The organism is Roseateles agri (genome assembly GCF_034043675.1).
Taxonomy (GTDB): domain Bacteria; phylum Pseudomonadota; class Gammaproteobacteria; order Burkholderiales; family Burkholderiaceae_C; genus KK5.
Map to the genome: position 1 here is coordinate 552607 of NZ_JAXCLA010000003.1, position 55064 is coordinate 607670.

Consider the following 55064-nt stretch of genomic DNA (forward strand, 5'->3'; position numbering starts at 1 on the left):
CCGCTTCCGGTGCCGCCTCGGCGCCCGCCGACGCGGCCTCGGCCCCGCCGGCACCGGTGCCCAACAAGGGCGACACGACCTGGATGCTGCTGTCCACCCTGCTCGTCATCATGATGACGGTGCCGGGCCTGGCGCTGTTCTACGGCGGCCTGGTGCGCAGCAAGAACATGCTGTCCGTGCTGATGCAGGTGATGGTCGCCTTCTCGATGATCCTGGTGCTGTGGTGCCTGTACGGCTACAGCCTGGCCTTCACCGAGGGCAACAAGTTCATCGGCGGCACCGACCGGATCCTGATGAAGGGCATCTGGGACAACGTGGCCGGCACCTTCGCGAATGCAGCGACCTTCAGCAAGGGCGTCTACATCCCCGAGATCGTGTTCGCCTGCTTCCAGGCCACCTTCGCCGGCATCACGGCCTGCCTGATCGTCGGCGCCTTCGCCGAGCGCATCAAGTTCTCCGCCTGCCTGCTGTTCCTGGCCATCTGGTTCACGTTCAGCTACCTGCCGATCGCCCACATGGTCTGGTTCTGGGCCGGCCCGGATGCCTACACCTCGGCTGACGTGGTCGACAAGGTCAACAGCACGGCCGGCATGATCTGGCAGTGGGGCGCGCTGGACTTCGCCGGCGGCACGGTGGTGCACATCAATGCTGCTGTTGCTGGCCTGGTGGGCGCCTTCATGATCGGCAAGCGCATCGGCTACGGCAAGGAAGCCTTCACGCCGCACAGCCTGACTCTGACGATGGTCGGTGCGTCGCTGCTGTGGGTGGGCTGGTTCGGCTTCAACGCCGGCTCCGCGCTGGAAGCCAACGGCTTCGCCGCCCTGGCCTTCATCAACACGCTGATGGCCACCGCCGCCGCCGTGCTGGCCTGGTGCATCGGTGAATCGCTGCTGAAGGGCAAGGCCTCGATGCTGGGTGCCGCCTCCGGCGCTGTCGCCGGCCTGGTCGCCATCACCCCCGCTGCCGGCAACGTCGGCATCGGCGGCGGCCTGGTGATCGGCTTCATCGCCGGCTTCGCCTGCCTGTGGGGCGTGACCGGCCTGAAGAAGATCATCGGTGCGGACGACTCGCTGGACGTGTTCGGCGTGCACGGTGTCGGCGGTATCGTCGGCGCGCTGCTGACCGGTATCTTCAACAGCCCCTCGCTGGGCGGCCCGAGCGCCGTCGGCGACTGGGTGACGGCCGCGGCCGTCACGCCGGACGCCTACTCGATCGGCTCGCAGTTCATCATCCAGCTGAAGGCTGTGCTGGTGACGATCGTCTGGTCGGGCGTGGTCTCGGTGATCGCCTACAAGATCGTCGACATGACCCTGGGTCTGCGCGTCAGCGAAGATGCCGAGCGCGAAGGCCTGGACATCACCTCGCATGGCGAGACGGCTTATCACAAGTAACTAACGCTCAGCTTCGGCTGACCACCAAGGGCCGCCCTCCGGGGCGGCCTTTTCCTTTGCCGATCCGCAAATCGCACAAGACGTGCTTGCAATCATCCGGATCAACCCCAGATACGCGAACCTAGAATCGGCATAACCCACTCGCGCAGCGGCCCCCGTCCATGGTTCCTCACCTCATCACCGCACTGACCGGCCCGATCAACGAACTGGAGCAGCGCATCCTCGAATCGATGCCGGCGATCGAACGCTGGTTCCGGCTCGAATGGATGGAGCACACGCCGCCGTTCTACAGCTCGGTGGACCTGCGCAACGCCGGCTTCAAGCTGGCGCCGGTGGACACCAACCTGTTCCCCGGCGGTTTCAACAACCTGACGCCGGCGATGCTGCCGCTGGCCGTGCAGGCGGCGATGGCGGCGATCGAGAAGATCTGCCCCGAGGCCAAGAACCTGCTGCTGGTGCCCGAGAACCGCGCCCGCACCAACAGCTTCTACCTCAGCAATATCGCCACGCTGGTGCGTGTGTTCAGCCAGGCCGGCCTGAACGTGCGCCTGGGCACGCTGGACCAGGCCGTCACCGAGCCGACGCAGCTGGACCTGCCCGACGGCAGCCACCTGACCCTGGAGCCGCTGCTGCGCAACCGCGGCCGCCTGGGCCTGAAGGACTTCGATCCCTGCACGATCCTGGTCAACAACGACCTGTCGGCCGGAATTCCGCGCGTGCTGGAGCACCTGCACGAGCAGTACCTGCTGCCGCCGCTGCACGCCGGCTGGACCTTGCGGCGCAAGCACCAGCACTTCCGCGCCTACGAGGAAGTGGCCAAGAAGTTCTCCAAGCTGATGGGCATGGACCCCTGGCTGATCAACCCCGGCTTCACCCACCTGGACGGGCTCGACCTGGCCGACGGCAGCAGCATGGACGCCCTGCAGACGCAGGCCGACGCGATGCTCACCAAGGTGCGGCGCAAGTACAAGGAATACGGCATCCAGGAGAAGCCCTTCGTCGCCATCAAGCCCGACGCCGGCACCGGCGGCAAGAGCATCGTGATGGTTCGCGACGCCAAGGACCTGCCGGAGAAGATCGCCGCGCTGGGCCCGGACGCGCAAGCGGCGCTGTCGGAAGTGATCGTCCAGGAAGGCGTGCCGACCTACGAGCGCGTGCACGACGCGATGGCCGAGCCGGTCGTCTACATGATGGACCGCTACGTCGTCGGCGGCTTCTACCGCGTCCATGCCGACCGCGGCAGCGACGAGAGCCTGAAGGCCCCCGGCTCCAGCTTCGTGCCGCTGGCCTTCGCGGAATCGTCGCAGCTGCCGCGTTTCGGCGAGAAGCCCGGCGTCAGCGCGCCGAACCGCTTCTACATGTACGGCGTGATCGCGCGGCTGGCGATGCTTGCGGCCAGCTACGAGCTGGAAGCGACCGATCCGGACGCCGAGGTGTACGAGTAAGCGGCAGCTGTCATCCCCGGGGCCGCGGGGACGTGCTCTTGACGCAGTGCAGCATGCCAAGAGCACAATAGCGGGGTTTTGGCTTCAGCGGCCCCCATCCGGCCGCGCTGCTCACGTGAGTTCAACAAAAATGGCCCGCAGCCCTTCGGCGCTCGCGGGCTTGACCCTCGGTGCCCTGGGCGTCGTCTATGGCGACATCGGCACCAGCCCGCTGTACGCGCTGAAGGAAGTCTTCCACGGCGGCCACATCGAGACCTCGCAGGACAACATCCTGGGCGTGCTCTCGCTGATCTTCTGGACGATGACGATCATCGTCTCGCTGAAGTACGTGCTGCTGATCCTGCGCGCCGACAACAACGGCGAGGGCGGCCTGATCGCGATGCTGGCGCTGGCCACCAATGCGGTCAACGACAAGCCCCGGCTGCGCCGCGTGCTGATGGGCGTGGGCCTGTTTGGCACCTCCATCTTCTTCGGCGACGCGGTGATCACGCCGGCGATGACGGTGCTCGGCGCCGTCGAAGGCATCGACGTCTACGCGCCTCAGTACGACCAGATGATCATGCCGCTGACGCTGCTCGTGCTGTTCGGCCTGTTCTTCGTCCAGCGCCTGGGCACGGGCGGCATCGGCAAGGCCTTCGGGCCGGTGATGCTGGTCTGGTTCGTCGCGCTGGCGGTGCTGGGCGTGCCGCACATCGCCGAGAACCCGCACGTGTTGATTGCCGTCAACCCGATCCACGCGCTGTACTTCGTGATGGCGCACAAGATGGCTGCCTTTGTCGCGCTGGGCGCGGTGGTGCTGGTGGTGACCGGCGGCGAGGCGCTCTACGCGGACCTCGGCCACTTCGGCAAGCAGCCGATCCGCATCGCCTGGTACCTCGTCGTGATGCCGGCGCTGGTACTGAACTATTTCGGCCAGGGCGCGATGCTGCTGGACAACCCCGCGGGCGTGAAGAACCCCTTCTTCCTGCTGGCGCCCAAGTGGGCCGAGGTCCCGCTGTTCCTGCTCGCCACCTGCGCCGCCATCGTCGCCTCGCAGGCGCTGATCACCGCGGCCTTCTCGGTCACCAAGCAGGCGGTGCAACTGGGCATCCTGCCGCGCATGCGCATCCTGCACACCAGCGTGCGCGACATCGGCCAGATCTACGTGCCCTTCATCAACTGGGGCCTGTTCGCCTTCATCGTGCTGGCGGTCGCCTTCTTCGGCTCCAGCAGCCGGCTGGCCGGCGCCTACGGCATCGCGGTGACGATCGACATGACGATCACCACGGTGATGACCTTCTTCGTGATCCGCTTCGGCTGGAAGTACCCGCTGGTGCCCTGCATCCTGATCACCGGCTTCTTCTTCCTGATCGACTTCACCTTCCTCGCGTCCAACCTGCTGAAGCTGATCGCCGGCGGCTGGTTCCCGCTGCTGATCGGCATCGGCATGTTCACGATCATGCTGACCTGGAAACAGGGCCGCAAACAGCTGCACGACAAGCTGCGCGAGGACTCGATCGAGCTGCGCGACTTCCTCTCCGCCGTGTTCGTCAACCCGCCGCTGCGCGTGCCCGGCACGGCCGTTTTCCTGACGGCGGATGCCGGCGTCACGCCCAACGCGCTGCTGCACAACCTCAAGCACAACAAGGTGCTGCACGAGCAGAACCTGTTCGTCACCGTCAAGCACCACGAGGTGCCCTGGGTCGGCTTCGAGCGCCGCGTGTCCGTCGAGGCGCTGGGCAACGACTGCTGGGCCGTGGCCCTGCACTTCGGCTTCAAGAACGAGCCCGACGTGCCCGAGGCGCTACGCCTGCTGGAAGCGCGCGGCGTCCAGCTGGACGACATGGAGACCAGCTATTTCCTGTCGCGCGACATCGTGATCCCGACGGTCGGCACCGGCATGGCCCTGTGGCGCGAAAAGCTCTTCGCCAGCATGCACCGCAACGCCGCCGCCGCGGCGGACTTCCTGCACCTGCCGACCAACCGGATCGTGGAGCTGGGGTCGAAGGTCGAGATCTGAAGCGGGACGCCGGCGCTCAGTTCAGCCGATAGCTCCGATGCCCCTGCGCATCGACCCGCACTACCGTCCCCGGCTCGATCGCTTCCCAGCCTTCCTGCTCGTCCCCGAGCGGCTCCGAGGCCACGACCTGGCCGCCTGATTCCGGCCGCGGATGCAGGTACAGCGTGGGCGCCAGCTTGTCACTGGAGAAGCGGAAGGCGTGCAGTTGCTGGCCGTCGGCCAGCGCGGCGGCGAAGCGCAGCGGCTCGTGGACGTGCAGCACCTGCATCATCGCCAGCGTCTCGTTGAGCACCTGGCCGACCGCGTCGGGCACCGTCTCGCCGCGCTCGATGCGGTCGATGATCATCAGGAACAGCAGTTCCGAATCGGTGGCGCCGCGGCGCACCGCGTACAGGTGGTCGGGCAGGCGCTGCTCCATCGTGCGGCGCAGCTGGTTGTAGCCACCGATCTGGCCGTTGTGCATGAAGAGATACGGGCCGTAGTGGAACGGGTGGCAGTTCTGCCGCGCGATGCCGGTGCCGGTGGCGGCGCGTACATGGGCGAAGAACAGTGGCGAGCGGACGCTGGCGCAGATGCCCAGCAGGTTCTCGTCGGACCAGGCCGGCATCACCTCGCGATAGACGCCCGGCAGCGGGCGCTCGCCGTACCAGCCGATGCCGAAGCCGTCGCCGTTGGTGACGACCTTGGCTTCCTCGGCGCGCAGCGATTGCCGCACCAGCGAATGGCGCGGCTTGCAGATCAGTTCATCCAGGAAGATCGGTTCGCCCATGTAGGCGAGCAGGCGGCACATGCGGCGATTCTGCGCTGCGCCGTGTGCACCGGCAATCAGCCCTTGTCCTGGAGCACGGCGACAGCCTCGGCGCCCAGCAGCGGCCCTTCGACGCTCACGACCGGCGCGGCCCTCGCCAGCACGTCCGCGCAGCGCGCACCCAGCGAGGCGCCGCCCAGCGCCGCATCGATCTCCGGCGTCGACGCAGCGTAGACGACACGGGTGATGCCGGCCCAGAACATCGCACCCGAGCACATCGCGCAGGGCTCGCCGCTGGCGTAGACGGTGGCGCCGGCCAGCGCGGCGTCTCCCAGCGTTCGTTGCGCCTCGCGCACCAGCACCAGCTCCGCATGGCCGGTGCAGTCCCGGGTCGTGACCTGGTTGTTCATGGCGGTCATCAGGGCGCGGCCGTCGGGTGCGGCCAGCACCGCGCCGAAGGGCATGTCGCCGCGCTCGCGCGCCTGGCGGGAGGCGGCGATGGCCGTGCGCATGTGCAACTGATCCTGTTCGTTCATGGTCGGGTTTCCTTCAGATCTCGTCGATGGCCGTGTGGCCGGCGGCGCCGTTCTCCATCGAGAAGCGATCGCGCGAGCGAATGTAGAAGCTCGCGCCGAAGCGTGCCACCGGGAAGTAGTCCTGCAGCCGCACGCGCCAGCGTTCGGTGTCGATCAGGCCCTCGCGCGCATGCAGGCCGACGACGCGGCCGAAGAACACGTAGCGGCTCTCGTTCGTCAGCGTCTCGTGCAGCAGGCATTCGAAGGCGACCGGCGCCTCGGCGATCGACGGCACGGCGATGTGGCGCGAGGCTCGCAACGAGAGCCCGGTGTGCGTCACCTCGCTCTCATGCGGCTCCAGCGATTCGCCGCAGGCATGCATCTGCGCGGCGATCGCCTCGTCTGCCAGGTGCACGACGAACTCGCCGCTGCGCAGGATGTTGGCCGCCGTGTCCTTCAGCCGGCCCTGCGCGTTGGCGCGGTTGATGCTGATCATCACCAGCGGCGGGTCTTCGCCGACCATGTTGAACATCGAGAACGGCGCGGCATTGACGACGCCGGTCTCGCCCAGCGTCGTCACCAGCGCGATGGGCCGCGGCACGATCAGGCTGGCCATCAGCTTGTAGCGCTGGTAGGCGCTCAGTTCTCCGAAATCGATGTCCATCGGCTCTCCTCGTTGGCCCAGGTCAGGGCTGTTTGCCGACGATGCCGTCGACGTACCACTTCATCTGCCACAGATCGGCCTCGGGCAGCACCTGGCCCGAGGCGATGCGCGGCTTGCCGCCTTGCTCGGCGATCGGGCCGGCGAAGGGGTGGAACTTGCCTGCCACGATGGCACCGCGCCGGTCCTCGAACTGCGGCAGCACCTCCTTCGGCACCGAGGGCCCCAGCGCGGCGAGCTTGACGATGCCTTCCTTCATGCCCCACTTGGTGTCCTCGGGCTTCCACTGGCCGGCCAGTCGCTGGCGCACCTTGTGCACGTAGTAGACGCCCCAGTTCAGCGTGTTGGCCGAAAGCTGCGCGTTCGGGCCGAAGCGGGCCATGTCCGAATCCTGGCCGATCGCCCACAGGCCCTTGCTCTGGGCGAGCTGCACGATGGCCGGCGAGTCGGTGTTCTGGTACATCACGTCGGCGCCCTGGTTCATCAGGGCCAGCGCGGCGTCGCGCTCCTTCGGCGGGTCGTACCAGGAGTTGATCCAGACGACGCGGGCGCTCGCCTTCGGGTTCACGGCGCGCGCGCCGAGCACGAAGGCGTTCAGGTTGCGGATCACCTCGGGGATAGGGAAGGGCGCCACATAGCCCAGGGTGTTGGACTTCGTGCGCTTGCCCGCCAGCATGCCGACGAGATAGGCGCCCTCGTAGAAGCGGGTCTGGTAGATGCCGACGTTCGCCGCGGTCTTGTAGCCGGAGCAGTGCTCGAAGGCCACGTCAGGATAGTCCGCCGCGACGCGGATCGTCGGGTCCATGAAGCCGAACGAGGTCGTGAAGATCATCGTGCAGCCGTCGTCCGCCAACTGGCGGATCACGCGCTCGGCGTCCGGCCCCTCGGGCACGTTCTCCACGAACACGGTCTTCACCTTCGGACCGAACTCGGCCTCGACCATCTTGCGGCCGAGGTCGTGCTGGTAGGTCCAGCCGACGTCGGCGACCGGGCCGGAGTAGATGAAGCCGATCTTCAGCGGCGCCTGGGCGGCACGAACGAGCGAACCCGTGCCCAGGGCGGCGGCGCCCAGGCCGAGACCGGCGGCGTGATGGATGAACTGACGGCGTTGCATGGTGGCGATGCTCCAGAGGTGTGTGACCGGACGAATCGATCAAGTACGCACGATCTGGAAAATCTTGTATACGTGATCTTATCAATCTTGGATGCAAAACGCATGCCTGCGGTTTGAGCAGAAAAGTCCCGCCTGGCGTTCACCGATGGCGCATCGACGCACCGCCGCCGTGCGCGCTGTGCCCCACAAGCGATCTGGTATACCTGCGCAATGAGTCTTTCCAAGAAAGCCGATGGCGCCTACCTCGGCCTGCGCCGTGCGATCGTCGAGCACGCACTGCAGCCCGGCACCCGCCTGCCCGAAGACAAGCTGGCCGAGCAGTTCGGCGTCAGCCGCACGCTGGTGCGCGCGGCGCTGGCGCGGCTGGCCGCGGACGGCCTGGTCGAGATCGGCAACAAGCGCACGGCCACCGTCGCCCGCCCCAGCCTGGAGGAGGCCCGCGCCGTGTTCGAGATGCGCCGCTGCCTGGAGGCGGAGGCCGTGCGGCTGGTGATCGCCAAGTGGAAGCCGGCGTTCGCCTCGGTGCTGGAGGCGCACGTCAAGGAGGAGCGCGCCGCCGCGGCCGCGAACCGGCCCACCGCCTCGATCCGGCTCGCCGGGGAGTTCCACGTCAAGCTGGCCGAAATGGCCGGCAACCCGCTGCTGCGCCGCTACCTGGACGAGGTGGCGACGCGCTGCTCGCTGATCCTCGCCGTGCACGGCCGGCCGCATTCGTCGGAGTGCGCGGTCAACGAGCATCGCGACCTGATCGCCGCGCTGCGCCGGGGCGATGCGGAAAAGGCCGTGGCGCTGATGGACGCGCACCTCGCCGGCATCGAGGAGCGGGCGCTGCTACCGGCGGAGGAGGCCGCCGACGAAGACCCGCTGGCGCGCATCCTCGCGCCCTACGCCCAGCAGGCCTCGGGGGACGTCTGATGGGAGGCTGAGCCGGCGGCTGCCGATATGCTGGCGGCATGACCACCGCTGCCAAGCCTTCGCCCCTCCAGGCCCTGTCCCTGTCCACCGTCGTCGCCGGCTTTGTCGCCGTGCTGGTCGGCTTCACCAGCTCCGTCGCCATCGTCTTCCAGGCCGCCCAGGCGCTGGGCGCCACGCCGGCGCAGACCAGCTCCTGGCTGTGGGCGCTGGGTATCGGCATGGGCCTGACGAGCCTGGGCCTGTCGCTGTGGACGCGCCAGCCGGTGCTGACGGCATGGTCCACGCCCGGCGCGGCGCTGCTGGCCGGCAGCCATGGCGTGACGATGCCGCTGGCCGTCGGCGCCTTCATCGCCTGCGGCGCGCTGATCGTGCTGTTCGGGGCGACGCGCTGGTTCGAGAAGGTGATGGACAAGATCCCGATGGCTGTGGCCTCGGCGCTGCTGGCCGGCGTGCTGACCCGCTTCGGGCTCGATGCCGTGCTGCAGGTGAAGACCGCGCCCGAGCTGGTGCTGGCGATGGCGCTGGCCTACCTGCTGGGCAAGCGGCTATGGCCGCGCTATGCGGTGCCGGGCGTGCTGGTGGCCGGCATCGCGGTGGCGGCGCTGCAGGGCCGGCTGCAGATGGGCGCGGTGGACTGGTCCTGGGCGCGGCCGGTGTGGACGACGCCCGAGTTCAGCGTCGGCACCTTGATCGGCGTCGCGCTGCCGCTGTTCCTCGTCACGATGGCTTCGCAGAACCTGCCGGGCGTGGCCGCACAGCGCGCCTCGGGCTACCAGACGCCGGTGTCCGCATCGCTGACGGTGACGGGTCTTGCCTCGGTGCTGCTGGCGCCCTTCGGCGGCTATGCGTTCAACCTGGCGGCGATCACCGCGGCGATCTGCATGGGCCGCGAGGCGCATGAGGATCCGGCCCGGCGCTACATGGCCTCGGTGATGGCCGGGGTCTTCTACATCGCGATCGGCCTGGCCGGCGGCGCCGTGGTCGGTCTGCTGAATGCCTTCCCGCACGAGCTGGTCGCCGCCATCGCCGGCCTGGCGCTGATGGGCACGATCGCCGGCGGGCTCTCCGCCGCGCTGAAGGAGGAGCAGCACCGCGACGCGGCGATTCTGACCTTCCTCGTCACCCTGTCCGGCGTGTCGATGCTGGGTATCGGCTCCGCCTTCTGGGGCGTCGTCGCGGGCAGCGTGGCGCTGCTGGTTCAGCGCCTGGGCCGGCGCTGAAATTCGGCCAGTTGGCGGTACTGTTCGCCGAGCTGGCGCGGCAGCGCGTCGAAGATCGGGATCAGCTGGCGGTAGACCTCGGCATCCGCCGCCACCGGCTCGTGCCGATGCGTGGCGCCGACCATCGCGTTCACCGCGTCCAGCGACTCGATGCGGCCCAGCGCGTACAGCCCCAGCACCGCGGCACCGAGGCAGGAGCTTTCGAAGCTCTCGGGCACGACCACTTCGCGGTCGAACACATCGGCCATCATCTGCCGCCACAGACCCGAGCGGGCGAAGCCGCCGGTCGCCTTGATCTGCCGCGCCGGGCCGACCAGCGATTCCACCGCCGGCAGCAGCCCGCGCAGGTTCAGCATCACGCCCTCCAGCGCGGAGCGGACCATGTGCGCCCGGCCGTGCTGCAGCCCGAGGCCGAACCAGGAGCCGCGCAGGTCTGCATTCCACAGCGGCGCGCGCTCGCCGGCCAGGAAGGGGTGGAACAGCAGGCCCTCGCTGCCGGCCGGCACGCGCTCGGCGATGCGGGTCAGCTCGTCGTACGAGACCTCGCCGCTGCCCAGCAGCTCGTCGCGGATCCAGCGCAGCACGATGCCGCCGTTGTTGACCGGCCCGCCGACGACCCACAGCCGCTCGGTCAGCGCGTAGCAGAAGGTGCGGGCGGACGGGTCGGTCACCGGCCGGTCGACCACCGCGCGCATCGCGCCGCTGGTGCCGATCGTCACCGCCACCTCGCCCGGCGCGATCGCGCCGACGCCGAGGTTGGACAGCACGCCGTCGTTGGCGCCGATGACGACCGGCGTGCCGGTGGGCAGGAAGCCGAGGTCCGGCAAGGGCAGCCGGTGCGCCGTCGGCACCAGCCGGGACAGTTGTTCGCGGCGGATGCCGGCCACGGCCAGCGCCTCCTCGTCCCAGTCCCGCTTTTCCAGATTGAAGAGGCCGGTGGCCGAAGCGATCGAGTGGTCGACGAGCCATTCGCCGAACAGCCGGTGGAACACGAACTCCTTGATCCCGACGAAGCGCGCCGCCTGAGCGAACACCGCCGGCCGTTCCTCGCGCAGCCAGCACAGCTTGGCCAGCGGCGACATCGGGTGGATCGGTGTACCGGTGCGGCGGTACAGGCCCGCGCCAGCGGTGCTCGCCTTGAGGCGCGCGGCCTGCGCGGCGGCGCGGTTGTCGGCCCAGGTGATGCTGGCCGTCAGCGGGCGGCCCTGCGCATCGACGGCGATCAGGCTGTGCATCGCCGCGCTGAAGCTCAGGCAGACGAACTCCGGCGATGTCACCGGGCATTGAGTAACGCTGACTTTCAGCGCGTCCAGCACGGCGGCGAAGATCAGCTCCGGATCCTGCTCCGCCGCATCCGGCTCCGGGCGCAGCAGCGGGTATTCGACCGTGTGGTGGGAGACCGGCTTGCCGTCCAGCGTGAAGACGACCGCCTTGGTGCTGGTGGTGCCGATGTCGACACCGATCATCATCAATGCAGGCATGGCGCCATTAGACCCTGGCCGTCGCCCGCGGCCGCAATTGATGCAACACTTGCGGCCAAACCCGAGGATGCCTCCGATGACCATGAAACTGCTGTTCGTTGCCGACCCGCTCGAGTCCTTCAAGACCTACAAGGACACCACCTTCTCGATGATGCGGGAGGCCGCCCGCCGGGGCCACGTGCTGTGGGCCTGCCATCCGGCCGATCTGGTCTGGCAGACCGGCGGCAAGGTCACGGCCCGGGGCGCGCGCCGGGTCTCGCTGACCGGCCGCGAAGGTGACGGCCACGGCGGCGACTGGTTCACGGTGGAGGAAAGCGCCGACCTGGTGCTGGCCACAGTGGATGCGGTGCTGATGCGCAAGGATCCGCCCTTCGACAGCGAGTTCTTCTACGCCACCCACCTGCTGGGCCAGGCCGAGCGCGAGGGCGCCAAGGTGTTCAACAAGCCGGCGGCGCTGCGCGACCACCCGGAAAAGCTCGCCATCATGGAGTTCCCGCAGTTCACCTCGCCGACGCTGGTGACCCGCAGCGACGCCGCGATCCGCGCCTTCCACGCCGAGCACCGCGACATCATCCTCAAGCCGCTGGACGGCATGGGCGGCATGGGCATCTTCCGCGTTGGGCCGGACGGCCTGAACCTGGGCTCCATCATCGAGACGCTCAACAAGGGCGGCGCCGAGACCGTCATGGTCCAGCGCTACGTGCCCGAGATCAAGGACGGCGACAAGCGCGTGCTGGTGATCGGCGGCAAGCCTGTGCCCTTCTGCCTGGCGCGCATCCCGCAGGGCAGCGAGATCCGCGGCAACCTCGCTGCCGGCGGCAAGGGCGTGGCCCGGCCGCTCACCGAGCGCGACCTGGAGATCGCCGAAACGCTGGGCCCGATCCTCGCCGCGCGCGGCCTGCTGCTGGTGGGCCTGGACGTGATCGGCGACGTGCTGACCGAGGTCAACGTGACCAGCCCGACCTGCTTCCAGGAGATCACCGACCAGACCGGCTTCGACGTCCCGAAGATGTTCATCGACGCATTGGAAGAGGCGCTGCGCTGAACGTGATGCGGCCGTCGCGCTTCGTCCTCGGCCTCTCGGCCACCCAGATCAACGGCCTCAGCGTCGCGCTGGGCGTGCTGCTGATCCAGACCGGCTTCAGCGCGCTGGCCGGCCCGCTGACGGCCGCTGCGGCGATCAGCGGTGCCGTCTGCACCAGCCTGCCGGATCTGCCCAACCCGCCCAGCCGCTGCTGGCCGCGGCTGGTGCCCGCGATGGTCGCCACGGCGCTGGTGACCTTGCTGGTGGGGCTGTGCCGGGCCTCGCCGGCGGCGATGACGGTGCTGATCGCCGCTGTCGCCTTCTTGAGCCTGATGGCGATGGCCTGGGGCCTGCGCGCCGGGCCGCTGTCCTTCTCGCCGGTGCTGGCGCTGATCTTCGCGATGGCCTGGGGCGTGCCCGATTCGAAGCTCGATGCCTTCGAGCATGCCGGCTGGGTGCTGGGCGGGGCGCTGACCTACGCGCTCTGGGCCCGCCTCACCGCCCAGGTGCTGCGGCGCCGCTACCGCGAGCTGGCGCTGGCCACCGCGATGCGGGCTTGCGCCCAGCGCCTGCGCTCGCGCGCCGCGCGCATCGCCGGCGAGGTGCCGGTCGAGGAGCAGACGACGCGCTCCTCGATCGCCGACGACGTGCTGTTCGCCGACGCGCTGCAGGCCGCCCGCGACCACATCTTCGCCGCGCGCCCGTCCCCTCATGCGCGCCGCCAGGTCGATCTGCTGCTGGGCCTGATCGAGCTGCGCGACCTGCTGCTGGCCAGCCGGCTCGACACCGAGCACCTCGGCGACGACGTGGCGGGCCTGGGCTGGCGCGGCACGCTGGCCACGACGCAGCGCCGCCTCGCCTATGCGCTCGACGGCCTTGCCGACGCCACCGACCGCGGCGCGGAGCCGCCGCAGCTCTCGGCCGCGCTGTGGCGCCGCGAGCTGGCGCAACGGCTGGCGGCCGTGGACGCGAACGTCGACGACGAGGACCCGCGCCGCCACCTGATCCAGGCGCTGCAGGGCCGGCTCGGCTACATGCTGGACGACGTCGCCGCGATGACCGCGCGCCTGTCGGCGCCTGACCGCAGCGACGACGCCGGCGTCTTCTCGCCCGAACAGCTGCGCCAGTTCGTCTCGCCCGAGGGCTGGCCACTGGCTGCGCTGAAGGCTCACCTGACCCTGGACTCCAGCGTGCTGCGCCACGCGATCCGCTTCACGCTGGCGCTGTCGGTGGCTTACGTGATCGGCCACTGGATGCCCTGGCACGCGCACCCGCACTGGCTGGTGCTGAGCGTGGCCGTGGTCCTGCGCGGCAACCTGGAGCAGACGCTGTCGCGCCGCAACCAGCGGATCATCGGTACGGTGATCGGCTGCTTCGTCGTGATGGCGCTGGCGCAGCTCCATGACGACCCCAAGCTGCTGGGCCTGATCTTCGTAGGCGCCGTCGGCACTGCCCACGCCTACGTGAACCAGCGCTACGTGGTCGCGGCCACCGGGGCCACGCTGATGGCGCTGCTGCAGCCGCTGCTGCTGGAGCCCGGCAGCCACCCGGCGGTGATGGAGCGGCTGGCCGACACCTTCGTCGGCGCGATGCTGGCCTGGGCCTTCTGCTTCGTGCTGCCCTGGTGGGAGCGGCGCTCGCTGGAACTGCTGACGCACCAGCTGCGCCGCATGCTGGTCCAGCATGCGCAGAACGTGCTGCGCTGGCAGTCCACCCGCGAGCAGGAGGTCGGCGCCCGCCTGTCGCGCCAGCAGGCCTACGCGGCGCTGGCGGCGGTGGCGAATGCCGCGCAGCGCACGCGCGTCGAGCCCTCGCACGTGCGCCTACCGGAGGCCGAGATCGAGGCGCTGCTGACTCACGGCTACCGGCTGATGGCCCTGCTGGGCATGGTGCAGCAGATGATCAACCGCCGCGTCGCCCGGCTGGACCCGGCGGTGAGCGCCGCGGCGCTGGAGGCGGCGGTGCCCGTCGTCGTCGAAGCGCTGCAGCCCGGCGAGGCCGTGCCCGCGCTGCGCACGCCCGGCTCCGCCCTGTCGTCCGACTGGCCGGAGCATGGCCAGCAAGATCTGACCCCCTGGCTGCAGCGCCGCTTGCAGCTGTGCGGCCGCGAGGCGGCGATGCTCGCCAATGCGGTCAACCGCCTGCTGGCCAGCGACGCGCCGGGCAAGGCTTATGCTGCGCAGCTCTGACAGCTGCGAGGAGTTGAAGACCATGGAACTACTGAGCCAACACGGCGCCTTCGGCGGCTGGCAGCGCTTCTACCGGCACGAGTCGACCGAGATCGGCCTGCCGATGAAATTCGCGCTGTTCCTGCCGCCCGAGCCCAAGGCGCTGCTGGTCTATCTGGCCGGCCTGACTTGCACCGAGGAGACCTTCACGATGAAGGCCGGCGCGCAGCAGATGGCGGCCGAGCTGGGACTGGCCCTGCTGATGCCCGACACCAGCCCGCGCGGCGCCAATGCGCCGGGCGAGGCGGACGCCTGGGACTTCGGCGTCGGTGCCGGCTTCTACCTGGATGCCACGCAAGAACCCTGGGCCAAGCACTGGCGCATGGAGAGCTACCTGATGTACGAGCTGCTGCCGCTGGTGCAGCGCGAGTTCTCGCTGCCGGCGGAGCGCACCGGCATCTTTGGCCACTCGATGGGCGGCCATGGTGCGCTGACCCTGGCGCTGCGGCATCCGGGCGTGTTCCGCTCGCTGTCCGCCTTCGCGCCGATCTGCGCGCCGATGCAGTGCCCCTGGGGCGTCAAGGCCTTCACCGGCTACCTGGGCGAGGACCGCGATGCCTGGCCCGCCCACGACGCCAGCGCGCTGATGCAGGCGCAGGCCAGCGTGCCCTATCCGGGCGGCATCCTGGTCGACCAGGGCCTGGCTGACAAGTTTCTGGTCGAGCAGCTGCACCCGGCCGCCTTCGAGGAAGCCTGCTCGCTCGTCGGCCAGCCGCTGACCCTGCGCCGCCACGAGGGCTACGACCACGGCTACTACTTCATCGCCAGCTTCGTCGACGAACACCTGAAGCACCACGCGGCGCAGCTGATCGGCTGACAGCGGGATCGGGCCAGGCGCCGTCGCTTCATCGATTTTGTCTAAGTGAGCCGGGCAGGCGATGCCTGCAGCGGCGAGGGCCGGGCGATCATTTCGCCACCATGAAGCTGCCCCTCCTCGCTCCCTCCTTGCAAGCACTCGCAGCGGCGCTTGCCATCGCCGCCGCGCCGGCGCAGGCCCAGATCAACCTGGGCAATATGCTGCGCAACGCGCTCAACCCCGCCAACGCTCAGTGCCGCAGCCTGCTCGAATGGGTGCGTACCCCGCAGCCGCCGGGCACGGCGGACGCCGCGGCTGCACCTGCGCCCGGGCGTCGCATGCCGGCGGCGCCGATCGGCGGTGCAGGGCTGGACGCGCGCACCAGCTTCCTGCTGTCGGACGAGGTATTCGCCAAGCGCTTCGGCAAGACCTACGAGCAGCTGACCCTCCAGGATTTCCGCACCTTCCAGCAGCAGACGGCGCGCTTCTGCATGCAGAACGGCGAGTTCACGCCGGCCGAGTGGCAGACCGTGCAATCGCTGTGGAACGAGCAACAGCAGGCCCGCATCGTCCAGGCGCTGCAGGCGCGCCGCCAGCAGCAGGAGGCCGCCCAACGGGAGGCCGCCAGCGCCCGCGCCGAGCTGGATCAGCTGGCGGCGGAACTGGGCCAGGGCACGGCGCAGACCTTGACCCTGGCCCGACTGCAAGCCATCCGCGAGCGCAGCCGTGCGCTCTTGCCGCGCGCCGGTGCCGACGCCCAGCAGGCCTTCGAGGCCGCCTGGCAGCGCAGCACGCCGGCCCTGGTGCCGGAGCTGTTGCGCCAGCGTGCCCAGGAGGCCGTGGCCCAGGCACATGGCCCCGAACAGCTGCCCCAGCTGCTGCGGCTGCGCGAGAGCCTGGCGCAGCAGGGCGCCGGCCTCGGCGTGTCCCTGCCGGCGGACGACCCGGCCCTGCAGGCGCTGGAGCGCCGTGAGCGGGAGCTGGCCGTGGCGGCCGCTGCCGCCGAGCGCCGTCAGATCGACGGACTCCCGGACGGCCTGCCGGGCCTCGAGGCCGGTGTTCAATGGCAGCAGCGCTTCCAGTCCACCTGGAGCGGCGGCCGGCTCGCGCCGGAGCTTGCGGCGGTGCAGGAGGACTTCCGCAAGCGCCGCGAGGGCGTGCTGCAGCGCTCGGGCGCGATCCTGGTGCGCGCGGTGCAGCAGGCGACGACGATCTCGGAGGCGCAGGGCAGCGTGGGCCGCTACACGCTGCCGTCCGAGGCCAGCCTGGCCAGCGTCCAGGGCATGCGCAACGCGGTGGACGAGCGCATCCGCCTGATCGAGCGCAACGACGCGCTGGGCCGCCCCACCGCCGCCGGCGCCGCGCAGTCGGTGGCCGCCGCGCCCGCAGCACCGGCCGCAGGCGGCAACCCGGTGCGCCCCACCGCGGCAGCGGCGCCTGTCGCCGCCAGCACCGGCCCCGGCGAGCCCAGCGAGGAGGCGATGTACGACCTCGTGCGGCAGAAGTTCGAGAACGCAGCCGCGCGGGTCAAGGGCCTTTACGACCAGTGCCAGGGTGGCGGCAGCGGCGGCAATGCGATCAACGCGATGATGTGTCTGGGCATCAATCTGCAGAACGGTGTGACCGGTGGTGCGGCGGCGCAGCCGACGCGCATCGTCAAGTTCGCCAAGATCGGCTGCGAGAAGTCGCCGGCCCATCCGGGCTACAACTGCGAATACGAGATCCAGACCGACAACCCGATGAACAACCAGTTCGCCAAGATGACCGGCTTCCAGGTCGACCAGGCCGGCTTCGGCCAGGGGCGCTTCGTGCGCAACCGCGAAGGGCGCTGGCTGATGATCACCGGCGAGTAAACGCTGCCCCGGGCGGCCGGGCCTGGAAGAATGCGGGGCATGAGCACCGATTCCTTCCCCACCCTTCCGCCGGCCGCCCGTGTCGGCGACCCGCTCGAACGCATCGACACGCCGGCCCTGGTCCTCGACCTCGACGCCTTCGAGCGCAACCTCGACCTGATGCAGGCCAAGGCCCGCGCCGCCGGCGTCGCGCTGCGCCCGCATGCGAAGGCGCACAAGACGCCACAGGTCGCGCTGGCGCAGATCGCGCGCGGCGCGGTGGGCATCTGCTGCCAGAAGGTCAGCGAGGCGCTGCCCTTCCTCGAAGCCGGCGTGACGGACATCCACATCAGCAACGAGGTCGTCGGCGCGGCCAAGCTGGCGCTGCTCGCGCAGGCGGCGCGGGTGGGGCGCTTCAGCGTCTGCGTGGACGATGCCGGCCAGGTGGCCGAGCTGGCGGCGGCCTGCGCGGCGCAGGGCAGCCGGGTGGACGTGTTCGTGGAGATCAACGTTGGGCAGGACCGGTGCGGTGTTGCCGGCGCGCCCGAGGTGCTGTCGATCTTGCAAGTTATTTCAGCGCATCCGCAGCAGCTGGCCTTCAAGGGCTTGCAGGCCTATCAGGGCCGGGTCCAGCACATCCGCTCGCGCGAGGAACGCCGCGCCGCCGCGCTGGCTGCTTCGGCCCGCACCGCGGCCGTGGTCGCGGCGCTGCAGGCGGCCGGCATCGCCTGCCCGGTCGTCACCGGCGGCGGCAGCGGCAGCGTGGAGTTCGAACTGGCCGGCGGCATCTACAACGAGGTCCAGCCGGGGTCCTCTGCCTTCATGGACGCGGACTACGGCGCCAACGAGTACGGCGATGCGCTGCGCTTCGAGCACAGCCTGTTCGTGCTGGCCTCGGTGATGAGCCGCGTGGACGAGCGACAGGCGATCGTCGATGCGGGGCTGAAGTCCATGTCCGCGGAATCGGGCCTGCCGCGGGTGTGGGGCCGCCAGGGCGTCGAGTACGCGGTGATCAGCGACGAGCACGGCAACCTGCGCGGCGGCGCGCCGCTGCCGCAGCTGGGTGAGCGCGTGCTGCTGGTGCCGGGCCACTGCGACCCGACCTTCAATCTGCACGACGAACTGGTGTGCCTGCGCGGCGGCGTCGTCGAGGCGATCTGGCCGGTGGCGGCGCGCGGCCTCAGCCGTTGATCAGCATCAGCGCTCCAAGGGCCAGGAACACCGCGTAGAGGACGCGCTGAAAGGTGGCTGCGCCGAGGCGCCCGACCAGCCGGTTGCCCAGCGCGAGACCCGCGAAGGCGGCCACCACGGCCACCAGCACCTCGATGCCCGACACATCGGGCAGCCCGCTGCCCAGCCGCACTGCCAGCGCCAGCATCCCCAGCGTGAAGCTGATGCCCATCGCCTGCATCATGGCGGCCTTGTCCAGCCGCAACGCCTGCAGGTAGGGCACCATCGGCATCACGAACACGCCGGTGCCGGCGGCCAGCAGGCCCGACAGCAGGCCGGCCGCCGCGCCGATCAGCCGCGGCCCGCGCCGCATCTCCGGCAGCCGCGGCTTCGCCAATCCCCAGATGCCGTAGACCACGAGCACCCCGCCCAGCAGCTCGTGCGCGGCGGCGCCGCTGGCGCCTGAACCCAGTGCCGGCAGCGGGCTCCACAGCGTGGCGGCGACCATGCCGCACCACATCGGCCAGAGCTGCCGCAACAGCGCACGCCAGTTGCTGCCCAGGCACTGGGCGATGTTCGTCAGCAGCGAGGGCAACACCATCAGCGCCGCAGCCTTGGCCGGCGACAGCGCCGTCAGGCCCAGCAGTGCCATCGACAGGGTCGGCAGCCCCATGCCCGAGAGGCCCTTGACCAGGCCGGCGGCCAGGAAGATGGCGGCGCAGAGCAGCAGCAGCGAGTGATCCATGGCGGCATGGTCCTTGGCGGCGTCAGGGCTGTCCATCGGCGAAGGCCGTTGCTATCCTCCGCCGAAACCGAAGGATCTCCACTCGTGGCGCTGCACCGCATCGACCCCTACGACCTGCGCCTGTTCGCCGCCGTTGCCGAGGCTGGCTCGATCACTGCTGGCGCGCGGGCGATGCATCTGTCGCTGGCCGCCGCCAGCGCACGGCTGCAGAAGCTGGAGCAGGCCAGCGGTTCGCAACTGCTGAGCCGCTCCAAGCGCGGTGCCGCGCTGACCGACGCCGGCCGCACCTTGCTGCGCCACGCCGGCCTGATGCAGCGGCAGCTCGCCGCGCTGCATGCCGACATGGCCGCCCATGCGCGCGGCCTCAGCGCCACCGTGCGCCTGCTGGCGAACACCGCGGCCATCAGCGAGCACCTGCCGCCGCTGCTGGGACCCTTCCTGGCCGCGCATCCGGACATCGACATCGAGCTGAAGGACGGTGCCAGCGTCGAGCTGCTGCAGGCGCTGCGCCAGGGGCAGGCGGATCTGGCCGTCGTGTCCGACCACGTGGACCTGGTTGGCCTGCAAGCCAGCCCCTGGCGGGCGGACCGGCTGGTGGCGTTGCTGTCCGGCCGCGGCCGGCGCGCAGTGTCCTTCGCGGAATTGCTCGACCGCCCCTTCGTCGGCCTACCGCCGGACAGCGGCCTGACGCGCTTCCTGCAACGCCGCGCGCTGGACCAGGGCCGGCCGCTGCATCAGCGGATCGGCGTACGCAGCTTCGACGCGGTGGCGCGCCTGGTGGAGGAGGGCGTCGGCGTGGCGGTGATGCCGGAGGCGGCCGCACTCCGCTGGCTGCCCGCGAGGATGCACCCGCTGTCGGACGCCTGGGCCTCGCGCCGCCTGATGCTGTGCTGGGCCGATGCGCCCGGCACTGCCGTGGCGCTGCTGCGGGATGCGCTGCTTACTGCACCCGCTTGACCTTGACCTGGAAGCTGATGCCCTCGACCTTCATGAAGTAGCTGCCCAGGATGCCCGGCGTGATCGTCACGGCCGGGTCCTGCAGCGGCTTGAAGTTCGCCGGCTCGTCGTTGATCACCCAGACCTGGCCGTTGGCCAGGGTCAGCGACTGGCCGCGCCGCCACTCGGCAAGCGTGCCGACGATGCGGCTCTGCATTGCGCTGGGCTTGTTGTCCTCGGCCTTGGGCTTGGGCATCGAGACGCGGCCGAAGTCGGCGTCGGCCGCTGCTGGAGCCGGGGCTGGCGTGGCCGCCGGCGCCGCCGAGGTGTTGCGCAGCGAAGTGGCCAGCGTGTCGTAGCAGGCCAGGCGCGCGGTGGTATCCGCCAGCGTCAGGCAGCGCAGCAGCTCGGCATCGGTGCCCGCGGCTTGCGCGGCGACGGCGGCGAAACTGAGCAGGAGTGTGGGCAGCGTTTTCTTCATGGCCGGATGGTAACGAGGCTTCGGGGACAATCGGGGCATGGCTGTCCTCTCCCTCACCAATGCCCATCTCGCTTACGGTCACGTCGCGCTGCTCGACGCTGCCAATTTCGCGCTCGAAACGGGCGAACGCGTCGGCCTGATCGGCCGCAACGGCACCGGCAAGTCCTCGCTGCTGAAGATCCTCGCCGGCATGGAGAAGCTCGACGACGGGCTGCTGCAGGTCCAGCAGGGCCTGACCAGCGTCTACGTGCCGCAGGAACCCGAGCTGCGGCCCGAGGCGACGATCTTCGACGTCGTCAGCGAGGGTGTGGCCGAGGCCAAGGCGCTGCGCGAGCGCTACGAGCTGCATGACGAGAACGACGATCTGGACTGGGTGCTGGAGCGCATCGAGCACATCTCGGGCTGGAACTGGGAGCAGCGCGTCGACGAGACCCTGCACCGGCTGGACCTGGACGGCAGCCGCGTGATCGGCTCGCTGTCCGGCGGGCTGAAGAAGCGCGTGGCGCTGGCCCGCGCGCTGGTCGCGCAGCCGGACGTGCTGCTGCTGGACGAGCCGACCAACCACCTGGACCTGGACGCGATCACCTGGCTCGAAGGCCTGCTGAACGATTTCAAGGGCTCGCTGCTGCTGATCACCCACGATCGCTCCTTCCTCGACAACGTGGCCAACCGCATCGTCGAGCTGGACCGCGGCCAGCTGCGCGGCTATCCCGGCAATTTCGCCGCCTTCCAGGCTGCCAAGCAGTACGAGCTGGAGAACGAAGCGCTGGCCAATGCCCGCTTCGACAAGCTGCTGGCGCAGGAAGAGGTGTGGATCCGCAAGGGCGTGGAAGCCCGGCGCACGCGCAGCGTGGCGCGCATCCAGCGTCTGGAGGCGATGCGCCAGGCCCATGCGGCGCGGCGCGACGTGCAGGGCAAGGTGCGGCTGGACATCGACACCGGCGGTTCCAGCGGCAAGATCGTCGCCGAGCTGGAGAAGGTGTCGAAGGTCTACGGCGAGCGCACCATCGTGCGCGAGTTCACCGGCACCATCCTGCGCGGCGACAAGGTCGGCCTGGTCGGCCCCAATGGCGCGGGCAAGACGACCTTGCTGAAGATGATCCTCGGCGAACTGGCGCCCGACAGCGGCACGGTGCGCCTGGGCACGAAGATGACGGTGGCCTACTTCGACCAGATGCGCGATGCGCTGGACCTCGACGCCACCTTGGCCGACACGATCAGCCCGGGCAGCGAGTGGATCGAGATCGGCTCGCAGCGCAAGCACGTCAAGAGCTACCTCGGCGACTTCCTGTTCTCGCCCGCGCGCGCCGATTCACCGGTGCGCACGCTCTCGGGCGGCGAGCGCAACCGCCTGCTGCTGGCGCGCCTCTTCGCACGCCCGGCCAACGTGCTGGTGCTGGACGAGCCGACCAACGACCTCGACATCGAGACCCTGGAGCTGCTGGAGGAACTGCTGGACGAGTACGACGGCACCGTCTTCCTCGTCAGCCACGACCGCCGCTTCCTCGACAACGTCGTCACCAGCACGATCGTCAGCGAAGGTGATGGCCGCTGGCGCGAGTACGAGGGCGGCGTCGAGGACTGGCTGACGCAATCGCGCCGCGCGGCGGCGCTGGCGGCGAAGGCAGGCTCGGCACCCGCCGCGGCCAAGACGGCAACCGCGCCGGCTCCGGCGCCAGCGCCGGTGGTCGCCGCCAAGAAGAAGCTCAGCTACAAGGAACAGCGCGAGCTGGATGAGCTCCCGCAGAAGATCGCCGCGCTGGAGACCGAGCAGAAGCACCTGAACGCCTTGCTCGAAGGCACCGAGCTCTACGGCCAGGGCGCCGCCCGCATCGCCGAAGTGACCGAGCGTGCCGGTGCGATCGACGAGGAGCTGCTGGGGCTGATGGAGCGCTGGGAGGCGCTGGACGCCCGCTGAGCCGGGGTCAGAGCTGGGTGGTGACCGCGCCGATGTCGTCGAAGCCGACGGTGATGCGGTCGCCCGCCTTCAGGTCCTTGCGAACGATCCAGGCGCCGGTCGTCACCACACTGCCGGCGGGCACCGTTTCGCCGCGTCGCGTGACGTGCTTGAGCCACGCTGCCAGCCCCCAGGCGGGGTCGCCGAGCGGATGTGTGCCGGTGGCGTGCTGCGGCGCTTCGTCGTTGACCCGCAGCGAGCAGGCCTGGGTGGACCAGTCGCGGCCGGGCTGCCAGGGCAGCCATTCGCCCAGAGCCAGCGCGCCGTTCGACTGCAGGTCTGCCAGGCGCAGCAGGGCCGGCGCGTCGGAGCCTTCTTCCCAGCGCGAGCTGACGATTTCGATCGACACGGTGAAGGAATGGATCAGCGCGGCGGCGGCGGCCGGCGTGATCGTGTCGGCCTCCCAGCGGGCCACCGGGCGGCCGATGCGCAGCGCGATCTCGGCCTCAGCCACTGGTGCAGTCAGCCCGAGTTCCGAGAAGTCGATGACACCGTCCGGCGCATGGGCTAGTTGCCGCACCAGCTCGGGCGGCAGCGGCGCGTGGGTCAGGCGCGCCTCGCGGGAAGGGCCGCCAGACTTCCAGTACTGCGGTGTGTACTCGTCCTCGTACCAACCGAACATGTCGACCAGGCCGTCCTGCACGGCATAGGCCACCGCCTCGTCGTCGAGTGCCCATTCCTGCGCCTTCAAGTGCCGGCGATTGCTCATCGCGTGCGCCAGGTTGATGGCCAGCAGGCGGGAGTTGCCGGGCAGGGGGCGGGGGTTCTTCTTGCTCATGTCTGAATCCTACTTCGCGTCGCTGCTTGCCAGCAGCGCCCAGAATTTCGGATCCTGCGCCGTCGCGAAGTTGATCCGCATCAGCGTGCCGGCCTGCCGCGTGGCGCTGAAGAGCCGCCCCGGCGCGGTGAGCCAGCCGGCGTCGAGCAGGCGCTGCGCCAGGCGCTCGGTGTCGGCGCCGACATCCAGCCAGCCGAACAGGCCCTGCGGCGGCGTGACGAAGTGGCAGCCCGCGCCCTGCGCCAGCTTGACGGCGCGCAGCCGTGCCGCATCGAGCCGCGTGGCGACGCGCTCGGCGTGGCGGCGCAGCTGGCCCTGTTCCAGGCACAGCGCGACGGCGCGTTCCAGCAGCGGGCTGGTGGTGAGCGTGGACAGCAGCTTCAGGTCGGTCAGCTTCTTGATGCGCTCGGCGCTGGCGGCCAGATAGCCGACGCGCCACGCCGGTGTCAGGATCTTCGAGAAGCCGGAGACGTAGATCGTGCGGCGCAACCCGTCCAGCGCGGAGAGCCGCGGCGCGTGGTTCGGCGCGAGGAAGGCGTAGGTGTCGTCCTCGACGATCATGAAATCACCCGTTTCGGCGAGCTTCAGGATCTGGTGCGCCTGCGCGAGGTTCAGCGTGTGGCCGGTCGGGTTGTGCAGCACCGAGACGGTGACGTACATGCGCGGCCGGTGCTGCTCGACCAGGCGCTGCATCACGGCCAGGTCCGGCCCGTCCGCGCCGCGCGGCACCGGCAGCAGCCGCATGCCGGCCTGCGTCAGCCGCGCGTACTCGATGGCCCAGCCGGGATCGTCCACCAGCACCGCGTCGCCCGGCTGCAGCAGGCCGCGCGTCACCAGGTCCAGCGCGTGGGTGGCGCCGACGGTGGTGAGCAACTGCTCCGGCGCAACCGCGATGCCGACGTCCGCCAAGCGCCGCGCCAGCGCCATGCGCAGCCGCGCGTCGCCGCCGGGCTCGCCGTACTGCAGGGCCAACTGGTCGGGGCCTTCGCTCTGCGCGACGACCTTGCGCAGCGCGCCCTGGATCATCGGCAGGTCCAGCCATTCGGCCGGCAGCGTGCCCAGGCCCGGCGCCGTGCGGGCTTCGGCCTGGAACATGCCGCGGATCAGCGTCGTTGCGTCGAACGGCCGACCCGCGGCGCGGGTGGGCAGCGAGTGCGTCGGCGCCGATCGGCTCTGCGCAAGGGCAGGTTCGCGAACGAAGAAGCCGCGCTGCTTGCGCGCCTCCAGCAGGCCCTGGGCGAGCAACTGGTCGTAGGCCGCCACGACGGTGTACGGGCTCACGCCATGGTGCTTGGCGCACTCGCGCACCGAGGGCAGCCGGGTGCCCGGCAGCAGCAGGCGCTGGCCGATGCGCTCGGCAAAGCGCTGTGCCAGCTGCTGGGCCAGCGGCGTCGATGAAGCGCGGGACAGCGGGCTCGATGTGCTGGTATTCATGCCAATACAGATCGCTTGCTTGTATGGGAAAGTGTACTGGCTCTGTACTGGGCTTGGGCCGCATACTGGGGCCATGAGCTTCCACGTCCTGCTGGTGTTTGCCGGTGCTGCGCTCTTGATGGCGCTGACGCCGGGCCCGAACATGATCTACCTGCTGTCGCGCTCGCTGTGCCAGGGTCGGCGCGCGGCGGTGACCTCGTGGCTGGGCGTGGTGTTGGGCTTCAGCGTCCACATGCTGTCCGCGGCGCTGGGCCTGACGGCGCTGTTCATGGCGGTGCCGCTGGCCTATGAGGTGCTGAAGTTCGGCGGCGCGCTGTACCTGCTGTGGCTGGCCTGGCAGTCGCTGCGGCCCGGCGCGCGCTCGCCCTTCGAGGCGCGCGAGCTGCCGCAGGAATCGCCGCGCAAGCTGTTCGTGATGGGCCTGCTGACCAGCGTGCTGAATCCCAAGGTGGCGATCTTCTATCTCTCCGTGCTGCCGCAGTTCATCGTGCCCGAGCAGGGTTCGGTGCTGATGCAGAGCGTGCTGCTCGGCACCACACAGATCGCGATTGGCGCCGGCGTGAACCTGCTGGTCTGCCTGTTCGCCTCGCAGATGTCTCAGTGGCTGCTGCGCCACCGGGCCTGGCTGGCGGCGCAGCGTTACCTGATGGGCTCGGTGCTCGGCGGCCTCGCCTTGCGGCTCTTGATGGAGCAACGCCGTGGCTGAGATGGTGCTCGCCGAGCAACCCGGCCGCGGCATGCTGCTGGGCGCGATCGGCGTGTTCATCTTCGCGGTGACGATTCCGATGACGCGGCTCGCGATCGGGCATGGCGACTCGCCGCAGCTCGATCCCTTGTTCATCACCACCGGCCGCGCCGCGGTGGCGGGCCTCCTGTCCGCGCTGTACCTGCGCTTTACCGGCGCACCCTGGCCCACGCGCAAGCAGGCCCAGGGACTGTTCCTCACCGGCCTGGGCGTCGTGTTCGGCTTCCCGCTGTTCCTGGCGCTGGCGGTGCGTGAGGTCGATGCGGTCCATGCTTCGGTGATCTCCGGCGTGCTGCCGCTGGCCACGGCCGCAGTGGCGGCGCTTGTGCTGCGCCAGCGGCCGTCGATCGGCTTCTGGGCCTGTGCGCTGCTGGGCCTGGCCTTGGTGCTGGCCTTCGCGTGGTGGCGCGGCGCGGCGGGCTTCCAGGCGGCGGATGGGCTGTTGATGCTGGCCGTGTTCAGCGCGGCCGGCGGCTACGTCAGCGGCGCGGGCCTGTCACGGCAGATGAGCGCGGAGCAGGTGATCTGCTGGGTGCTGGTGATGTACCTGCCGCTGACGGCACCGCTGGCGCTGCTGAACCGGCCGCAGCATGAGGTCAGCCTCGCGGCCTGGAGCGCCTTTGCCTACGTCTCGCTGTTCTCGATGTGGATCGGCTTCTTTGCCTGGTACCGCGGACTGGCGATCGGCGGGATGGTGCGGGTGAGCCAGGTGCAGGTGATCCAGCCCTTCCTGTCGATGCTGCTGGCCGTGCCGCTGCTGGGTGAGGAACTCGACGCGATGACGCTGGTCTTTGCGCTGGCCGTGATCGCGGTGGTGTGGATCGGCAAGCGCATGCCGGTGGAGCAATTGCGATGAAGCGTCTCGGCGTCCTCGGCGGCATGAGCTGGGAATCGACATCCCATGTGTACCAGTTGCTGAACCGCGACGTGGCCGCCCGGCTCGGCGGCCTGCACAGCGCCGACCTGCTGCTGCGCAGCGTGGATTTCGCCGACATCGAGGCCCTGCAGCGCTCGGGCGACTGGGACCGCGCCGCGCAGCTGCTGGGCGAGGCCGGCGCCGGCCTGAAACGCGCCGGCGCGCAGGGCCTGCTGCTGGCGACGAACACGATGCACAAGATCGCCGACGAGATCGAGCGTGTCGCCGGCCTGCCGCTGATCCACATCGTCGACGCCACCGCCGCCGCGCTGAAGGCCGCCGGCGTGACGCGCGCCGGGTTGCTGGCCACCCGCTACACGATGGAGCAGGATTTCTACCGCGGCCGCATGCGCGAGCGCCACGGCATCGAGGTGGTCGTGCCGGAGGTCGAAGCGGCTCGCGCCGAGGTGCACCGCGTGATCTATGAAGAACTGTGCCGCGGGCGCATCGTGGATGCCTCGCGCGAATTTTTCCGCGGCGCGGTGCGAGACTTGGGCGCGGCGCAAGGCGCGCAGGCGGTGATTCTCGGCTGCACCGAGATCTGCCTGCTGCTGGACCCGTCGCGGCCCGCGGATGCCCCGCTGCCGCTGTTCGACGGCACCGCGCTGCATGCACGCGCCGCCGTCGACTGGATGCTGGATCTGTAGTTGTTGTTACTGCTGTTGTTGTTCCCCGAACCGAGAAGAAAGCCATCGCCATGACTTCCCCCTGGACCCAGGCGCGCCGTGCCGCGCGTATGAACCCTTCGATCATCCGCGAGATCCTCAAGGTCACCGAGAAGCCGGGCGTGCTCTCCATGGCCGGCGGCCTGCCCTCGGCCGACACCTTCCCGGTCGAGGCGCTGAAAGCAGCCTGCGACAAGGTGCTCAGCGAAAACGCCAAGGAAGCGCTGCAGTACGCGGCCAGCGAGGGCTTCGCGCCGCTGCGCGAATGGGTGGCCGAGCGGGTCAAGTCGCTGGGCATGAAGGTCAGCGCCGACCAGGTACTGATCACGACCGGCTCGCAGCAGGGGCTGGACCTGGTCGGCAAGATCCTGTGCGACCAGGGCGCGCCGGTGGCCGTGGAGACGCCGACCTACCTCGGCGCGCTGCAGGCCTTCACGCCCTATGAGCCGCTGTTCGCGAGCCTGGCCACCGACGAAGAGGGCGTGCTGCCCGAGGCGATCAAGAAGCTGCCGCAGGTCTCGCCCGGCACGCGCTTCGCGTACCTGCTGCCCAACTACCAGAACCCGACCGGCCGCGTGATGGGCGCCGAGCGCCGCGCCGCCGTGATGGCCGCCGCCCGCGAGGCCGGCCTGCCGGTGGTCGAAGACAACCCCTACGGCGACCTGTGGTTCGACGAGGCGCCGCCGGCCGCGCTGTCGTCCTACTGGCCCGAAGGCTCGATCTACCTCGGCTCCTTCTCCAAGGTGCTGACGCCGGGTTTCCGCCTCGGCTTCATCATCGCGCCCAAGGAGCTGTACCCGAAGCTGCTGCAAGCCAAGCAGGCGGCAGACCTGCACACGCCGGGCTTCAATCAGCGCGTCGTCTACGAGGTGATCCGCAACGGCTTCCTCGAGCAGCACGTGCCCAAGATCCGCGCGAAGTACAAGGCCAACCGCGACGCGATGGCCACGGCGCTGGAGCAGCACCTGCCGCCCGGCTGCGTGTGGCAGAAGCCCAAGGGCGGCATGTTCTTCTGGATCCGTCTGCCTGAGGGCTTCGACGCGATGGCGATGCTGGAGACAGCAGTGGAGGCCGGCATCGCCTACGTGCCCGGCGCGGCCTTCTACGCGCATGCGCCGGATCTGCGCACCCTGCGGCTCTCGTTCGTCACGCTGACGCCGGAACTGATCGCCGATGGCGTGGCCATTCTCGGCAAGGTGCTGAAGCAGGCGCTGGAAATGGCACCGGAGCATGCGCCGTGAGTGAGCTGCGTCGTTTCGTCCAGGTCGACGTGTTCGGCGGAGAGCCGCTGATGGGCAACCCGCTCGCGGTCGTCATCGACGGTGCGGGCTTGAGCGACGAGCAGATGGCCGCGTTCGCGTGCTGGACCAACCTGTCCGAGACCAGCTTCCTGCTGCCGCCGACCGACCCTGGCGCGGACTACCGCGTCCGCATCTTCACGCCCGAGCGCGAGCTGCCGTTCGCCGGCCACCCGACCTTGGGCTCTGCCCATGCGTTCCTGGCGAGCGGCGGCGACGCGAAGAAGCCGGGGCAGGTCGTCCAGCAGTGCGCCGTCGGGCTCGTGCGACTCCGTCGCGACGGTTCGCGTCTTGCCTTCGCGGCGCCACCGCTGAAGCGGACCGGTCCGCTCGACGCGGCGCTGCTGGCGCGGATCGCCGCGATCCTGCGGGTGCGCGAGGACGAGATCGTTGCGCATCAGTGGGCGGACAACGGCCCCGGCTGGTGCGCGGTGATGCTGGCCTCCGGCGCGGCGGTTCGTGCGATCGATCCGGATTGGTCGAAGCTCGAGGAACTGCAGCTCGGCGTCGTCGGTCCGCAGCGTGACGGCGAGGACACCGACTTCGAGATCCGCGCCCTCATCGGCACCGCCGGCAGCACGAGCCAGCCCTACGAAGACCCGGTTACCGGCAGCCTCAACGCGAGCGTCGCCCAGTGGCTGCAATCGACCGGCCTTGCTGGCGCGCGCTACACGGCGGCCCAGGGTGCGGCGCTGAATCGCGCGGGGCGCATCCACGTGCTGCGTGATGGCGACGACACCTGGATCGGCGGCGACGTCCATCCGCTGGTCCACGGCCAGGTGCGGCTGTGAGCGCACTCCGCTTCGCAGAGGACTGGAACGAGGCGGATCTTTCGGCCGTGCATGCGGTGCTCGTGCGCAGCTATTGGTGCGAAGGCATTCCGCGCGAGACCCTGGCCCGGGCGATGCGCGGCTCGCTGAATTTCCTGCTGCACGATGCTGAGTCCGGCGAACTGGCGGCCTATGCGCGCGTCGTCAGCGATCGCGCGACCTTTGCCTACCTCTGCGATGTCTTCGTGATCGAGTCGCGGCGTGGCGAAGGCCTCGGCCGCCGGCTGATGGAGCGTGTCGTGGCCCATCCCGATCTGCAGGGCCTGCGCCGCTTCTCGCTGGTCACGCGGGATGCGCACGGGCTCTATGCGAAGTTCGGTTTCACGCCGCTGGCGGCGCCGGATCGCGGCATGGAGATCGTCCGCCCGGGCCTGTATCTGCAGTCCACATCCGAGCGAGCTGGCACATGACGACCCAGGCCACCGAAGACCTGTTCCGCGAAGACGCGACGCTGCGCGAGTGCACGGCGACGCTGCTGCGCGCCGACGAACGCGGCCTGCTGCTGGATCGCACGGTGTTCTACCCGCAGGGTGGCGGCCAGGCCGGCGATGCGGGCGAGCTGGTTTTCGCCGACGGGCGCGTGATCGCGATCGCGGACACGAAGAAGGGCGAGGGCGGCGAGATCCTGCACATCCCTGCGCCGGACCAATCGCTCGACGGCCTGGTGCCAGGCCTTGCGCTGAGGGCGCGGATCGATTGGCAGCGCCGCTTCGCCCACATGCGTTTCCACACCGCCACGCATCTGCTCTGCGCGCTGGTGCCGCATCCGGTGGACGGCTGCTCGATCACCGCCGGCTACGCGCGGCTGGATTTCCACATGAACGAGCCGCTGGACAAGGAAGCGTTGACGGCTGGCATTGCGCGGCTGGTGGCCGAGGCTCATCCGGTCGGCCACGACTGGATCAGCGATGCGGATCTCGACGCGAATCCGGGCCTGGTGCGCAGCATGAGCGTGCAGCCGCCGCGCGGCACGGGCCGAGTGCGCCTGCTGAAGATCGAGGGTGTCGATTTACAGCCCTGCGGCGGCACGCATGTGTCCAACACGAGCGAGATCGGTCAGGTGGTCGTGACCAAGATCGAGAAGAAAAGCGCCATGACCCGGCGCGTTGTCCTGGGGTTCGCAACATGAAGATCAAGCTCATCGGCAAGTCGCCGTCGATCAATGTCCGCAAGGTGCTGTGGACCGCCGTGGAACTGGGCCTGGACCTCGAACGCGAGGAGCAACCCGACCTGGCCTCGCCGGCGTTCCGCGCGATCAATCCGAACGCGCTGGTGCCGGTGCTGATCGACGGCGAGTTCGCGCTGTGGGAATCGAACACGATCTGCCGCTACCTGGTGAATCGCGAGCAGCGCTGGGATCTGCTGCCGGCCGAGCCGCAGCAGCGCGCCCGCGTCGAGCAGTGGATGGACTGGCAGGCCGGCGAGCTGAACAACTCGTGGCGCTATGCATTCCTGAGCCTGGTGCGGCAAAGCCCCGCGCATCAGGATCCGACGTTGCTGGCCACGGGCATCGCCGGCTGGCACAAGCACATCGGCATCCTGGCGCAGCGGCTGGAGGCCACCGGCGCCTACGTCGCGGGCGAGCAGTTCACCCTGGCCGACGTGCTGCTGGGCCTGTCGGCGCACCGCTGGCGCGCCGCGCCCTTGCCCGACCGGCCGGACCTGCCGGCGATCGACCGCTACGTCGAGCGCCTGAGCGAGCGGCCCGGCTTCGTGCGCTTCGGCCTCAACGGCGGAGCTTGACGCATTCGGGCCGAGCGCCGGGCCGCCCCAAGCCGGCCCACATGACGATGTTTGCGGCTCGACGCCGCAAGCATCGTCGTCCCCTCGGGGGACCGATCAGACTTGCCCGCGTTCAGCGCGGCAAGACTGATCGAGGGGCTCACTTCTCTCGATAGTTGTCGTGGCAGGCCTTGCAGCTCTTGCCCACGTCACCGACGGCGATCTTGATTTGATCGAGGTTGCCGGTCTTCGTCGCCGCTTGAAGCTTGCCGACTTCCGTCTGCATCTTCTCGGCCAGTTCCTTGAACTTCGGCATCTCCTTCCAGATCGCCGGCTTGGCCTTGGTGTCGCCCAGATCGGTGCCTTCGCCGAAGGCCGTGTAGGGCAGGTTGACGACCGTGGCCAGCACATCGGCATTGGCCTGCGCGATCTTGGCGTCGAACGGGATCTTGCCCTGGGCCATGCCGGCGATGCGGCCGAAGTGCGTGCCCATCAGCGTGAAGGCCGCCTGGCGGTACTTGATCGCGTCCTCGGGCTTCTGGAACTGCGCGTGGGCGAAGAAGGGGGCGCTGAGACCGAGCGTCAGGGCCAGGGCGAACACGGGAAGCTTCATGCTGGTTTTCCTTTGCTGAGGATGACTGGCGCGACGAGTGTAGTGCTGCGTTATCGTCACAGGACAGGAGGAGGTGCGCGATGAAGAGCGTGCGGATCTGGGACCTGCCGACGCGGCTGTTTCACTGGGCCTTGGTGCTCTGCGTGTGCATTTCGGTGGTTAGCGCGAAGCTCGGCGGCAATGCGATGGAATGGCACATGCGTTGCGGCTACACGGTGCTGGCGCTGCTGGCTTTCCGCATCCTGTGGGGCCTCGTCGGCGGGCGCTGGTCGCGCTTCTCCAGCTTCGTGCGCGGGCCCGTCACGCTGAAGCGCTACCTGCGCGGCGAGCTGCAGGCCGGCGAGCATGCGGGCCACAACCCGCTGGGGGCCTTGTCGGTGCTGCTGATGCTGCTGTGGCTGCTGGTGCAGGTGGCCACGGGCCTGGTGGCGGATGACGAGATCGCGACGACCGGCCCGCTGGTGCGCTTCGTCTCGGGCAAGCTTAGCTCGCTGGCGACCGGCTGGCATGCCGGCGCCGGCCAATGGGGCCTCTACGCACTGATCGCGCTGCACATCGGCGCGATCGTCTTCTACGCGGTGCGCAAGGGTGACAAGCTCGTGACGGCCATGTTCAGCGGTGACAAGCGCTTCGCGGGCGAGGTGGTGGCCACTCGCGACTCTTGGGCCACCCGCGTGTTCGCGCTCGCCCTGCTGGCGGCGTGCGCGGTGGCGGTCTATCTATTGGTGAGCCTGGGCAATGGCTGAACAGATCTCGATCCTCATTCCTAGTACCGCGTCCGAACTGGACGAGGCCCGCGCGATCATTCGCGAGTATGTGCTGAGCCTCGGCGTGGACTTGAGCTTCCAGGGCTTTGACGAGGAGATGTTGGCGCTGCCGGGCGAATATGTGGCGCCCCGCGGCGTCTTGCTATTGGCCCTCGTCGACGGTGTGGTGGCTGCCTGCGGTGCCTTCCGGCCCTGCGAACTGCCGGAGTACCCGGGCGCTTGCGAGATGAAGCGCGTCTATGTACGCCCGGCCTTCCGCCATTTCGGGCTGGGCCGGCGCATCGTGACCGAATTGATCGAGCGAGCGCAAAGGGCTGGCTACGCCTCGATGCTGCTCGACTCGCTGAGCCACCTGACGGCCGCGCGCAAGCTCTACGCGAGCCTGGGCTTCACCGAGATCCCGCGCTACAACGACAACTTCCTGCCCGGCGTGCGGTTCATGAAGGCCGCGTTGCTAGCATCCGCGCCCATGTATTCGATCGAACTTGCCGGCCCCGAGCCGGCCACCCTGGGCGAGTCGCCGCTGTGGAGCGCCGACGAGCAGTGCCTGTACTACGTGGACATCGCCGAGAAGCAGGTGCTGCGTCTTGATCCGGCCAGTGGTGCTTTGAAGCGCTGGCAACTGGACAGCGAACCGAGCTCGATCGCGCTGGTCGGTGACGGCGTGCTGGCCGTCGCGCAGCGCAACGGTCTGTGGCGGCTGGACACCGCGAGCGGTGCGCACACGCAGGTCGCCTCGGCACCGTTCGACAGCACGAAGCAGCGCTTCAACGACGGCAAGCCCGATGCGCAGGGCCGCTACTGGATCGGCACGATCGACGATGCCCGCGCCCCTGAGGCCAGGTTATACCGGTATGCCAACGGCGGTTTCGACGCGATGGCCGCTGGCATCACCAACTCCAACGGTCTCGCCTGGAGCCCGGACCAGCGCACGATGTACTGGGCCGACACCAAGGCGCACGAGATCTACCGTCTGCCCTTCGATGGGGCGAGCGGCACCATCGGGGAGCGTGAGCTGTTCGCGTCCTTCCCGCAGCGTGCTGCCGGCCAGTCACTCGATGACTACGGCGGCCGGCCCGATGGCGCGGCCATCGACGCGGAAGGCTTCTATTGGATTGCGATGTTCGAGGGCCAGCGCCTGCTGCGTTTAGCGCCGGATGGCCGCATCGATCGCGAACTGAGGCTGCCCGTGCGTTGCCCGACGATGCCCACCTTTGGCGGCGCGGACCTGAAGACGCTGTTCATCACGACCACGCGCGAGAAGCGCCCGGCCGAAGAATTGGCCGCGCAGCCCTGGGCCGGATGCGTGCTGAAAGTCAAGGTCGAAACGCCCGGAATGCGGGCGCACGTTGCGCGCCTGTAAACGTCGAGGCCGGAAACATCGGGTTTCCACATATAATCGTTGGGTTTTGCCGATTCCCTTTGACCCGACATGACCCATCCTGCCGCGAACGGGCAAGCACCTGCCCCGTCGGCGGGCGAGCTTGACAAAAACGAGCGCTGGGCCTGCTGGGAAGATGAGGATGAGGCCGAACCCCAGGCTTTCAAGCCCCTGACGCCCGATGAGGCTCAGGCCTTGCGGGCCAGGCACCCCACGGTATCGCCCGGACGGGTGGTCGCCGCGCAAGCGGTGATGGGTGTGGCGATTGCCTTGCTCTGGTGGTGTTTCGCCGGGGCGGGCAGCAAAGCATGGCTGTCGGCACTCAGTGGCGCGGCCGTGGTGGTGATTCCGAATGCCTTGATGGCGTGGGGAGTCGCCCGGCTCTTCAGAGGAGTGGCCAGTGCCGCGGCGCTGGGTTTCATGATCTGGGAGCTGATCAAGATCATGCTGGCCGTCGCCCTGCTGGGCGCGGTCGTGAAATGGATGCCTGAGCTGAGTTGGCCAGCCCTGCTGGTGACGCTGATCGGGTGTTTGAAGGTCAATTGGTTGGCCCTGCTCTGGCGGGGTCGCTTGAAGAAACGAGAAGACGGACACTGACGATGGCTGCCGAGGAACACGCGCCCAGCGCGGGTGAGTACATCACCCACCACCTGCAACACTTCCAGAAGAACTTCTCGTTCGAGAACGTCAAGCAGTCGACGATCGTCGACTTCAGCCTGTTCAACTTCGACTCGGTGATCTATTCGGTCATCCTGGGCGTCGTCGGCTGCTTCCTGCTGTGGCGCGCTGCGCGCAAGGCCACGCCGGGCGTGCCGGGCCGCTTCCAGGCCGCCGTCGAGATCCTGTCCGAAATGGTCGAGAACCAGGCCAAGGGCGTGATCCACAACGTCGGCAGCCGCAAGCTGGTGTCGCCGCTGGCCCTGACCGTGTTCGTCTGGATCTTCCTGATGAATGCGATGGACATGTTGCCGGTCGACCTGTTGCCCGCAGCCTGGGGTCAGGTCTATCCGTCCTTCGGCGGCGAGGCCCATCACGCCTACATGCGCGTCGTGCCGACGGCCGACCTGTCCACGACGCTGGGCCTGTCCGTCAGCGTCCTGCTGATGTGCTTCTTCTACAACATCAAGATCAAGGGTCTCGGTGGCTGGGGCCACGAACTGATCTCGGCGCCCTTCGGCGCGCACCCGGCGCTGTGGCCGTTCAACTTCCTGATGCAGATGATCGAGTTCGTCGCCAAGACGGTCTCTCACGGCATGCGGTTGTTCGGCAATATGTTCGCCGGTGAACTGGTCTTCATGCTGATCGCGCTGATGGGTGGTGCGGTCTCGTTCTCTGCTGCAGGCATTGGCCTGGCCGCCGGCCACGTCATCGCCGGCACGGTGTGGACCCTGTTCCACATTCTCGTGATCACGCTGCAAGCCTTCATCTTCATGATGCTGACGCTGATCTACATCGGCCAGGCGCACGACGCGCACTGATCGCTGGTTTTTCTCTCCCTTCGTTTTTCCCTTTTTCTTTTCATTACTACTCTTAGGAAACAATCATGGAACACATCCTCGGTCTCGTTGCTCTGGCTTGCGGCATCATCGTTGGTCTGGGCGCCATCGGCGCATCCATCGGTATCGCACTGATGGGCGGCAAGTTCCTGGAGTCTTCCGCTCGCCAGCCCGAGCTGATGAACGAACTGCAGACCAAGATGTTCATTCTGGCCGGTCTGATCGACGCGGCCTTCCTGATCGGCGTCGCTATCGCCCTGCTGTTCGCTTTCGCCAACCCGTTCGCCGCCACGCTGGCCGCTGCTGTTCACTAATCCCCCCCGAACCTTTCACGACTTGAAAGGGCTCGTGCCGTGAATATCAACGCAACACTAATCCTCCAGGCGATCGTCTTCCTGATCCTGGTGTGGTTCACCATGCGTTTCGTCTGGCCTCCGATCACGAAGGCGCTGGACGAGCGCGCGCAGAAGATCGCTGACGGCCTGGCCGCTGCCGACAAGGCGAAGGCCGAGCTGGCCAACGCCAACAAGGCCGTGGGCGAGCAACTCGCGCAAGCTGCCGGCGAAACCACCAAGCTGCTGGGCGACGCTGAAAAGCGTGCCGCGCAGATCGTGGAAGAAGCGAAGAAGCGTGCCGAAGAAGAAGGCGCCAAGATCGTGGCCGCTGCGAAGGCCGAAGCCGACCAGCAGGTCACCCGTGCCCGCGAAGTCCTGCGCGAGCAGGTCGCCGCGCTGGCCGTCAAGGGTGCCGAGCAGATCCTGCACAAGGAGGTCAACGCCTCCGTGCACGCAGATCTGCTGGCCCGCCTGAAGACGGAGCTGTAAGCATGGCTGAGCTCGCAACCATTGCCCGTCCCTACGCCGAAGCGCTCTACGAAGTGGCGAAGACGCAGGACGTCAAGGCCTGGGCTCAGCAACTCGACGTGCTGGCCCTGGTGGCCGGCGACGCCGAGTTGCGCCAGTTCGCCGACAACCCCAAGGTGTCGGCCGAGCAGGTCTTCGAGGTCATCGCTGCCGCTGCCAAGCTGCCTCTCGCCGCTGGCGTGCAGAACTTCGTTCGCGAAGTGGTCGCCAACGGCAAGCTCGCGGCGCTGCCGGCAATGGTCGGGCAATTCCATGCTCTGGCCAACGCGGCAGACGGCGTGGCCGATGCACAGATCTTCAGCGCCTTCCCGATCGACGACGCCCAGCTGGCCGACGTGCTCGGTTCGCTGGAGAAGCGCTTCGGTCGCAAGCTCGAAGCCCATGTGTCGCTGGAGCCCTCGCTGATCGGCGGCATTCGCGTGGTGGTTGGCGACGAGGTGCTGGACACCTCCGTCAAGGCCCGCTTGGAACGCATGAAGGTGGCGCTGACGGCCTGAATGGGCCCTCCGCTGACACCAGACCGAATCACCCCTGTGTCTGCCAGACCAGACGGGAGCAAGCAATGCAACTGAATCCTGCAGAAATTTCTGAACTGATCAAGAGCCGCATCGAAGGCCTCGGCGCCTCGTCGGACGTCCGCAACCAGGGCACGGTCGTTTCCGTGTCCGACGGCATCTGCCGCATCCACGGTCTGTCCGACGTGATGCAGGGCGAAATGCTGGAGTTCCCGGCCGGTGCCGACGGCAAGCCGTCCTTCGGCCTGGCCCTGAACCTCGAGCGCGACTCCGTCGGCGCCGTGATTCTGGGTGCCTACGAGCACATCTCCGAAGGCGACACCGTGAAGTGCACGGGTCGCATCCTGGAAGTGCCGGTCGGCCCCGAGCTGATCGGCCGCGTCGTCAACGCGCTGGGCGAGCCGATCGACGGCAAGGGCCCGATCAACGCCAAGATGACCGACGTGATCGAAAAGGTCGCTCCGGGCGTGATCGCACGTAAGTCCGTGGACCAGCCGGTGCAGACCGGCCTGAAGTCCATCGACTCGATGGTGCCGGTCGGTCGTGGCCAGCGCGAGCTGATCATCGGCGACCGCCAGACCGGCAAGACCGCCGTGGCCATCGACGCGATCATCAACCAGAAGGGTCAGAACATGACCTGCGTCTACGTTGCGATCGGCCAGAAGGCTTCGTCGATCAAGAACGTGGTGCGCTCGCTGGAAGCCGCCGGCGCGATGGAATACACCATCGTCGTCGCCGCCTCGGCGTCGGAATCGGCTGCCATGCAGTACGTGTCGGCCTACTCGGGCTGCACGATGGGCGAGTACTTCCGCGACCGCGGCCAAGACGCTCTGATCGTTTACGACGACCTGTCCAAGCAGGCCGTGGCCTACCGTCAGGTCTCGCTGCTGCTGCGCCGCCCGCCGGGCCGCGAAGCCTACCCCGGCGACGTGTTCTATCTCCACAGCCGTCTGCTGGAGCGCGCAGCCCGCGTGAACGCCGACTACGTCGAAGCGTTCACCAAGGGTGAAGTCAAGGGCAAGACCGGTTCGCTGACGGCTTTGCCGATCATCGAAACGCAGGCCGGCGACGTGTCCGCCTTCGTGCCGACCAACGTGATCTCGATCACCGACGGCCAGATCTTCCTGGAAACGAGCCTGTTCAACGCCGGTATCCGCCCCGCCATCAACGCCGGTATTTCGGTGTCGCGCGTCGGTGGTGCTGCGCAGACCAAGCTGATCAAGGGCCTGTCCGGCGGTATCCGTACTGACCTGGCGCAGTACCGTGAACTGGCTGCGTTCGCGCAGTTCGCTTCCGACCTGGACGAGTCCACCCGCAAGCAGTTGGACCGCGGTGCCCGCGTGACCGAACTGCTGAAGCAGGCGCAGTACTCGCCGCTGTCGATCAGCACGATGGCTGCCACGCTGTACGCGGTGAACAAGGGCTTCATGGACAGCGTCGACACGAAGAAGGTCCTGGCCTTCGAGCACGGTCTGCACCAGTACCTGAAGACCAGCCACGCCGCGCTGCTCGCCAAGCTGGAAGCCGACCAGGCTTTCGACAAGGAAGGCAAGTCCGAAGCCGAGCTGAACGCTGCCATCACCGCGTTCAAGAAGACCTTCGCTTAATGACCATGACCGGGCTTATTGAAGAAGCCTTTCAGCAAGCCCGGCCCTAACAGGAGAACTCATGGCATCAAGCAAGGAAATCCGCGGCAAGATCAAGTCGGTCGAGAACACCAAGAAGATCACCAAGGCCATGGAAATGGTCGCGGCTTCGAAGATGCGCAAGGCCCAGGAGCGCATGCGCTCGGCTCGCCCCTACGCGGACAAGATCGGCAACATCGCGGCCAACCTGTCGCAGGCGAACCCCGAGTACAGCCACCCGTTCATGGTGACCAACGAGCAGGCCAAGACGGCCGGCTTCGTCGTCGTCACCACGGACAAGGGCCTGTGCGGCGGCCTCAACACCAATCTGCTTCGCGCGGCCACGGCCAAGCTGAAGGAGATCGAGACGGCTGGCCAGAAGTCCGAGATCGTTGCCATCGGCAACAAGGGTTTCGGCTTCATGAACCGCATCGGCGCCAAGGTGGTGGCTCATGCCACGCAGCTGGGCGACCAGCCGCATCTGGACAAGATCATCGGCCCGGTGAAAGTGCTGCTGGACCAGTACGCCGAAGGCAAGCTGTCCGCCGTCTACCTCTGCTACACGAAGTTCGTGAACACGATGAAGCAGGAGCCGGTCGTCATGCAGCTGTTGCCGCTGTCGACAGAGGGCATGAAGACCAACGGTGGCGAGCACAGCTGGGACTACATCTACGAGCCGGACGCGGCATCGGTGATCAACGAGCTGCTGGTTCGTTACACCGAAGCGCTGGTCTACCAGGCCGTGGCCGAGAACATGGCGTCCGAGCAATCGGCACGCATGGTGGCGATGAAGGCTGCTACCGACAACGCAGGCACCCTGATCGGTGAGCTGAAGCTGGTCTACAACAAGACCCGCCAGGCCGCGATCACCAAGGAGCTGAGCGAGATCGTCAGCGGCGCCGCCGCAGTGGGTTGATTCGAAAGATCAGCCCCGCATCACCGATTGCTACGAATACAGATTAAGGAAACGATATGTCGAACACTCAAACCAACGCGGTTGGCAAGATCGTTCAGTGCATCGGCGCCGTGGTTGACGTGGAATTCCCGCGCAACCGCATGCCCAAGGTGTACGACGCGCTGAAGATGGAAGGCTCGGCCCTGACGCTGGAAGTCCAGCAGCAGCTGGGCGACGGCGTGGTCCGCACCATTGCCCTGGGTTCGTCCGACGGCCTGCGCCGCGGCACCGAGGTCTACAACACCGGCGAAAACATCAAGGTTCCGGTCGGCAAGGCAACGCTCGGCCGCATCATGGACGTGCTGGGCAACCCGATCGACGAGCGCGGCCCCGTGTCGAGCGAGCTGACCGCTTCGATCCACCGTACCGCTCCGGCCTACGACGAGCTGAGCCCGTCGCAAGACCTGCTGGAAACCGGCATCAAGGTGATCGACCTGATCTGCCCGTTCGCCAAGGGCGGCAAGGTGGGCCTGTTCGGCGGCGCCGGCGTCGGCAAAACCGTGAACATGATGGAACTCATCAACAACATCGCCAAGGCCCACTCGGGTCTGTCGGTGTTCGCTGGTGTGGGCGAGCGCACCCGTGAGGGCAACGACTTCTATCACGAGATGTCGGACTCCGGCGTCGTCGTGCAAGAGAAGCTCGAAGACTCCAAGGTCGCGATGGTCTACGGTCAGATGAACGAGCCCCCGGGCAACCGTCTGCGCGTCGCGCTGACCGGCCTGACGATGGCCGAAGCCTTCCGTGACGAAGGCCGTGACGTGCTGTTCTTCGTGGACAACATCTACCGCTACACGCTGGCCGGTACCGAAGTGTCCGCACTGCTGGGCCGCATGCCTTCCGCCGTGGGCTACCAGCCGACGCTGGCCGAGGAAATGGGCCGCCTGCAAGAGCGCATCACCTCGACCAAGGTCGGCTCGATCACCTCGATCCAGGCCGTCTACGTCCCTGCGGACGACTTGACCGACCCGTCGCCTGCCACGACCTTCGCCCACTTGGACGCCACCGTCGTGCTGTCCCGCGACATCGCCTCGCTGGGTATCTACCCCGCCGTCGACCCGCTGGACTCGACCTCGCGCCAGATCGATCCGAACGTGGTCGGCGAAGAGCACTACAACACGACCCGCGCCGTGCAGGCCGTGCTGCAGCGCTACAAGGAACTGCGCGACATCATCGCCATTCTGGGCATGGACGAACTGGCACCGGAAGACAAGCAGGCCGTGGCTCGCGCACGGAAGATCCAGCGCTTCCTGTCGCAGCCCTTCCACGTGGCCGAAGTCTTCACCGGCTCGCCGGGCAAGTACGTGCCGCTGAAGGAAACCATCCGCGGCTTCAAGATGATCGTCGCCGGCGAGTGCGATGCGCTGCCCGAGCAGGCCTTCTACATGGTCGGCACCATCGACGAGGCCTTCGAGAAGGCCAAGAAGCTGGCTGCTTAAGGAGCCATCGACATGGCAACCCTTCACGTCGACGTGGTATCCGCCGAGGAGCAGATCTTCTCCGGCGAGGCCAAGTTCGTGGCGCTGCCGGGTGAGCAGGGCGAGCTGGGCATCCTGCCCAAGCACACGCCCTTCATCACCCGCATCAAGCCCGGCGCGGTGCGCATCGAGAAGGTCGACGGCGGCGAGGAGTTCGTCTTCGTCGCCGGCGGCATCCTCGAGGTGCAGCCCGGCACGGTGACCGTGCTGGCCGACACCGCGATCCGCGGCAAGGACCTGGACGAAGCCAAGGCCGAAGCCGCCAAGAAGCAGGCCGAGGAAGCGATGAAGAACGCCAAGAGCGACATCGACTTCGCGGCCGCCCAGGGCGAATTCGCCGCCATGGCCGCCCAGATCGCGGCGCTGCGGAAGTTCCGCAGGAAGTAAGCGCGAGGCGCACCGGCGCCCGACCCACAAAGCCCGTCAGCTGCAAGGCCGAACGGGCTTTTTCAATTCCAGACCTTCATCATTCCTGCCATGACGCCGCTCCGACTTCAGATCGACCGCTGGGCCGCCTGGGCACCTGGCCTGGAATCGCAGGAAGCCTGGAAGACCTGGCTGGCCGATGGCAACGCGGTGCCTCCGGAGCCGGCCGCGGCCATGCCCCCGCTGGCGGAGATGCCCGCGATGATGCGCCGACGGATTGAGCCGCTGGGCCGCATCGCTCTGCAGGCGGCCTACTGGGCCCAAGGTGAGGAAGGGCCGACCGGTCCGGTCGTCTTTGCCTCGCGCTGGGGCGAGATCGCGCGTTCGATCGAGATGCTGCAGCAGCTCGCCGCCGGCGAGCCGCTGTCGCCCACGGCATTCAGCCTGTCCGTGCACAACGCGATCGGCGCGCTGTTCTCGATCGCGCGCGGGGACCGCAACAACTACCAGGCCGTCAGCGCCGGCGCACATAGTGTGGAGGCCGGCTTTGCCGAGGCTTCGGGACTGATCGCCGACGGCGCCGCGCGCGTGCTGCTGGTCTGCTTCGAAGCACCGCTGCCGTCGCTGTATCAAGCACATGGTGACGCCGACAACGGCCTCACCATGCCCCGCGCCTTCGCGCTCATGCTGTCACGCGCGGCCTCGGACCGTGGCCTCCGCCTTGCCAGCCAGGTGGGCGACGCGTCCTCGGTGGCCGGGCTGCCGTCCGACCTGCGTGCGCTGCGCTTCCTGGTCGCCGCGGACCCGCGGCAACGCAGCCTGGACGCTGGCCGCTGGCGTTGGCAACGCGACGATGATCAGGGCTGATTCGAACCTCTTTCGTGCCTGGCGCCGCATCGGCACCGGCATCGCCTTCGCCGCCTTCGGCCTGGGCGGCGTGCTGATGGGCCTGACCGTGTTCCCCGCGTTGTTCGTCCTCATCCGCGATTCGCGGCGTCGGCAGATGCGTTCGCGCGACATGGTCAGATTCACCTTCGCCGGCTTCATCCGGCTGATGCGTGGCCTCGGCCTGCTCAGCTACGAGCTGCACGGGCTGGAGCGGCTGCAGCGTGGCGGGCTGTTGATCCTGGCCAACCACCCGACGCTGATCGATGTCGTCTTCCTCATCTCGCTGGTGCGCAACGCGGATTGCGTCGTGCGCGGCGGGCTGGCCGACACGCTGTTCACCCGTGGGCCGATCCGCGCCAGCGGCTATATCCGAAACGATGGCGGTCCGGAACTGCTGCAGGCCTGTATTGCCAGCCTGCGAAGTTCTGGCAATCTGATCATCTTTCCGGAAGGCACTCGAAGCCGTCCTGGCGAGCCGCTGAGGATGCAGCGCGGCGCCGCGCAAATTGCGATGCGGGCCGGCTGCGACGTCACGCCGGTCACGATTCGCTGCGAGCCTTTGGCACTCGACAAGGGCCGGCCCTGGTGGGACGTTCCGGTGCGACCACCGCACTTCGTGATCAGCGTTGGCGAGGACATCACGGTGCGCCCGTTTTTGGACGCCGCTCCCCATGAACCGGGGTTGGCGGCGCGCCATCTGACCGCATACTTGCAAACTTACTTTTCGACAGCGACACATGCAGGAAGCTCTGGAACTTGAAATCAAGAAGCTGCTGATCGATGCCTTGAATCTCGAGGACCTGACACCTGAGCAGATCGATGCCGAGGAAGCGCTCTTCTTCAAGGGCTTGGGCCTGGATTCGATCGACGCGCTGGAGCTGGGCCTGGCGCTGCAGAAGCGCTACGGCGTGAGCATGTCGGCCGATTCGCAGGAAACGCGTCGACATTTCGGCAGCATCAAGGCGCTGGCGCAGTTCGTCGGTGCGGCGCGCGTCCGCTGAGGATGCGGCAGGGGAGCAGGAAGTCATGATGAAGATCAGCAACCAAGAAATCTTTGACCGTCTCAGCCAGATCCTGGTCGAGACCTTCGACATCGAGGCCGGGCGCATCCGGCCCGAAGCCAGGCTTTACGAAGACCTGGACATCGACAGCATCGACGCCGTCGATCTGATCGTGAAGCTCAAGCCGCTGGTCGGCAAGAAGCTCCAGCCGGAGGCCTTCAAGACCGTGCGCACGCTGCAGGACGTGATCAATGCCGTCCAAGGCCTGATGACGGAGCCCGAGCCCGCCGCAGCACTGCTTGCCCCGGAGCCTGCACAGACGCAGGCCTGATCCGAGCCAACGATGTTCCGCGCCGTCATCGTCTTCGCGATCACGGCGGCCTACCCCCTGCTGGTGTTCTTCGGCCTCGGGCATTTCGAGCCGCGTTGGCTGGCCCTGATGCTGGCCGCCCTGGCCGTCGTGCGCGCACTGGGCAGCCGTGACCGTTTCTGGTGGTGGGCCGCCGGCGCTGGCCTGCTGCTGGCCGCCGTGTCGGCGCTCGCCAACGAGGCGCTGCCGCTGAAGCTTTACCCCGTGCTCGTCAATACCGTGCTGTTGACCGTCTTCGGCGCCAGCCTGCGCCACCCGCCCAGCATGATCGAGCGCCTGGCGCGGCTGCGCGAACCGGCGCTCGATGCGCATGGCGTCGCCTACACGCGCCGCGTCACGCAGGTCTGGTGCGCGTTCTTCATCGCCAACGGCGCCATCGCCCTGGGCACCGCGCTGTGGGCGAGCGACAAGACCTGGGCGCTTTACAACGGCCTGATCGCCTATGTGCTGATCGGCGCGCTGATGGGCGGAGAATGGCTGGTCCGGCGCCGCGTGCGTGCGCGCCACGAAACGGCGGCACCATGAGCGGCTTTGAGGATCTGCACCTGCTGCTGGCAGGTTCGCGGCCTGCCGCGCAGGCTGTAGCGAGGTGCGGTGGCGCGGCCATCGACTTCGGCCAGTTCCGCCGTATGGTCGCCGGCTGGCGGGCCGCATTCGCTGCGGCGCCGGGCGAACGCTTCGCCTTGTATTTCGAGGACACCGTCGAGTTCGCCGCCGCCTTGTTCGGCGCCTGGCATGCGGGCAAATGTGCGGTGCTGCCGGGTGATGCGCTGCCGGCGACCGTCGATCGGCTTGTGCGCTATGTCGACGGCTTCGCCGGCGATCTGCCGGCGAGCTGCAAGCCGCTCGCGCCGTTGATGCAGAGCCGCGACACCTTCGCGCCGCTCGATCCGCAGGCCGCACAGCTGGTCGTCTACACCTCGGGCTCCAGTGGCGAGCCGTTGGCCATCGCCAAGCGTCTGGAGCAGTTGTTCAGCGAGGTTCGCGCGCTGGAGCAGGCCTTCGGCGACCGAGTCGGCCCGGACGCCGAAATCCTCGCCACCGTCTCGCACCAACACATCTACGGCCTGCTGTTCCGCGTGCTGTGGCCGCTGGCCGCCGGACGCGTGCTGCACGCCGAGCGGCTCCACTACCTGGAAGACCTGGCCCCGGCCCTGCAAGCCGGTGGCGCCGCGCTGCTGGTCGCCAGCCCTGCGCACCTGAAGCGGGTGCCGCCCGAGTTGCGACCCGATGCGCGGCTGCGCGCGGTGTTCTCGTCCGGCGGTCCGCTGCCCGACGACGCGCCGGCCGCATGCATCGCCCATCTCGGCATGGCGCCGGTCGAGGTCTACGGCAGCAGCGAAACGGGCGGCGTGGCCTGGCGCCAGCGCAGCGGGCCGGACTCCGCGGGCTGGACGCCGCTGCCCGACGTGCAATGGCGCCTGCGGGGCGAGACGCTGGAGATCAGCTCTTCCCATCTCGACACCTCCGACTGGACGGCGACCCAGGATCGCGCCGCGCCCAGCCCCACCGGCTTCACCCTGCTGGGCCGCGCCGACCGCGTGGTCAAGATCGAGGAGAAGCGCGTGTCGCTGGCGGCGATCGAGCAGGCGTTGCTAGTTAGTGGTTTCATCGACGAGCTGCGGGTCGTCGCACTCGCCGGTCCGCGTGAGCAGTTGGGCATCGTCGCCGTGCTCAACGAGGCTGGCTGGGCCGCGCACGACGAGGCCGGCAAGAAGGTCTTCGCCCTGGACCTGCGCGCCCGCCTGCTGCAGCAACTGGATGCGAGTTCGGCGCCGCGCCATTGGCGCTTCGTGTCCGCCTTGCCCAGCAACAGCCAGGGCAAGGCGCAGCAGACCGCGCTGCAGGCACTGTTCGACCCGCGCCGCCCGCAGCCTCGTCTGCTCGAAGCGACGCCCACGCAGGCATCGCTGCGCATCGTCGCCGATGCCGCGCTGCCGCAGTTCGATGGTCATTTCCCGCAGCATCCGGTGCTGCCCGGCGTCGCCCAGCTCGAATGGGCGATCCTGCTCGGCCGCGAGCTGTTCCCCACGCTGCCGCCGACCTTCCTCGCACTGGAAGGGCTGAAGTTCCAGCAGGTGATCACGCCCGGCATGACGGTGACGCTGAACCTCGAGTTCAAGCCCGAGGCCGGCCGCCTCGCCTTCAAGTACAGCTCCGCGCGAGGCCCCCATGCCAGCGGCCGCGTGCTGTTCGGCCCGGCATCATGAAGCTGATCGCCGTTATCCCCGTCTACAACCATGGCGAGGCCGTCGGTGCCGTCGTGCGCGCGATCCGCGGCCATGGCCTGCCGGTGCTGCTGGTCGACGACGGCAGCGAGCCCGGCTGTGCTGCCGTGCTCGACGCGCTGGCACAGGCAGACGAGGGCGTGCAGCTGTGCCGTCTGGCCGTCAACCAGGGCAAGGGCGGCGCCGTGATGGCTGGCCTGCGCGCTGCCGCCGCGCAGGGCTGGACCCACGCCTTGCAGATCGATGCCGACGGCCAGCACGACACGGCGGACGTCCCGAAGTTCGCCGCCGCCGCGGCGGCCGAGCCGGGCTATTTCATCTGCGGCTGCCCGATCTACGACGCCTCCGTGCCCAAGGCGCGGCTCTACGGCCGCTACGCCACGCACGTCTGGGTCTGGATCAACACGCTGTCGATGGCGGTGCGTGACTCGATGTGCGGCTTCCGCGTCTATCCGCTGGACCGCGTCGTGCCGCTGATCGACTCGGTCCACATCGGCCGGCGCATGGACTTCGACGTCGAGGTCGCCGTGCGCCTGGTGTGGCGCGGCGTGCCGGTGCGCAACGTAGCCACTCGGGTGCGCTATCCGGCCGGCGGCGTCTCGCACTTCCGCGCGCTGCAGGACAACCTGCTGATCTCGTGGATGCACACGCGCCTGTTCTTCGGCATGCTGCCGCGTCTGCCGCTGCTGCTGTGGCGCAAGCTGGCATGAAGACCTCGGCCGCGCGCACCCACTGGGCCTCGATGGGCGAGAGCACCTTCGTCGCCGGCATCTGGCTGCTGTTCTGGATTCATCGCCTGAGCGGGCGCTGGCTGTTCCGCATCTGCCTGGCGCCGGTCGTGCTCGGCCACTGGCTCTGCCGGCCCGCGCTGCGTGCGGCCTCGCTGCAATACCTGCGCCGGCTGCAGGCCTCGGAACAGGTGTTCGGCCACGAGCCCGGATGGCGCGAGGGTCTGAAGCACGTGGCGCTGTTCGCCGAGACCATGCTCGACAAACTGCTGGCGATGGCCGGCCGCTACCCGCGCGAGCGCGTCCGGTTCCAGGGCCGCGAGATGATGCTGCGCGCCATCAGCGAGAAGCAGGGTGGCCTGCTCGTCACCGCCCACGTCGGTTGCCTGGAGCTGTGCCGGGCGATGGCCGAGCTGACACCCGGCTTCAGGCTGAACGTGCTGGTCCACACGCGCCATGCCGAGGCCTTCAACGCGATGCTGCGCCGGCTGCACCCGAACGACGCCGTGACCCTGATCGAAGTCACCGAGGTCGGCGTGCCGACGGCGCTGCTGCTGGGCGAGAAGATCGCCGCCGGCGAGTTCGTCGCGATCGCCGGCGACCGCGTGCCGGTGCAGCAGAGCAAGACGGTCAGCGTCGATTTTCTCGGCCACGCTGCGCCGTTCCCGGTCGGCGCCTACGTGCTGGCCAGCCTGCTGAAATGCCCGCTCTACATGCTCGGCTGCGTGCACGAAGCCGGCGGCTATGCCGTGCAGTTCGACATGCTGGCCGAGCGCGTCGTGCTGCCGCGTGCCGACCGCATGGCCGCGCTGCGCGCCCATGCACAGGTCTTTGCCGATGCGCTGACGGCGCAGCTGCGCCGCTCGCCCTACGACTGGTTCAATTTCTTCCCCTTCTGGGATCAGGTCCCCACCGATGAAGTCCACCAACACTGACACCGTGCGCTTCGATGGCGCGCGCCTGCGCATCGAAGACATCGGCGCGCTATCGCGCCGCGAGCGCAGCGCCGAACTGAGTGCCGATCCCGCGTTCCGCCGCCGCATCCAGGCCGGCAGTGACTTCGTCGCCCGGCTGCTGGCCGAGGACGGCGTGATCTACGGCGTCACCACCGGCTACGGCGACTCCTGCACCGTCGTGATCCCGCCCGAACTGGTGCCCGAGCTGCCGCACCACCTCTATGCCTATCACGGCTGTGGCGCCGGCGCCATGCTGTCGCCGGAGCAGACTCGCGCCGTGCTGGCCGCCCGGCTGGCCTCGCTGTCGCAGGGCATGTCCGGCGTCAGCGTCGAGCTGCTCGCCCAGCTCGAAGGCCTGCTGAAGCACGACATCCTGCCGCTGATCCCTTCCGAAGGCTCGGTCGGCGCGAGTGGCGACCTGACCCCGCTGTCCTACGTCGCCGCGGTGCTGTGCGGCGAGCGCGAGGTGCTGATGGCCGGCGTGCAGATGCCGGCCGCCGAGGCGCTGCGCCAGGCCGGCATGACGCCGCTGCGGCTGCGGCCCAAGGAAGGCCTGGCGATCATGAACGGCACCGCCGTGATGACCGCGCTGGCCTGCCTGGCCTTCGAGCGCGCGGAGTACCTGTCCCGGCTGGCGACGCGGCTGACCGCGATGAACGTCGTGGCCAGTGCCGGCAACGCGCATCACTTCGACGCCGTGCTGTTCGCCGCCAAGCCGCATCCGGGTCAGCAGCAGGCCGCCGCGCGCCTGCGCGCCGACCTGGCCAGCGAGCAGCCCAGCCGCAATTCGGAACGCCTGCAGGACCGCTACTCGCTGCGCTGCGCGCCGCACGTGATCGGCGTGCTGGAAGACAGCCTGCCCTTCCTGCGCCAGCTGATCGAGAACGAGCTGAACAGCGCCAACGACAACCCGTTGATCGATCCCGACGGCGAGCGCGTGCTGCATGGCGGCCATTTCTACGGCGGCCACATCGCAATGGCGATGGACACGCTGAAGACCGCCGTCGCCAACATCGCCGACCTGCTGGACCGCCAACTGGCGCTGCTGGTGGACACCCGCTTCAACCACGGCCTGCCCAGCAACCTCAGCGGCGCCACCGGCCCGCGCGCGGCGATCAACCACGGCCTGAAGGCGCTGCAGATCAGCGTCTCCGCCTGGACCGCCGAGGCCTTGAAGCAGACGATGCCGGCCAGCGTGTTCAGCCGCAGCACCGAGTGTCACAACCAGGACAAGGTCAGCATGGGCACGATCGCCGCGCGCGACTGCCTGCGCGTGCTGGAGTTGGTCGAGCAGGTCGGTGCCGCGATGCTCATTGCCGCCCGCCAGGGCGTTGCGCTGCGGCGGCGGATCCAGCCGGACTTGGTGCTCGGCGCGCCGCTGGCCGCGATGCAGGCCGAGCTGGAGGACCGCATCCCGCTGCTGGTCGAGGACCGCGCGCTGGACAAGGAGCTGCAGGCGCTCATCGCGGCGATCCGCGAGCGGAGCTGGAGCCTGTATGAGCAAGCCTGATCTGAGCCATTCGATCGAGCTGTCGCCGGCCTTCCACGACCTCGATCCGATGAATGTCGTCTGGCACGGCAACTACCCGAAGTACCTCGAGATCGCCCGCTGCGCGCTGCTGGCGAAGTTCAACTACGACTACCCGGCGATGCGCGACTCGGGCTATGCCTGGCCCATCGTCGACATGCGGCTCAAGTACGTGCGCAGCGCCGAGTTCAACCAGAAGCTGCTCGTGCGCGCCGAGATCGTCGAATGGGAGAACCGGCTGAAGATCGACTTCGTGATCAGCGATGCGGCCAGCGGCACGGTGCTGACCAAGGCCTACACGATCCAGGTGGCCGTCGACATGGCCAAGGGCGAGATGCTCTACGTCTGCCCGCCGGTGCTGTGGGAGCGGCTCGGGGTGGAGCCGGCATGAAGCGACGCGCGATCCTTCTGCTGACGGCGGCGCTGGGCCTCGCCGGTTCCGCGCATGCCGCGACGGACCTGGCCGCAGCGATCAAGCAGCGCCTGGTCCAGGCGCCGGTGCTGCGCGGCGAGTTCGAGCAGAGCAAGCAGGTGCAGGGCTTCGCCAAGCCGTTGGTCTCGCGCGGCAGCTTCGTCGTCGCGCGCCAGCGCGGCGTGCTGTGGCTGACGAAGACGCCGTTCGCCTCGCAGTTGCGGCTGACGCGCGACGAGATCGTCGCCACGCAGAACGGCGCGGTCGCCTTCCGCCTGGACGCCGGCAAGGAACCCTCGGTGCGCGTGATCAACGGCCTGATGTTCTCGCTGCTGAACGGTGACCTGGGTGGCCTCAGCGAGCTGTTCAAGCTCGAAGGCACGGCCGATGCCGGCAACAAAGGCTGGCAACTGGCTCTGACGCCCCGGCAGAGCGCCCTGGCCAAGCTGATGACCTCGATCGAACTCAGCGGCGACAGCTATGTGCGCAGCATCCGCATCGACGAGGCCAATGGCGACCGGACCGTGATCCGCTTCAGCGGCCAGACCAGCGAGCCGGCTAAGCTCAGTGCTGAAGAGGCGGGTCGGTTTGACCAGTAGTCGCCTGTTTCGCGTGCGAGCCTGGGGCTGGCTGGTCGTCGTCCTGGCGCTTGCCATCCACGTCGGGTGGCTGCTGCTGGGCAACCGCCTGCAGCTGGACACCGATGTGCTCGCGATGCTGCCGCAGGACGAGCGCCAGCCGGCCGTCCAGCAGGCCACCCGCGCGCTGGCCGACGCGGCGGCACGCCGCGTCGTCGTGCTGGTCGGCGGCGCCGACTGGGCCGCCGCACGTCGCGGCGCGGACGCCTATGCGGCCGAGTTGAAGAAGAGCGCTGCGCCGGTGACGCTCCGCTACGAGGTCGGCGACGAGGCCGCCGGCCAGTTCCTTGATTTCTACGGACCCTATCGGGCGCAGCTGCTGACGTCGGTCCAGCGCCAACAGCTGGAGACGCAGCCCGCCGCCGCGCTGGCGCAGCAGGCGGTCGAGCAGCTGTACCGACCGGTCGGCATGCCGCGCATCGGCAGCTTTGCCGAAGACCCGCTGAACCTGTTCGGCGGCTGGCTCGGCGAGCGCGCGGCCGACAGCAAGGTTCGCGTCACCGAGGGCCGCCTGTCCGTCACCGACGCCGGCGGCAAGGCCTACGCCGTGTTGCTGCTCGAGCTGCAGGACTCCGCCTTCTCGATGGCCGCGCAGCAGGCGCTGGTGCCGGTGTTGGAGCGCGCGCGTGCATCGGCACTCGCTGCGGTGCCGGGTCTTGTCGTCTTGAATGCCGGCATCCCGCTGCATGCGGCGGCGGCGGCCTCGCAGGCCGAGCGCGAGATCCACACGATCGGCCTCGGCTCGCTGGCCGGCATCGTCGTGCTGACCCTGTTCGCATTCAACGCGATCCGTCCGCGGCTGCTGGTGACACTGTCGATCGGCATCGGCCTGCTGGCCGCGGTCTCGGTCAGTAGCCTGCTGTTCGGCAAGCTGCACATGATCACGCTGGTGTTCGGCGCCAGTCTCGTCGGCGTGGCCGAGAACTACGGCAGCAACTACTTTTCCAGCCGCGCGGGCCGGCCCTTCGGCGAGCGCTTCGCGATGCTGGCCGAGCAGGCGCCGGTGATGTGGCTGGCGATGCTGACCACCGCGATCGGCTATGCGCTGCTGGCGCTGACGCCGTTCCCCGGCCTGCGGCAGATCGCGGTGTTCTCGGTCGTCGGCCTGCTGGCGGCCTTCATCACGACCCTGTGGTGGTTCCCGGTACTGGATGCCGGCGAGATGCCCTTCACCCGCTTCTCGCGCTGGCTCGGCTCGCGTCGTGCGCTGTGGCCGGCGCTCGGCCGCAACCACTTCACGCTCGTTGCCGCGTTACTGCTCATCGCGGTGCTCGCGGCAGGTGCCGTGCGGCTCCACGCCGACGACGACATCCGATCGCTGCAGAACTCGCCGCCGGAACTGATCGCGCAGCAGCGCGCGGTCGGCGCGCTGATGGACATGGCCAGCCCGGCGCAGTTCTACCTCGTGCGCGGCGACACCGAGGAGCAGGTGCTGCAGCGCGAGGAAGCGCTGAAGGCGGCCGTCGCCCTGGCGGGAGGCCAGGCGCAGGCGGTGTCCGATTGGCTGCCCTCGCAGGCGCAACAGCAGCGCGACGCGGCGCTCATCGGCCGTGCCGATGCTGCTGTGCTGGTGGCGGCCCGCACCCTGCTCGACGAACCGCTGGCGGTGCCGGCGCCGCGCGAGTTCAAGCCGCTGCTGCCGGCCGACTGGCTGGCCGCACCGGCCTCGGAGCCGCTGCGCCACCAGTGGCTGGGGCGCTTCGGCGATGCGGGCTATGCCAGCGTCGTGATGCTGCGCGGTGTCACCGATCTTGCGGCGCTGCCGCGGTTTGCCGCCGTGGCGCTGCCGGGCGTGCAGTGGGTGGACAAGGTCGGCGAGGTCTCCGCGGTGATGGCGCGCACGCGCACGCTGATGGCCTGGGTGATCGCCGTCAGCTATGCGCTGGTGTTTGCCGCGCTGTGCTGGCGTTTCGGCCGTCGGGCCTGGCGCGCCCTGGCGCCGACCTTGATCGCCAGCGCGCTGGCGCTCGCGCTGCCTGCGCTGGCCGGCCAGCCGCTGCAGCTGTTCAACGTGCTGGCGCTGCTGCTGATCCTCGGCATGGGCGTGGACTACGGCATCTTCATGCTGGAGCAGCACGCGCGCGACGCCATTCGCCCCTTCCTGTCGGTCAGCCTTGCCGCGGCCTCGACCTTGCTGGCCTTCGGCCTGCTGGCGCTGTCGGCCACGCCGGCGCTGCGTGCCTTCGGTCTGACGATGCTGCTGGGCATCGGCCTGGCCTGGGCGCTGACCCCCATTTTCGTGAAAGAAAGAGATGCACATGCGAACCGAAAAGACTGACATCGTCATCATCGGCGCCGGCCCCGCGGGCGCCGTTGCCGCAGGGCTGCTGCGCAAGCAGGGTCGGCAGGTGCTGGTGATCGAGCAGCAGCAGTTCCCGCGCTTCTCGATCGGCGAGAGCCTGCTGCCGCAGTCGATGGCCTACATCGAGGAGGCGGGCTTCCTGCAGGACGTGGTCGAGGCCGGCTTCCAGTACAAGAACGGCGCGGCCTTCCGCCGCGGCGACAAGCGCACGGCCTTCGACTTCCGCGACAAGTTCTCGGCCGGCTGGGGCACGACCTACCAGGTCCAGCGTGCCAGCTTCGATCATGTGCTGATCAAGGCCGCCGAGAAGGCCGGCGCCGAAGTGCGCTTCACGCACAAGGTCGAGGCGGTCGACGTGGCCGGCGAGCGCCCGCGCCTCACCGTCAAGTCACCGGATGGTGAAATCTACGAGATCGAGGCTGGTTTCCTGCTGGACGCCAGCGGTTTCGGCCGCGTGCTGCCACGGCTGCTGGACCTGGAGACGCCGTCCGGCTTTCCGCTGCGCAGCGCCTTCTTCACGCATGTGGAGGACCGCATCACCGACCCGGACTTCGACCGCAACAAGATCCTCGTCAGCGTGCATCCGGAGCATGTGGATGTCTGGTTCTGGACGATCCCGTTCTCGAATGGCCGTTGCTCGCAGGGCGTCGTCGCGCGCGCCGAGTTCTTCGAGCGCTTCCCGGGCGACGAGACGGCCAAGCTGCGCGCGATCATCGGCGAGACGCCGACGCTGAGCCACCTGCTGAAGGACGCCGTCTGGGACACGCCGGCCCGCACGCTCACCGGCTACGCGGCCAACGTCAAGTCGCTGTGGGGCCGCAACTTCGCGCTCTTGGGCAATGCCGGCGAGTTTCTCGACCCGGTCTTCTCCAGCGGGGTGACGATCGCCGTCAAGTCCGCGAGCCTGGCCGCTGCCTGCATCGGGCGCGAAGCCGCCGGCGAGTCGGTGGACTGGCAGGCCGACTACGCCACGCCGCTGAAGGCCGGTGTCGATGCCTTCCGCGCTTTCGTCGAGAGCTGGTACCGCGGCGGCTTCCAGGACGTGATCTTTCATCCGCAGCCGTCCGACGACGTGCGCCGGATGATCTCGGCCATCCTCGCCGGCTATGCCTGGGACTTGAAGAATCCCTATGTGGCCCAGCCGGCGCGGCTGTCGACGCTGGAGCAGCTGTGCGCCGTCGCGAGCTGATCGCCCTGGTGCCGGCCCTGGGCCTGGCCGCCTGCGCGCACACGGTGCGCCCGCCGGCGCTGCAGTTGCCGGCGCTGAAGCTCGCGCCGGCCAGCCTGGGCGCCAGCCTGAGCCTGGCGCAGCGCCTGACGGTGCGCGAGCTGCCAAGCGGCGCTGGTGAAACCGCCGCCGAGCATTCCATCGATGTGCAACTGCAGATCGATGCGCAGGCCCTGCGCCTCGCCGCCTTCGCGCTGAACCAGCGGGTGATGACGATCGTCTGGGACGGCCGCGAGCTGCAGGTGCAGCGCCATCCGATGCTGCCGGCCGAGGTCGATGCCGCGCGCGTGCTGCGCGACATCCAGCTCTGCTACTGGCCGCTTGATGCCGTGCGCGGGGCGCTGCCCGAGGGCTGGACGCTGGATGACGAGCGCTCGCGCCGCGTGCTGAGCCATGAAGGCAGTCCTCAGGTCGTCATCGACTATGGTGCCGATCCACATTGGCAGGGGCGCGCCGAGTTGGACAATCGCGCCGAAGGCTACCGCCTGAGCATCGAATCGACGACGACCGAATGAGTCTTCCCGCCCACCTGAACGCACTGGGTCTGGTCTGCGCCTTGGGGCAGGGCCAGGACGAAGTGCGCGCCGGCCTGTTCGCCGAAGACGCGCCGCGTGGCGTCGCGCCGGTGGCGGAGCTGCTACCGGGCCGCACGCTGCATCTGGGCGCCGTGCGCACGCCGCTGCCCGACACCGCCACGCTGCCGCTGCACCGGCGCAGCCGCAACAACGCGCTGCTGCTGGCCGCGCTGGCGCAGATCCGCCCGCAGGTCGATGCGGCGATCGAACGGCACGGTCGTGCCCGCATCGGCGTCGTGCTGGGCACCAGCACCTCCGGCATCGGCGAAAGCGAACTGGCGCTTGCCGCGCTGGCACGTGAGGGCGCGCTACCCGCCGGCTTCGATCCGCGCCAGCAGGAGATCGGCTCGCCGGCACTGATGCTGGCCGAGCTGCTGGAACTCGGCGGCCCGGCCTATGTGATCTCGACCGCCTGTTCGTCCAGCGCCAAGGCGATGGCCAGCGCCGCGCGCCTGCTGGCCACGGACACCTGCGATGCGGTGCTGTGCGGCGGTGCCGATTCGCTGTGCGCCTTCACCGTCGCCGGCTTCGCGGCGCTGGAATCGGTGGCCGAGCAGCGCTGCAACCCGATGAGCGAGGCGCGCTGCGGCATCAATATCGGCGAGGCCGCCGCGCTGTTCCTGATGACCCGCGACGGCGGCCCCGCGCGCCTGGCGGGCTGGGGCGAGAGTTCGGACGCGCACCACATCTCCGCGCCCAACCCCACGGGTGCCGGCGCGCTGGCCGCGATGCGCGAGGCGCTGCAGCGCGCTGGCCTCGAACCTGCCGATATCGACTACCTGAACCTGCACGGCACCGCCACGCCACAGAACGACGCGATGGAAAGCCGTGCGGTGGCCGAGCTGTTCGGCACCGCGCTGCCCTGCAGCTCGACGAAGCCGCTGACCGGCCACACGCTCGGCGCGGCCGGTGCACTGGAGGCCGCGATTGCCTGGCTGAGCCTGGTCGACAACCCCGAGGGCCGGCTGCCCGCGCACTGGTTCGATGGCCGGCGCGATGCGGCGCTTCCGCCGATCGCCCTGGCTTCACCGGGCCAGCGGCTGGGCCGCCCGCTGCGCGCCGTGCTCAGCAATTCCTTCGCCTTCGGCGGCAGCAATGCCGCCCT

At 68.7% G+C, this 55064-nt stretch carries 56 protein-coding genes (2 of these 56 only partly in view); 46 read left to right on the forward strand and 10 right to left on the reverse strand.

Annotated elements, in window-relative coordinates:
- The 3 genes from SNE35_RS10715 to SNE35_RS10725 all read left to right on the forward strand — a co-directional run.
- On the forward strand, window positions 1–1391 hold the 3' portion of the coding sequence (locus tag SNE35_RS10715) for an ammonium transporter (RefSeq protein WP_320423153.1). Its footprint begins 151 nt before the window's first position; 1391 of the gene's 1542 nt are visible here — the last part of the coding sequence; its start codon lies off the left edge, out of view; the stop codon is at window positions 1389–1391.
- Window positions 1392–1552: 161 nt separating this feature from the next.
- On the forward strand, window positions 1553–2836 hold the full coding sequence (gene gshA, locus SNE35_RS10720; protein WP_320422892.1) for a glutamate--cysteine ligase: 1284 nt from the start codon (window positions 1553–1555) through the stop codon (window positions 2834–2836).
- A gap of 130 nt (window positions 2837–2966) precedes the next feature.
- Entirely contained in the window at window positions 2967–4835 is a 1869-nt protein-coding gene (locus SNE35_RS10725) for a potassium transporter Kup (protein WP_320422893.1), read from the forward strand.
- A gap of 16 nt (window positions 4836–4851) precedes the next feature.
- Here the strand turns inward: SNE35_RS10725 and SNE35_RS10730 are convergent, their stop codons facing one another.
- Genes SNE35_RS10730 through SNE35_RS10745 form a run of 4 tightly spaced genes read right to left on the reverse strand, consistent with a single transcriptional unit; the run spans window position 4852 to window position 7873 of the window.
- Complete coding sequence (locus tag SNE35_RS10730) at window positions 4852–5625, reverse strand: class II glutamine amidotransferase (protein ID WP_320422894.1); 774 nt, start codon at window positions 5623–5625, stop codon at window positions 4852–4854.
- A 35-nt stretch (window positions 5626–5660) separates the two neighbouring features.
- On the reverse strand, window positions 5661–6119 hold the full coding sequence (locus SNE35_RS10735; RefSeq protein WP_320422895.1) for a nucleoside deaminase: 459 nt from the start codon (window positions 6117–6119) through the stop codon (window positions 5661–5663).
- 13 nt (window positions 6120–6132) lie between these two features.
- Window positions 6133–6762, reverse strand: coding sequence for a flavin reductase family protein (locus SNE35_RS10740; RefSeq protein ID WP_320422896.1), 630 nt, complete (start codon window positions 6760–6762; stop codon window positions 6133–6135).
- Window positions 6763–6784: 22 nt separating this feature from the next.
- On the reverse strand, window positions 6785–7873 hold the full coding sequence (locus SNE35_RS10745) for a BMP family ABC transporter substrate-binding protein (protein ID WP_320422897.1): 1089 nt from the start codon (window positions 7871–7873) through the stop codon (window positions 6785–6787).
- A gap of 210 nt (window positions 7874–8083) precedes the next feature.
- On the opposite strand from SNE35_RS10745, the gene SNE35_RS10750 reads away from it, so the two are divergent.
- Both SNE35_RS10750 and SNE35_RS10755 read left to right on the forward strand, forming a co-directional pair.
- Window positions 8084–8788, forward strand: a complete 705-nt coding sequence (locus SNE35_RS10750; protein ID WP_320422898.1) for a GntR family transcriptional regulator — start codon at window positions 8084–8086, stop codon at window positions 8786–8788.
- Between the two features lie 38 nt (window positions 8789–8826).
- Window positions 8827–10008 carry a benzoate/H(+) symporter BenE family transporter gene (locus tag SNE35_RS10755; protein ID WP_320422899.1) on the forward strand — a complete coding sequence of 394 codons (1182 nt, stop codon included), beginning with the start codon at window positions 8827–8829 and terminating at the stop codon, window positions 10006–10008.
- Here SNE35_RS10755 and gntK read toward each other — a convergent pair.
- The gene (gntK, locus tag SNE35_RS10760; RefSeq protein WP_320422900.1) at window positions 9987–11489 is read right to left on the reverse strand and encodes a gluconokinase; all 1503 of its coding nucleotides are present in this window, start codon (window positions 11487–11489) and stop codon (window positions 9987–9989) included. The two genes, SNE35_RS10755 and gntK, sit on opposite strands and share 22 nt — an antisense overlap.
- An 82-nt stretch (window positions 11490–11571) precedes the next feature.
- On the opposite strand from gntK, the gene gshB reads away from it, so the two are divergent.
- From gshB to SNE35_RS10785, 5 genes are all read left to right on the forward strand, one after another.
- Window positions 11572–12534, forward strand: coding sequence for a glutathione synthase (gshB, locus tag SNE35_RS10765; RefSeq protein WP_320423154.1), 963 nt, complete (start codon window positions 11572–11574; stop codon window positions 12532–12534).
- Window positions 12535–12539: 5 nt separating this feature from the next.
- Window positions 12540–14702: an FUSC family protein gene (locus SNE35_RS10770; RefSeq protein ID WP_320422901.1), complete on the forward strand. Its 2163-nt coding sequence runs from the start codon at window positions 12540–12542 to the stop codon at window positions 14700–14702.
- A gap of 22 nt (window positions 14703–14724) precedes the next feature.
- Window positions 14725–15558 carry an S-formylglutathione hydrolase gene (gene fghA, locus SNE35_RS10775; protein ID WP_320422902.1) on the forward strand — a complete coding sequence of 278 codons (834 nt, stop codon included), beginning with the start codon at window positions 14725–14727 and terminating at the stop codon, window positions 15556–15558.
- A gap of 101 nt (window positions 15559–15659) precedes the next feature.
- The gene (locus tag SNE35_RS10780; protein WP_320422903.1) at window positions 15660–17390 is read left to right on the forward strand and encodes a hypothetical protein; all 1731 of its coding nucleotides are present in this window, start codon (window positions 15660–15662) and stop codon (window positions 17388–17390) included.
- Window positions 17391–17429: 39 nt separating this feature from the next.
- Window positions 17430–18560 (forward strand): DSD1 family PLP-dependent enzyme, encoded by a 1131-nt coding sequence (locus SNE35_RS10785; protein WP_320422904.1) that lies wholly within the window; start codon window positions 17430–17432, stop codon window positions 18558–18560.
- Here the strand turns inward: SNE35_RS10785 and SNE35_RS10790 are convergent.
- Window positions 18550–19320, reverse strand: coding sequence for a sulfite exporter TauE/SafE family protein (locus tag SNE35_RS10790; protein ID WP_320422905.1), 771 nt, complete (start codon window positions 19318–19320; stop codon window positions 18550–18552). The genes SNE35_RS10785 and SNE35_RS10790 overlap by 11 nt on opposite strands.
- Window positions 19321–19368: 48 nt before the next feature.
- Here SNE35_RS10790 and SNE35_RS10795 point away from each other — a divergent pair, with 48 nt between their 5' ends.
- Entirely contained in the window at window positions 19369–20241 is an 873-nt protein-coding gene (locus SNE35_RS10795; RefSeq protein WP_320422906.1) for a LysR substrate-binding domain-containing protein, read from the forward strand.
- Here the strand turns inward: SNE35_RS10795 and SNE35_RS10800 are convergent.
- On the reverse strand, window positions 20225–20701 hold the full coding sequence (locus tag SNE35_RS10800) for a hypothetical protein (RefSeq protein ID WP_320422907.1): 477 nt from the start codon (window positions 20699–20701) through the stop codon (window positions 20225–20227). The two genes, SNE35_RS10795 and SNE35_RS10800, sit on opposite strands and share 17 nt — an antisense overlap.
- A gap of 37 nt (window positions 20702–20738) precedes the next feature.
- On the opposite strand from SNE35_RS10800, the gene SNE35_RS10805 reads away from it, so the two are divergent.
- Window positions 20739–22619 carry an ATP-binding cassette domain-containing protein gene (locus SNE35_RS10805; protein ID WP_320422908.1) on the forward strand — a complete coding sequence of 627 codons (1881 nt, stop codon included), beginning with the start codon at window positions 20739–20741 and terminating at the stop codon, window positions 22617–22619.
- A gap of 7 nt (window positions 22620–22626) precedes the next feature.
- On the opposite strand, the gene SNE35_RS10810 is transcribed toward SNE35_RS10805, so the two are convergent.
- Together SNE35_RS10810 and SNE35_RS10815 are read right to left on the reverse strand one after the other, a co-directional pair.
- Window positions 22627–23436 (reverse strand): fumarylacetoacetate hydrolase family protein, encoded by an 810-nt coding sequence (locus tag SNE35_RS10810; protein ID WP_320422909.1) that lies wholly within the window; start codon window positions 23434–23436, stop codon window positions 22627–22629.
- A gap of 9 nt (window positions 23437–23445) precedes the next feature.
- The gene (locus SNE35_RS10815; RefSeq protein WP_320422910.1) at window positions 23446–24870 is read right to left on the reverse strand and encodes an aminotransferase-like domain-containing protein; all 1425 of its coding nucleotides are present in this window, start codon (window positions 24868–24870) and stop codon (window positions 23446–23448) included.
- Window positions 24871–24943: 73 nt separating this feature from the next.
- On the opposite strand from SNE35_RS10815, the gene SNE35_RS10820 reads away from it, so the two are divergent.
- Genes SNE35_RS10820 through SNE35_RS10855 form a run of 8 tightly spaced genes read left to right on the forward strand, consistent with a single transcriptional unit; the run spans window position 24944 to window position 31067 of the window.
- Entirely contained in the window at window positions 24944–25576 is a 633-nt protein-coding gene (locus SNE35_RS10820) for a LysE family translocator (RefSeq protein ID WP_320422911.1), read from the forward strand.
- 1 nt (window position 25577) lies between these two features.
- On the forward strand, window positions 25578–26471 hold the full coding sequence (locus SNE35_RS10825) for a DMT family transporter (protein ID WP_320423155.1): 894 nt from the start codon (window positions 25578–25580) through the stop codon (window positions 26469–26471).
- Window positions 26468–27178 carry an aspartate/glutamate racemase family protein gene (locus SNE35_RS10830; RefSeq protein WP_320422912.1) on the forward strand — a complete coding sequence of 237 codons (711 nt, stop codon included), beginning with the start codon at window positions 26468–26470 and terminating at the stop codon, window positions 27176–27178. The genes SNE35_RS10825 and SNE35_RS10830 overlap by 4 nt, the downstream gene beginning before the upstream one ends.
- A 50-nt stretch (window positions 27179–27228) precedes the next feature.
- The gene (locus tag SNE35_RS10835) at window positions 27229–28437 is read left to right on the forward strand and encodes an aminotransferase-like domain-containing protein (protein WP_320422913.1); all 1209 of its coding nucleotides are present in this window, start codon (window positions 27229–27231) and stop codon (window positions 28435–28437) included.
- On the forward strand, window positions 28434–29285 hold the full coding sequence (locus SNE35_RS10840) for a PhzF family phenazine biosynthesis protein (RefSeq protein WP_320422914.1): 852 nt from the start codon (window positions 28434–28436) through the stop codon (window positions 29283–29285). Before SNE35_RS10835 ends, SNE35_RS10840 begins: the two co-directional genes overlap by 4 nt.
- Window positions 29282–29734, forward strand: a complete 453-nt coding sequence (locus SNE35_RS10845; RefSeq protein ID WP_320422915.1) for a GNAT family N-acetyltransferase — start codon at window positions 29282–29284, stop codon at window positions 29732–29734. The genes SNE35_RS10840 and SNE35_RS10845 overlap by 4 nt, the downstream gene beginning before the upstream one ends.
- Entirely contained in the window at window positions 29731–30453 is a 723-nt protein-coding gene (locus SNE35_RS10850; RefSeq protein ID WP_320422916.1) for an alanyl-tRNA editing protein, read from the forward strand. Before SNE35_RS10845 ends, SNE35_RS10850 begins: the two co-directional genes overlap by 4 nt.
- On the forward strand, window positions 30450–31067 hold the full coding sequence (locus SNE35_RS10855) for a glutathione S-transferase family protein (protein ID WP_320422917.1): 618 nt from the start codon (window positions 30450–30452) through the stop codon (window positions 31065–31067). Before SNE35_RS10850 ends, SNE35_RS10855 begins: the two co-directional genes overlap by 4 nt.
- Before the next feature lie 139 nt (window positions 31068–31206).
- Here SNE35_RS10855 and SNE35_RS10860 read toward each other — a convergent pair whose 3' ends face one another.
- Window positions 31207–31659 (reverse strand): c-type cytochrome, encoded by a 453-nt coding sequence (locus tag SNE35_RS10860; protein WP_320422918.1) that lies wholly within the window; start codon window positions 31657–31659, stop codon window positions 31207–31209.
- An 80-nt stretch (window positions 31660–31739) separates the two neighbouring features.
- Here SNE35_RS10860 and SNE35_RS10865 point away from each other — a divergent pair, with 80 nt between their 5' ends.
- The 26 genes from SNE35_RS10865 to SNE35_RS10990 all read left to right on the forward strand — a co-directional run.
- On the forward strand, window positions 31740–32405 hold the full coding sequence (locus tag SNE35_RS10865; RefSeq protein WP_320422919.1) for a cytochrome b/b6 domain-containing protein: 666 nt from the start codon (window positions 31740–31742) through the stop codon (window positions 32403–32405).
- The gene (locus SNE35_RS10870) at window positions 32398–33789 is read left to right on the forward strand and encodes a GNAT family N-acetyltransferase (protein ID WP_320422920.1); all 1392 of its coding nucleotides are present in this window, start codon (window positions 32398–32400) and stop codon (window positions 33787–33789) included. The genes SNE35_RS10865 and SNE35_RS10870 overlap by 8 nt, the downstream gene beginning before the upstream one ends.
- Window positions 33790–33858: 69 nt before the next feature.
- Window positions 33859–34404, forward strand: a complete 546-nt coding sequence (locus SNE35_RS10875; protein WP_320422921.1) for an ATP synthase subunit I — start codon at window positions 33859–33861, stop codon at window positions 34402–34404.
- A gap of 2 nt (window positions 34405–34406) precedes the next feature.
- Window positions 34407–35285, forward strand: coding sequence for a F0F1 ATP synthase subunit A (gene atpB / locus SNE35_RS10880; protein ID WP_320422922.1), 879 nt, complete (start codon window positions 34407–34409; stop codon window positions 35283–35285).
- 65 nt (window positions 35286–35350) lie between these two features.
- Window positions 35351–35617: a F0F1 ATP synthase subunit C gene (atpE, locus tag SNE35_RS10885; protein WP_077034426.1), complete on the forward strand. Its 267-nt coding sequence runs from the start codon at window positions 35351–35353 to the stop codon at window positions 35615–35617.
- Between the two features lie 39 nt (window positions 35618–35656).
- Window positions 35657–36127: a F0F1 ATP synthase subunit B gene (locus tag SNE35_RS10890; RefSeq protein ID WP_320422923.1), complete on the forward strand. Its 471-nt coding sequence runs from the start codon at window positions 35657–35659 to the stop codon at window positions 36125–36127.
- Window positions 36128–36129: 2 nt separating this feature from the next.
- A complete protein-coding gene (locus SNE35_RS10895; RefSeq protein ID WP_320422924.1) occupies window positions 36130–36663 on the forward strand; it encodes a F0F1 ATP synthase subunit delta in 534 nt (177 codons plus the stop codon).
- Window positions 36664–36728: 65 nt separating this feature from the next.
- Entirely contained in the window at window positions 36729–38288 is a 1560-nt protein-coding gene (gene atpA / locus SNE35_RS10900; RefSeq protein WP_320422925.1) for a F0F1 ATP synthase subunit alpha, read from the forward strand.
- Window positions 38289–38349: 61 nt separating this feature from the next.
- The gene (gene atpG, locus SNE35_RS10905; RefSeq protein ID WP_320422926.1) at window positions 38350–39222 is read left to right on the forward strand and encodes a F0F1 ATP synthase subunit gamma; all 873 of its coding nucleotides are present in this window, start codon (window positions 38350–38352) and stop codon (window positions 39220–39222) included.
- 56 nt (window positions 39223–39278) lie between these two features.
- Window positions 39279–40700, forward strand: a complete 1422-nt coding sequence (gene atpD, locus SNE35_RS10910; RefSeq protein WP_320422927.1) for a F0F1 ATP synthase subunit beta — start codon at window positions 39279–39281, stop codon at window positions 40698–40700.
- Between the two features lie 12 nt (window positions 40701–40712).
- A complete protein-coding gene (locus SNE35_RS10915; protein ID WP_077034420.1) occupies window positions 40713–41126 on the forward strand; it encodes a F0F1 ATP synthase subunit epsilon in 414 nt (137 codons plus the stop codon).
- A gap of 90 nt (window positions 41127–41216) precedes the next feature.
- Entirely contained in the window at window positions 41217–41972 is a 756-nt protein-coding gene (locus SNE35_RS10920) for a beta-ketoacyl synthase chain length factor (RefSeq protein ID WP_320422928.1), read from the forward strand.
- Complete coding sequence (locus SNE35_RS10925; protein ID WP_320422929.1) at window positions 41959–42753, forward strand: lysophospholipid acyltransferase family protein; 795 nt, start codon at window positions 41959–41961, stop codon at window positions 42751–42753. Before SNE35_RS10920 ends, SNE35_RS10925 begins: the two co-directional genes overlap by 14 nt.
- Window positions 42731–42994: a phosphopantetheine-binding protein gene (locus tag SNE35_RS10930; protein ID WP_320422930.1), complete on the forward strand. Its 264-nt coding sequence runs from the start codon at window positions 42731–42733 to the stop codon at window positions 42992–42994. The genes SNE35_RS10925 and SNE35_RS10930 overlap by 23 nt, the downstream gene beginning before the upstream one ends.
- Window positions 42995–43022: 28 nt before the next feature.
- Window positions 43023–43325 carry an acyl carrier protein gene (locus tag SNE35_RS10935; protein ID WP_431312732.1) on the forward strand — a complete coding sequence of 101 codons (303 nt, stop codon included), beginning with the start codon at window positions 43023–43025 and terminating at the stop codon, window positions 43323–43325.
- Between the two features lie 12 nt (window positions 43326–43337).
- Window positions 43338–43889, forward strand: coding sequence for a COG4648 family protein (locus tag SNE35_RS10940; RefSeq protein ID WP_320422931.1), 552 nt, complete (start codon window positions 43338–43340; stop codon window positions 43887–43889).
- Entirely contained in the window at window positions 43886–45574 is a 1689-nt protein-coding gene (locus tag SNE35_RS10945) for an ApeI family dehydratase (protein WP_320422932.1), read from the forward strand. The genes SNE35_RS10940 and SNE35_RS10945 overlap by 4 nt, the downstream gene beginning before the upstream one ends.
- Window positions 45571–46302 carry a glycosyltransferase family 2 protein gene (locus SNE35_RS10950; protein WP_320422933.1) on the forward strand — a complete coding sequence of 244 codons (732 nt, stop codon included), beginning with the start codon at window positions 45571–45573 and terminating at the stop codon, window positions 46300–46302. Before SNE35_RS10945 ends, SNE35_RS10950 begins: the two co-directional genes overlap by 4 nt.
- Window positions 46299–47255, forward strand: a complete 957-nt coding sequence (locus SNE35_RS10955) for a lysophospholipid acyltransferase family protein (RefSeq protein WP_320422934.1) — start codon at window positions 46299–46301, stop codon at window positions 47253–47255. Before SNE35_RS10950 ends, SNE35_RS10955 begins: the two co-directional genes overlap by 4 nt.
- A complete protein-coding gene (locus SNE35_RS10960) occupies window positions 47236–48786 on the forward strand; it encodes an HAL/PAL/TAL family ammonia-lyase (RefSeq protein ID WP_320422935.1) in 1551 nt (516 codons plus the stop codon). Before SNE35_RS10955 ends, SNE35_RS10960 begins: the two co-directional genes overlap by 20 nt.
- Entirely contained in the window at window positions 48773–49195 is a 423-nt protein-coding gene (locus tag SNE35_RS10965) for an acyl-CoA thioesterase (RefSeq protein WP_320422936.1), read from the forward strand. The genes SNE35_RS10960 and SNE35_RS10965 overlap by 14 nt, the downstream gene beginning before the upstream one ends.
- A complete protein-coding gene (locus SNE35_RS10970) occupies window positions 49192–49815 on the forward strand; it encodes an outer membrane lipoprotein carrier protein LolA (protein ID WP_320422937.1) in 624 nt (207 codons plus the stop codon). The genes SNE35_RS10965 and SNE35_RS10970 overlap by 4 nt, the downstream gene beginning before the upstream one ends.
- Entirely contained in the window at window positions 49805–52132 is a 2328-nt protein-coding gene (locus SNE35_RS10975) for an MMPL family transporter (RefSeq protein ID WP_320422938.1), read from the forward strand. Before SNE35_RS10970 ends, SNE35_RS10975 begins: the two co-directional genes overlap by 11 nt.
- Window positions 52113–53345: an NAD(P)/FAD-dependent oxidoreductase gene (locus tag SNE35_RS10980; RefSeq protein WP_320422939.1), complete on the forward strand. Its 1233-nt coding sequence runs from the start codon at window positions 52113–52115 to the stop codon at window positions 53343–53345. Before SNE35_RS10975 ends, SNE35_RS10980 begins: the two co-directional genes overlap by 20 nt.
- On the forward strand, window positions 53327–53899 hold the full coding sequence (locus SNE35_RS10985) for a DUF3261 domain-containing protein (RefSeq protein WP_320422940.1): 573 nt from the start codon (window positions 53327–53329) through the stop codon (window positions 53897–53899). Before SNE35_RS10980 ends, SNE35_RS10985 begins: the two co-directional genes overlap by 19 nt.
- On the forward strand, window positions 53896–55064 hold the 5' portion of the coding sequence (locus SNE35_RS10990; RefSeq protein WP_320422941.1) for a beta-ketoacyl-ACP synthase. It continues 22 nt past the right edge of the window; the window shows 1169 of its 1191 coding nt (coding positions 1–1169); its start codon is at window positions 53896–53898; its stop codon lies off the right edge, out of view. The genes SNE35_RS10985 and SNE35_RS10990 overlap by 4 nt, the downstream gene beginning before the upstream one ends.

Bases quoted from the DNA above. Each gene is read 5' to 3' on its own strand.
- SNE35_RS10820 (WP_320422911.1), top strand. From the start codon at position 24,944: ATGAGCTTCCACGTCCTGCTGGTGTTTGCCGGTGCTGCGCTCTTGATG.
- SNE35_RS10850 (WP_320422916.1), top strand. From the start codon at position 29,731: ATGACGACCCAGGCCACCGAAGACCTGTTCCGCGAAGACGCGACGCTG.
- SNE35_RS10935 (WP_431312732.1), top strand. From the start codon at position 43,023: ATGAAGATCAGCAACCAAGAAATCTTTGACCGTCTCAGCCAGATCCTG.
- SNE35_RS10920 (WP_320422928.1), top strand. From the start codon at position 41,217: ATGACGCCGCTCCGACTTCAGATCGACCGCTGGGCCGCCTGGGCACCT.
- atpE (WP_077034426.1), top strand. From the start codon at position 35,351: ATGGAACACATCCTCGGTCTCGTTGCTCTGGCTTGCGGCATCATCGTT.
- SNE35_RS10750 (WP_320422898.1), top strand. From the start codon at position 8,084: ATGAGTCTTTCCAAGAAAGCCGATGGCGCCTACCTCGGCCTGCGCCGT.
- SNE35_RS10950 (WP_320422933.1), top strand. From the start codon at position 45,571: ATGAAGCTGATCGCCGTTATCCCCGTCTACAACCATGGCGAGGCCGTC.
- SNE35_RS10925 (WP_320422929.1), top strand. From the start codon at position 41,959: ATGATCAGGGCTGATTCGAACCTCTTTCGTGCCTGGCGCCGCATCGGC.
- SNE35_RS10745 (WP_320422897.1), bottom strand. From the start codon at position 7,873: ATGCAACGCCGTCAGTTCATCCATCACGCCGCCGGTCTCGGCCTGGGC.
- SNE35_RS10770 (WP_320422901.1), top strand. From the start codon at position 12,540: ATGCGGCCGTCGCGCTTCGTCCTCGGCCTCTCGGCCACCCAGATCAAC.
- SNE35_RS10835 (WP_320422913.1), top strand. From the start codon at position 27,229: ATGACTTCCCCCTGGACCCAGGCGCGCCGTGCCGCGCGTATGAACCCT.
- atpB (WP_320422922.1), top strand. From the start codon at position 34,407: ATGGCTGCCGAGGAACACGCGCCCAGCGCGGGTGAGTACATCACCCAC.
- atpD (WP_320422927.1), top strand. From the start codon at position 39,279: ATGTCGAACACTCAAACCAACGCGGTTGGCAAGATCGTTCAGTGCATC.
- SNE35_RS10735 (WP_320422895.1), bottom strand. From the start codon at position 6,119: ATGAACGAACAGGATCAGTTGCACATGCGCACGGCCATCGCCGCCTCC.
- SNE35_RS10815 (WP_320422910.1), bottom strand. From the start codon at position 24,870: ATGAATACCAGCACATCGAGCCCGCTGTCCCGCGCTTCATCGACGCCG.
- fghA (WP_320422902.1), top strand. From the start codon at position 14,725: ATGGAACTACTGAGCCAACACGGCGCCTTCGGCGGCTGGCAGCGCTTC.
- SNE35_RS10965 (WP_320422936.1), top strand. From the start codon at position 48,773: ATGAGCAAGCCTGATCTGAGCCATTCGATCGAGCTGTCGCCGGCCTTC.
- SNE35_RS10830 (WP_320422912.1), top strand. From the start codon at position 26,468: ATGAAGCGTCTCGGCGTCCTCGGCGGCATGAGCTGGGAATCGACATCC.
- SNE35_RS10945 (WP_320422932.1), top strand. From the start codon at position 43,886: ATGAGCGGCTTTGAGGATCTGCACCTGCTGCTGGCAGGTTCGCGGCCT.
- SNE35_RS10940 (WP_320422931.1), top strand. From the start codon at position 43,338: ATGTTCCGCGCCGTCATCGTCTTCGCGATCACGGCGGCCTACCCCCTG.
- SNE35_RS10915 (WP_077034420.1), top strand. From the start codon at position 40,713: ATGGCAACCCTTCACGTCGACGTGGTATCCGCCGAGGAGCAGATCTTC.
- gshB (WP_320423154.1), top strand. From the start codon at position 11,572: ATGAAACTGCTGTTCGTTGCCGACCCGCTCGAGTCCTTCAAGACCTAC.
- SNE35_RS10895 (WP_320422924.1), top strand. From the start codon at position 36,130: ATGGCTGAGCTCGCAACCATTGCCCGTCCCTACGCCGAAGCGCTCTAC.
- SNE35_RS10955 (WP_320422934.1), top strand. From the start codon at position 46,299: ATGAAGACCTCGGCCGCGCGCACCCACTGGGCCTCGATGGGCGAGAGC.
- SNE35_RS10790 (WP_320422905.1), bottom strand. From the start codon at position 19,320: ATGGACAGCCCTGACGCCGCCAAGGACCATGCCGCCATGGATCACTCG.
- SNE35_RS10755 (WP_320422899.1), top strand. From the start codon at position 8,827: ATGACCACCGCTGCCAAGCCTTCGCCCCTCCAGGCCCTGTCCCTGTCC.
- SNE35_RS10825 (WP_320423155.1), top strand. From the start codon at position 25,578: ATGGTGCTCGCCGAGCAACCCGGCCGCGGCATGCTGCTGGGCGCGATC.
- SNE35_RS10740 (WP_320422896.1), bottom strand. From the start codon at position 6,762: ATGGACATCGATTTCGGAGAACTGAGCGCCTACCAGCGCTACAAGCTG.
- SNE35_RS10805 (WP_320422908.1), top strand. From the start codon at position 20,739: ATGGCTGTCCTCTCCCTCACCAATGCCCATCTCGCTTACGGTCACGTC.
- SNE35_RS10860 (WP_320422918.1), bottom strand. From the start codon at position 31,659: ATGAAGCTTCCCGTGTTCGCCCTGGCCCTGACGCTCGGTCTCAGCGCC.
- atpG (WP_320422926.1), top strand. From the start codon at position 38,350: ATGGCATCAAGCAAGGAAATCCGCGGCAAGATCAAGTCGGTCGAGAAC.
- SNE35_RS10865 (WP_320422919.1), top strand. From the start codon at position 31,740: ATGAAGAGCGTGCGGATCTGGGACCTGCCGACGCGGCTGTTTCACTGG.
- SNE35_RS10980 (WP_320422939.1), top strand. From the start codon at position 52,113: ATGCGAACCGAAAAGACTGACATCGTCATCATCGGCGCCGGCCCCGCG.
- gntK (WP_320422900.1), bottom strand. From the start codon at position 11,489: ATGCCTGCATTGATGATGATCGGTGTCGACATCGGCACCACCAGCACC.
- gshA (WP_320422892.1), top strand. From the start codon at position 1,553: ATGGTTCCTCACCTCATCACCGCACTGACCGGCCCGATCAACGAACTG.
- SNE35_RS10785 (WP_320422904.1), top strand. From the start codon at position 17,430: ATGAGCACCGATTCCTTCCCCACCCTTCCGCCGGCCGCCCGTGTCGGC.
- SNE35_RS10800 (WP_320422907.1), bottom strand. From the start codon at position 20,701: ATGAAGAAAACGCTGCCCACACTCCTGCTCAGTTTCGCCGCCGTCGCC.
- SNE35_RS10875 (WP_320422921.1), top strand. From the start codon at position 33,859: ATGACCCATCCTGCCGCGAACGGGCAAGCACCTGCCCCGTCGGCGGGC.
- SNE35_RS10960 (WP_320422935.1), top strand. From the start codon at position 47,236: ATGAAGTCCACCAACACTGACACCGTGCGCTTCGATGGCGCGCGCCTG.
- atpA (WP_320422925.1), top strand. From the start codon at position 36,729: ATGCAACTGAATCCTGCAGAAATTTCTGAACTGATCAAGAGCCGCATC.
- SNE35_RS10730 (WP_320422894.1), bottom strand. From the start codon at position 5,625: ATGTGCCGCCTGCTCGCCTACATGGGCGAACCGATCTTCCTGGATGAA.
- SNE35_RS10870 (WP_320422920.1), top strand. From the start codon at position 32,398: ATGGCTGAACAGATCTCGATCCTCATTCCTAGTACCGCGTCCGAACTG.
- SNE35_RS10725 (WP_320422893.1), top strand. From the start codon at position 2,967: ATGGCCCGCAGCCCTTCGGCGCTCGCGGGCTTGACCCTCGGTGCCCTG.
- SNE35_RS10780 (WP_320422903.1), top strand. From the start codon at position 15,660: ATGAAGCTGCCCCTCCTCGCTCCCTCCTTGCAAGCACTCGCAGCGGCG.
- SNE35_RS10930 (WP_320422930.1), top strand. From the start codon at position 42,731: ATGCAGGAAGCTCTGGAACTTGAAATCAAGAAGCTGCTGATCGATGCC.
- SNE35_RS10810 (WP_320422909.1), bottom strand. From the start codon at position 23,436: ATGAGCAAGAAGAACCCCCGCCCCCTGCCCGGCAACTCCCGCCTGCTG.
- SNE35_RS10970 (WP_320422937.1), top strand. From the start codon at position 49,192: ATGAAGCGACGCGCGATCCTTCTGCTGACGGCGGCGCTGGGCCTCGCC.
- SNE35_RS10855 (WP_320422917.1), top strand. From the start codon at position 30,450: ATGAAGATCAAGCTCATCGGCAAGTCGCCGTCGATCAATGTCCGCAAG.